This window comes from Streptomyces sp. NPDC101490 (assembly GCF_044767145.1).
In the GTDB taxonomy this organism is placed as follows: Bacteria; Actinomycetota; Actinomycetes; order Streptomycetales; family Streptomycetaceae; genus Streptomyces.
This window is the reverse complement of record NZ_JBIWNI010000013.1, coordinates 112866-168282: the sequence shown is the minus strand read 5'-3', so window position 1 is coordinate 168282 and position 55417 is coordinate 112866. Positions and strand designations below refer to the sequence as shown.

Annotated in this window: 52 protein-coding genes (1 of these 52 running past the window's edge); 17 read left to right on the top strand and 35 right to left on the bottom strand. The window is 71.4% G+C overall.

Annotated features, from left to right (window positions below):
• Positions 1 to 136 precede the first annotated feature (136 nt).
• Positions 137 to 583, top strand: coding sequence for a ribonuclease domain-containing protein (locus ACIRQY_RS23150; protein WP_403928653.1), 447 nt, complete (start codon positions 137 to 139; stop codon positions 581 to 583).
• A gap of 115 nt (positions 584 to 698) precedes the next feature.
• On the opposite strand, the gene ACIRQY_RS23145 is transcribed toward ACIRQY_RS23150, so the two are convergent.
• From ACIRQY_RS23145 to ACIRQY_RS23135, 3 genes are all read right to left on the bottom strand, one after another.
• Entirely contained in the window at positions 699 to 1142 is a 444-nt protein-coding gene (locus ACIRQY_RS23145) for a hypothetical protein (protein WP_403928651.1), read from the bottom strand.
• Between the two features lie 332 nt (positions 1143 to 1474).
• Entirely contained in the window at positions 1475 to 1978 is a 504-nt protein-coding gene (locus ACIRQY_RS23140; RefSeq protein ID WP_351794676.1) for a hypothetical protein, read from the bottom strand.
• Positions 1975 to 3042: a methyltransferase domain-containing protein gene (locus ACIRQY_RS23135; protein WP_403928648.1), complete on the bottom strand. Its 1068-nt coding sequence runs from the start codon at positions 3040 to 3042 to the stop codon at positions 1975 to 1977. The genes ACIRQY_RS23140 and ACIRQY_RS23135 overlap by 4 nt, the downstream gene beginning before the upstream one ends.
• Positions 3043 to 3277: 235 nt before the next feature.
• Here ACIRQY_RS23135 and ACIRQY_RS23130 point away from each other — a divergent pair, with 235 nt between their 5' ends.
• On the top strand, positions 3278 to 4072 hold the full coding sequence (locus ACIRQY_RS23130) for a TSUP family transporter (protein WP_403928645.1): 795 nt from the start codon (positions 3278 to 3280) through the stop codon (positions 4070 to 4072).
• 4 nt (positions 4073 to 4076) lie between these two features.
• Here the strand turns inward: ACIRQY_RS23130 and ACIRQY_RS23125 are convergent, their stop codons facing one another.
• Positions 4077 to 5195: a cation diffusion facilitator family transporter gene (locus ACIRQY_RS23125; protein ID WP_403928642.1), complete on the bottom strand. Its 1119-nt coding sequence runs from the start codon at positions 5193 to 5195 to the stop codon at positions 4077 to 4079.
• Positions 5196 to 5306: 111 nt separating this feature from the next.
• A complete protein-coding gene (locus ACIRQY_RS23120) occupies positions 5307 to 5753 on the bottom strand; it encodes an ArsI/CadI family heavy metal resistance metalloenzyme (protein WP_403928639.1) in 447 nt (148 codons plus the stop codon).
• A gap of 88 nt (positions 5754 to 5841) precedes the next feature.
• Here ACIRQY_RS23120 and ACIRQY_RS23115 point away from each other — a divergent pair, with 88 nt between their 5' ends.
• From ACIRQY_RS23115 to ACIRQY_RS23105, 3 genes are all read left to right on the top strand, one after another.
• Complete coding sequence (locus ACIRQY_RS23115; RefSeq protein ID WP_403928636.1) at positions 5842 to 6273, top strand: ArsR/SmtB family transcription factor; 432 nt, start codon at positions 5842 to 5844, stop codon at positions 6271 to 6273.
• Between the two features lie 77 nt (positions 6274 to 6350).
• Entirely contained in the window at positions 6351 to 7382 is a 1032-nt protein-coding gene (arsB, locus tag ACIRQY_RS23110; RefSeq protein ID WP_403928710.1) for an ACR3 family arsenite efflux transporter, read from the top strand.
• Positions 7375 to 7797 (top strand): arsenate reductase ArsC, encoded by a 423-nt coding sequence (locus ACIRQY_RS23105; protein ID WP_403928633.1) that lies wholly within the window; start codon positions 7375 to 7377, stop codon positions 7795 to 7797. The genes arsB and ACIRQY_RS23105 overlap by 8 nt, the downstream gene beginning before the upstream one ends.
• Before the next feature lie 345 nt (positions 7798 to 8142).
• Here ACIRQY_RS23105 and ACIRQY_RS23100 read toward each other — a convergent pair whose 3' ends face one another.
• Complete coding sequence (locus tag ACIRQY_RS23100) at positions 8143 to 9297, bottom strand: oxygenase MpaB family protein (protein WP_403928630.1); 1155 nt, start codon at positions 9295 to 9297, stop codon at positions 8143 to 8145.
• A 602-nt stretch (positions 9298 to 9899) separates the two neighbouring features.
• Here ACIRQY_RS23100 and ACIRQY_RS23095 point away from each other — a divergent pair.
• A complete protein-coding gene (locus tag ACIRQY_RS23095) occupies positions 9900 to 11072 on the top strand; it encodes a hypothetical protein (protein WP_403928627.1) in 1173 nt (390 codons plus the stop codon).
• 610 nt (positions 11073 to 11682) lie between these two features.
• Positions 11683 to 12747, top strand: a complete 1065-nt coding sequence (locus ACIRQY_RS23090) for an IS30 family transposase (protein ID WP_403928624.1) — start codon at positions 11683 to 11685, stop codon at positions 12745 to 12747.
• Positions 12748 to 12855: 108 nt separating this feature from the next.
• Here ACIRQY_RS23090 and ACIRQY_RS23085 read toward each other — a convergent pair whose 3' ends face one another.
• From ACIRQY_RS23085 to ACIRQY_RS23070, 4 genes are all read right to left on the bottom strand, one after another.
• Positions 12856 to 13644 carry a hypothetical protein gene (locus tag ACIRQY_RS23085; RefSeq protein ID WP_403928621.1) on the bottom strand — a complete coding sequence of 263 codons (789 nt, stop codon included), beginning with the start codon at positions 13642 to 13644 and terminating at the stop codon, positions 12856 to 12858.
• Between the two features lie 427 nt (positions 13645 to 14071).
• Positions 14072 to 14611: a VanZ family protein gene (locus tag ACIRQY_RS23080; RefSeq protein ID WP_403928618.1), complete on the bottom strand. Its 540-nt coding sequence runs from the start codon at positions 14609 to 14611 to the stop codon at positions 14072 to 14074.
• A gap of 185 nt (positions 14612 to 14796) precedes the next feature.
• The gene (locus ACIRQY_RS23075; protein ID WP_403928615.1) at positions 14797 to 15093 is read right to left on the bottom strand and encodes a hypothetical protein; all 297 of its coding nucleotides are present in this window, start codon (positions 15091 to 15093) and stop codon (positions 14797 to 14799) included.
• 679 nt (positions 15094 to 15772) lie between these two features.
• Entirely contained in the window at positions 15773 to 16507 is a 735-nt protein-coding gene (locus tag ACIRQY_RS23070; protein ID WP_403928612.1) for a helix-turn-helix domain-containing protein, read from the bottom strand.
• 211 nt (positions 16508 to 16718) lie between these two features.
• Between ACIRQY_RS23070 and ACIRQY_RS23065 the strand changes: the two genes are divergently transcribed.
• Together ACIRQY_RS23065 and ACIRQY_RS23060 are read left to right on the top strand one after the other, a co-directional pair.
• On the top strand, positions 16719 to 17681 hold the full coding sequence (locus ACIRQY_RS23065; protein WP_403928609.1) for an ATP-binding cassette domain-containing protein: 963 nt from the start codon (positions 16719 to 16721) through the stop codon (positions 17679 to 17681).
• Positions 17678 to 18469 carry an ABC transporter permease gene (locus tag ACIRQY_RS23060; protein ID WP_403928606.1) on the top strand — a complete coding sequence of 264 codons (792 nt, stop codon included), beginning with the start codon at positions 17678 to 17680 and terminating at the stop codon, positions 18467 to 18469. The genes ACIRQY_RS23065 and ACIRQY_RS23060 overlap by 4 nt, the downstream gene beginning before the upstream one ends.
• 53 nt (positions 18470 to 18522) lie before the next feature.
• Here the strand turns inward: ACIRQY_RS23060 and ACIRQY_RS23055 are convergent, their stop codons facing one another.
• The 4 genes from ACIRQY_RS23055 to ACIRQY_RS23040 form a co-directional block, all read right to left on the bottom strand.
• Complete coding sequence (locus ACIRQY_RS23055) at positions 18523 to 18822, bottom strand: hypothetical protein (RefSeq protein ID WP_403928603.1); 300 nt, start codon at positions 18820 to 18822, stop codon at positions 18523 to 18525.
• A 296-nt stretch (positions 18823 to 19118) separates the two neighbouring features.
• Positions 19119 to 19445, bottom strand: a complete 327-nt coding sequence (locus ACIRQY_RS23050; protein ID WP_403928600.1) for a transposase — start codon at positions 19443 to 19445, stop codon at positions 19119 to 19121.
• A 770-nt stretch (positions 19446 to 20215) separates the two neighbouring features.
• On the bottom strand, positions 20216 to 20584 hold the full coding sequence (locus ACIRQY_RS23045) for a hypothetical protein (protein ID WP_403928597.1): 369 nt from the start codon (positions 20582 to 20584) through the stop codon (positions 20216 to 20218).
• Positions 20585 to 20826: 242 nt separating this feature from the next.
• Entirely contained in the window at positions 20827 to 21099 is a 273-nt protein-coding gene (locus tag ACIRQY_RS23040) for a hypothetical protein (RefSeq protein WP_403928594.1), read from the bottom strand.
• Positions 21100 to 21481: 382 nt separating this feature from the next.
• Here ACIRQY_RS23040 and ACIRQY_RS23035 point away from each other — a divergent pair, with 382 nt between their 5' ends.
• The 3 genes from ACIRQY_RS23035 to ACIRQY_RS23025 all read left to right on the top strand — a co-directional run bounded on the left by ACIRQY_RS23035 (position 21482) and on the right by ACIRQY_RS23025 (position 26086).
• A complete protein-coding gene (locus ACIRQY_RS23035) occupies positions 21482 to 22138 on the top strand; it encodes a hypothetical protein (RefSeq protein WP_403928592.1) in 657 nt (218 codons plus the stop codon).
• 737 nt (positions 22139 to 22875) lie between these two features.
• The gene (locus ACIRQY_RS23030) at positions 22876 to 24816 is read left to right on the top strand and encodes an HtaA domain-containing protein (protein ID WP_403928707.1); all 1941 of its coding nucleotides are present in this window, start codon (positions 22876 to 22878) and stop codon (positions 24814 to 24816) included.
• A 1045-nt stretch (positions 24817 to 25861) separates the two neighbouring features.
• Positions 25862 to 26086 carry a hypothetical protein gene (locus ACIRQY_RS23025; RefSeq protein ID WP_403928589.1) on the top strand — a complete coding sequence of 75 codons (225 nt, stop codon included), beginning with the start codon at positions 25862 to 25864 and terminating at the stop codon, positions 26084 to 26086.
• Positions 26087 to 26091: 5 nt separating this feature from the next.
• Here ACIRQY_RS23025 and ACIRQY_RS23020 read toward each other — a convergent pair whose 3' ends face one another.
• From ACIRQY_RS23020 to ACIRQY_RS22980, 9 genes are read right to left on the bottom strand one after another with little or no spacing between them, the layout of a single operon-like run.
• On the bottom strand, positions 26092 to 27471 hold the full coding sequence (locus ACIRQY_RS23020) for a glycosyltransferase (RefSeq protein WP_403928586.1): 1380 nt from the start codon (positions 27469 to 27471) through the stop codon (positions 26092 to 26094).
• Positions 27468 to 29348 carry an ATP-binding cassette domain-containing protein gene (locus ACIRQY_RS23015; RefSeq protein ID WP_403928583.1) on the bottom strand — a complete coding sequence of 627 codons (1881 nt, stop codon included), beginning with the start codon at positions 29346 to 29348 and terminating at the stop codon, positions 27468 to 27470. Before ACIRQY_RS23015 ends, ACIRQY_RS23020 begins: the two co-directional genes overlap by 4 nt.
• Positions 29345 to 33469, bottom strand: a complete 4125-nt coding sequence (locus ACIRQY_RS23010; RefSeq protein WP_403928580.1) for an amino acid adenylation domain-containing protein — start codon at positions 33467 to 33469, stop codon at positions 29345 to 29347. The genes ACIRQY_RS23015 and ACIRQY_RS23010 overlap by 4 nt, the downstream gene beginning before the upstream one ends.
• Complete coding sequence (locus ACIRQY_RS23005) at positions 33463 to 33801, bottom strand: acyl carrier protein (RefSeq protein WP_403928578.1); 339 nt, start codon at positions 33799 to 33801, stop codon at positions 33463 to 33465. The genes ACIRQY_RS23010 and ACIRQY_RS23005 overlap by 7 nt, the downstream gene beginning before the upstream one ends.
• Entirely contained in the window at positions 33794 to 34804 is a 1011-nt protein-coding gene (locus ACIRQY_RS23000; protein ID WP_403928575.1) for an OsmC family protein, read from the bottom strand. Before ACIRQY_RS23000 ends, ACIRQY_RS23005 begins: the two co-directional genes overlap by 8 nt.
• Complete coding sequence (locus ACIRQY_RS22995) at positions 34789 to 36177, bottom strand: trans-sulfuration enzyme family protein (protein WP_403928573.1); 1389 nt, start codon at positions 36175 to 36177, stop codon at positions 34789 to 34791. Before ACIRQY_RS22995 ends, ACIRQY_RS23000 begins: the two co-directional genes overlap by 16 nt.
• Before the next feature lie 55 nt (positions 36178 to 36232).
• The gene (locus tag ACIRQY_RS22990; RefSeq protein WP_403928571.1) at positions 36233 to 36700 is read right to left on the bottom strand and encodes an MmcQ/YjbR family DNA-binding protein; all 468 of its coding nucleotides are present in this window, start codon (positions 36698 to 36700) and stop codon (positions 36233 to 36235) included.
• Positions 36697 to 37680, bottom strand: a complete 984-nt coding sequence (locus tag ACIRQY_RS22985; protein WP_403928569.1) for a transglutaminase domain-containing protein — start codon at positions 37678 to 37680, stop codon at positions 36697 to 36699. Before ACIRQY_RS22985 ends, ACIRQY_RS22990 begins: the two co-directional genes overlap by 4 nt.
• Positions 37677 to 38075, bottom strand: a complete 399-nt coding sequence (locus tag ACIRQY_RS22980; RefSeq protein WP_403928565.1) for a hypothetical protein — start codon at positions 38073 to 38075, stop codon at positions 37677 to 37679. Before ACIRQY_RS22980 ends, ACIRQY_RS22985 begins: the two co-directional genes overlap by 4 nt.
• 127 nt (positions 38076 to 38202) lie before the next feature.
• Between ACIRQY_RS22980 and ACIRQY_RS22975 the strand changes: the two genes are divergently transcribed.
• Positions 38203 to 39417, top strand: a complete 1215-nt coding sequence (locus ACIRQY_RS22975; protein WP_403928562.1) for a hypothetical protein — start codon at positions 38203 to 38205, stop codon at positions 39415 to 39417.
• A gap of 101 nt (positions 39418 to 39518) precedes the next feature.
• Positions 39519 to 39935 carry a VOC family protein gene (locus ACIRQY_RS22970; RefSeq protein ID WP_403928559.1) on the top strand — a complete coding sequence of 139 codons (417 nt, stop codon included), beginning with the start codon at positions 39519 to 39521 and terminating at the stop codon, positions 39933 to 39935.
• Between the two features lie 37 nt (positions 39936 to 39972).
• On the opposite strand, the gene ACIRQY_RS22965 is transcribed toward ACIRQY_RS22970, so the two are convergent.
• The 9 genes from ACIRQY_RS22965 to ACIRQY_RS22925 all read right to left on the bottom strand — a co-directional run bounded on the left by ACIRQY_RS22965 (position 39973) and on the right by ACIRQY_RS22925 (position 50281).
• Positions 39973 to 40833 (bottom strand): hypothetical protein, encoded by an 861-nt coding sequence (locus ACIRQY_RS22965; protein ID WP_403928556.1) that lies wholly within the window; start codon positions 40831 to 40833, stop codon positions 39973 to 39975.
• On the bottom strand, positions 40827 to 42734 hold the full coding sequence (locus ACIRQY_RS22960) for a B12-binding domain-containing radical SAM protein (RefSeq protein ID WP_403928553.1): 1908 nt from the start codon (positions 42732 to 42734) through the stop codon (positions 40827 to 40829). Before ACIRQY_RS22960 ends, ACIRQY_RS22965 begins: the two co-directional genes overlap by 7 nt.
• Positions 42731 to 44119 carry an alkaline phosphatase family protein gene (locus tag ACIRQY_RS22955; RefSeq protein ID WP_403928550.1) on the bottom strand — a complete coding sequence of 463 codons (1389 nt, stop codon included), beginning with the start codon at positions 44117 to 44119 and terminating at the stop codon, positions 42731 to 42733. Before ACIRQY_RS22955 ends, ACIRQY_RS22960 begins: the two co-directional genes overlap by 4 nt.
• Complete coding sequence (locus ACIRQY_RS22950) at positions 44116 to 45498, bottom strand: GTP-binding protein (RefSeq protein WP_403928547.1); 1383 nt, start codon at positions 45496 to 45498, stop codon at positions 44116 to 44118. The genes ACIRQY_RS22955 and ACIRQY_RS22950 overlap by 4 nt, the downstream gene beginning before the upstream one ends.
• A 64-nt stretch (positions 45499 to 45562) precedes the next feature.
• Positions 45563 to 46369 (bottom strand): sulfate adenylyltransferase subunit CysD, encoded by an 807-nt coding sequence (gene cysD / locus ACIRQY_RS22945; RefSeq protein WP_403928545.1) that lies wholly within the window; start codon positions 46367 to 46369, stop codon positions 45563 to 45565.
• A complete protein-coding gene (locus ACIRQY_RS22940; protein WP_403928542.1) occupies positions 46350 to 47027 on the bottom strand; it encodes a hypothetical protein in 678 nt (225 codons plus the stop codon). Before ACIRQY_RS22940 ends, cysD begins: the two co-directional genes overlap by 20 nt.
• An 86-nt stretch (positions 47028 to 47113) precedes the next feature.
• Entirely contained in the window at positions 47114 to 48460 is a 1347-nt protein-coding gene (locus ACIRQY_RS22935) for an alkaline phosphatase family protein (protein ID WP_403928539.1), read from the bottom strand.
• The gene (locus ACIRQY_RS22930; protein ID WP_403928535.1) at positions 48457 to 48747 is read right to left on the bottom strand and encodes an acyl carrier protein; all 291 of its coding nucleotides are present in this window, start codon (positions 48745 to 48747) and stop codon (positions 48457 to 48459) included. The genes ACIRQY_RS22935 and ACIRQY_RS22930 overlap by 4 nt, the downstream gene beginning before the upstream one ends.
• A gap of 13 nt (positions 48748 to 48760) precedes the next feature.
• Entirely contained in the window at positions 48761 to 50281 is a 1521-nt protein-coding gene (locus ACIRQY_RS22925) for an alkaline phosphatase family protein (RefSeq protein WP_403928532.1), read from the bottom strand.
• A 173-nt stretch (positions 50282 to 50454) separates the two neighbouring features.
• On the opposite strand from ACIRQY_RS22925, the gene ACIRQY_RS22920 reads away from it, so the two are divergent.
• Genes ACIRQY_RS22920 through ACIRQY_RS22910 form a run of 3 tightly spaced genes read left to right on the top strand, consistent with a single transcriptional unit; the run spans position 50455 to position 52374 of the window.
• Complete coding sequence (locus ACIRQY_RS22920; RefSeq protein WP_403928529.1) at positions 50455 to 51162, top strand: HAD family hydrolase; 708 nt, start codon at positions 50455 to 50457, stop codon at positions 51160 to 51162.
• On the top strand, positions 51155 to 51637 hold the full coding sequence (locus ACIRQY_RS22915) for a type II 3-dehydroquinate dehydratase (RefSeq protein ID WP_403928526.1): 483 nt from the start codon (positions 51155 to 51157) through the stop codon (positions 51635 to 51637). The genes ACIRQY_RS22920 and ACIRQY_RS22915 overlap by 8 nt, the downstream gene beginning before the upstream one ends.
• An 8-nt stretch (positions 51638 to 51645) precedes the next feature.
• Positions 51646 to 52374 (top strand): PIG-L deacetylase family protein, encoded by a 729-nt coding sequence (locus tag ACIRQY_RS22910; RefSeq protein WP_403928523.1) that lies wholly within the window; start codon positions 51646 to 51648, stop codon positions 52372 to 52374.
• A 181-nt stretch (positions 52375 to 52555) separates the two neighbouring features.
• On the opposite strand, the gene ACIRQY_RS22905 is transcribed toward ACIRQY_RS22910, so the two are convergent.
• The 3 genes in view from ACIRQY_RS22905 to ACIRQY_RS22895 are tightly spaced (each overlapping or abutting the next) and all read right to left on the bottom strand, a layout consistent with a single transcriptional unit that may run on beyond the window.
• A complete protein-coding gene (locus ACIRQY_RS22905) occupies positions 52556 to 53425 on the bottom strand; it encodes a glycosyltransferase family 2 protein (protein ID WP_403928520.1) in 870 nt (289 codons plus the stop codon).
• Positions 53419 to 54603: a Gfo/Idh/MocA family protein gene (locus tag ACIRQY_RS22900; RefSeq protein WP_403928518.1), complete on the bottom strand. Its 1185-nt coding sequence runs from the start codon at positions 54601 to 54603 to the stop codon at positions 53419 to 53421. Before ACIRQY_RS22900 ends, ACIRQY_RS22905 begins: the two co-directional genes overlap by 7 nt.
• Positions 54600 to 55417 carry the 3' portion of a DegT/DnrJ/EryC1/StrS family aminotransferase gene (locus tag ACIRQY_RS22895; protein WP_403928515.1) on the bottom strand. 403 nt of this gene lie beyond the right edge of the window, so 818 of the gene's 1221 nt are visible here — the last part of the coding sequence; the start codon falls outside the window, past its right edge — the gene reads right to left on this strand; it ends in the stop codon at positions 54600 to 54602. The genes ACIRQY_RS22900 and ACIRQY_RS22895 overlap by 4 nt, the downstream gene beginning before the upstream one ends.

Here is a 55417-nt window from a genome sequence, read left to right as displayed (position 1 = left end):
GCCGAACGACTCGCCGTGCGCCCGGGGGGCAGTGGATCGTGCCCTGGCCCGACAACAGCAGGCCATCCTCGCGGCGGCGCGGACACTCTGGAGTGACGGTGCGTTACCGATCAGAGTCGGGTCTGGTTGACCAGGCATGACTCTCCTTCGTAACCCGCGCTGCGTGGCGGTCGCCGCCCTGCTGTTGACGGCATTCGCCGTCCCGGCGGCCTCGTCCGCGACGCCTGTCCGGGCGTCGGCTGTCCGGGCCGCTGACATCATCGACCCGCCGCTGCCCGTGGAGGCGTTCCCCGGGCAGGTGAAGCAAGCCTGCGGGATCTGGAAAGAACTCGGCTGGCCGCAGGCCCAGAGCCCCAGGGACTACCAGGTGGTGAACACCCGGTTCGTCATCCGGGGCAGCAACGTCTACGGCAACCGCTCCGGTGACCTTCCCCGGGAAGGCCACTACCGCGAGTACGACGTCAACCCCCGCACACCCGGCACCCACCGCGACGCGGAACGCCTCGTCCGCGACGCCGACACCGTCTGGTACACCGGCGACCACTACAACAACTTCCAGGAGATCGCCTCCGGCTGCCTCTGACCTCCGACAAACCCGCACGCGGAGACCGGATGGGGCGTGGACACCGGACAGGTCCGCCGCCGGACCCGAGCCCGAGTTGGGCCTCCCCGCCGCCGAACGGGGACTGACCCCGCCTCTACACATGGAGGTGCTGGTGGAGCAGTCGGGCGCGGGAGTGAACCGGGCCGGTCCGGTCCGGTAGGCAGGCGGCAGCCGGTCGTAGACGGCGGCCGCCATCGCGGCGGCCGCGCCGGGGGTTCCCGTCGGCTCGCGGGCACGCTGCGGTGTCCATGGCGATCAGAGCGCGGGTCATCACCGACGGCGAGGTCGTCAGGGCCAGGGCCCCGTTCTGCGCCCGGTAAGCGGCGCGGGGGTCGCCGAGCAGCGTGTACACCTGGGAAGGGTGCACCGCGTACTTCTGTGCCGGGTACCCAAGCCACCTGTCCGCCGACTCGGCGCAGTCCAGCTGCTCGGCCAGGGTGCAGACGTCGTCCACCGCCCGGCGGGCACCAGCCTCCCGGCGGGCCTGCGCGCTGATGCGGAAGGCCTGTCCCGGGGCACCGTAGTTCAGGCCGACCATGGCGGTGACGGCCGAGCACCCAGGCGGTCATCCGCCGGTCCCCGGATTCACGGGCGGCCTTCGCCGCAGTGGCGAACCAGCGGTGCGCGTCGGCCTGGTCGCCACGGTCGTGCTGGACGATGGCCACCAGGCCGGAGATCCCGGCAGCACCGCCCCCAGGGCCCGGCGGTACGGTGGCCGCCATCGACGAGGAGCTTATGGAGACGTTCCCCCGCGCGGTCCAGAGGTCCATCCCCGTACGCGGGGAGGTGAACCGGTCATCGCGGTCGGGGACCCGTTCCAGCTCCAGGTGTGTGCGTTGATTGACTCGCGCCCCGCACGGCCGGGCTCGCTCAGAGCGGTTCGGTGTACCAGCGGCGGTGGGTCAGCGGCTCCACGAGGAGCGCGCCCGCGGCGGCCGTGAGGGCGACGGCGGCGCAGGCCGGGGAGGACCAGGAGGCGGCCGTCACCGCCGCCGCGACCACCAGGGGGCGGAGCAGCGTCAGCGGGCCGAGGCCGATCACGATCGCGAGCGTTCCGGCCCGGAACGGGGCCCAGAGGTAGCAGCCGAGACCGAGGGCGACGGCCAGGGTGTACGGCGCGAGGACCAGCAGCATCCGGCGGGCGCCCGCGTCGAGTTCGGCGTAGCGGTCCGGTGGGCTGTCCGCTGTGAGCAGCAGGACGGTGGCGACGGCGGCGGTCAGCAGCAGCCCGGCGGCGCCGATGGCGGTGCCCCGGCGGGCGGCGCGGGCGTGGGCGGCCGCGCGGCGGATCCTGGCGTCCCGCCCGGCCGAGGCGCGGAACCCGGCGAAGGCGGCGTCCGCGAGGCCGAGCACCAGCAGCAGTACGGCGCTCATCCGGTGGCCTCCGCCGTGCCGAGGAGTCTGCCTGAGGGCCCGTCGCCGAGCGCGGCGCGGACGGCAGGCAGCAGGTCCGGGCGGATGCCGAGGACCGGGCGGAGGGTGGTGCAGAAGGGGTTGCTGCGGGTACGGGGCTCGTACACCAGCGGCACCAGGCCCTTCGCGTGGGCGGCGGCGCGCAGCAGCGTGCGGTCGTCGTGGGCGCGGCGGGCGGAGACGACGCCGTCGTGGCGGCCCAGCGGATCGCGCATCCGGGCCCGGTGGAAGATCCAGGCGCCGACGGGGGCGAGGCCGGTGGCGGCGATGTCGAAGTGGCAGAAGGCGGCGGCGCCGGAGCGGTCGGCGGACTGTGCGCGGAAGAAGGCGTCCAGGTCGGGGCCGCGGAAGTGGTGGAGCACGCCGGAGGAGATGTACACGGTCGCGGGCTCGTCCAGGGCGAAGGCGTCGCCCTGGACGAAGCGGCAGGCCAGCCCCTCGGCCTGGGCGAGCCGGTCGGCCTCGGCGACAAGGGCGGCGTGGTAGTCGACGCCGATCAGCTCCACGGCGGGGCCGGTGGCCGGGTGGGGCGGGCTTCCGGCGGCGTCAGCGGGGACGGCCGCCGGGCCGGGAACGGGACCGGCGCCGCCGACGGGGGCCGCGCCGGGCCTCCCCGGGGTCGGAGCGGAACCATCCGTGGCCCCCGTCAAAGCGTTTGCCGCCGCGAGCCAGCGGGGGAGGTAGCCGAGGCCGGTGCCGATGTCGACCACCCGGAGAGGGGCAGCGGGGTCGGCGGCGCGAAGGGCGGTGAGGAGGGGGCGGAGAAGGGCGGCGACGCGTTCGCCGTGGCGTATCTCCTCGCTGAGCCGCTGGAGTTCGGTGTGGATGGCGACCAGGCGGCGGTCCACCGCGCCGGGGTCGAGCACCCCGGCCGCGTCGCAGGGCAGCCCTGCGGCGATCCGGGCGCCGCGCCGGTCCCCGGCTGCCTCCAGGCGGGCGACGACCGCGTCCCGGCGCACCGGCAGCCGTCCGCGTGAGACCGGGTCGTGCGCGATGACCAGGTCTGTTATCTCCAGTAGTGACACCCGGGTACGGTACGGCACACCCGGCGGCCAGGAGACTGGACAGGACGACCGGGACCGGGGCGACTGGGGACCGGGCGGCGGGACGGGACGGGCGGCGGACGGAGTATTTTAAGCGAAGGACTATGCGACCGCGGCCCCGGGCGCTCGTGCTGTTCGTGAACATCGCGTTTCCGGCCCGCTTCCTGTCCGCTCGCTCCGCCGATACTGACCGAGCGACGAGCGAGGGGCGGGGCCGGTGGAGTGGACGGTGTGGGCGGGGCTGGCCGCCGGGCTGCTGATCGCGGTGGTGACCGCGCCGGTCGGGGTGTCGGGGGCGGTGTTCCTCCTCCCGGTCCACCTGTCCGTCTTCGGCGTTCCGTCCCCGGCGATCACGCCGACCAACCTTCTGTTCAACGTGGTCGCCGGACCGGGCGCCCTGTGGCGCTACCGTCGCGACGGCGCCCTGCGCGGCGACCTCGCCCGGCGCCTGGTCGCCGGGACCCTGCCGGGGGTGGTCATCGGAGCCGCGATCCGCGTCTTCGCCCTCCCGGGCCCCGGCGTCTTCCGGCTGCTGATCGCCGCCCTGCTCCTCCCCCTGGGCCTGTGGCTGGGGGTGCGTACCTTCACCCCCGCCCGCCACCGGCCCATCGCAGCGGAGCCGTCCCTCACCACCCTGACCGTACTGGCGGTGGCCGTGGGGGTGGTCGGCGGGATCTACGGCATCGGCGGCGGGTCCCTGCTCGGGCCGGTCCTCGCCGCCCGCGGACTGCCCATGACCCGCGTCGCCCCGGCCGCCCTCGCGGCCACCTTCGCCACCTCGATCGTCGGAGCGGCCGCGTACGCGGTCCTGTCACAGGTCACCTCCGGCGACGTCGCCCCTGACTGGGGGCTCGGCCTCTCCTGCGGCCTGGGCGGCCTGATCGGCGGCTACCTCGGCGCCCGCCTCCAGCCCCGCCTGCCCGAAACCGCCCTGCGTTTCCTCCTCGCCACGCTCGCCACGGGCATCGGCACCCTGTACGCCCTCCAGTCAGCGGTGCTCGTCGTCCCGTGATCCTTCAGCCGCCGCTGACGACGCCCCTGGACACCGGGTGCGGCCGCTCGCCGTGGTGGGCGAGGACCACGTGCGGATCACTCCCGGTGGAGGTGTGGTCGGTGTGCACGGTCGCGGCGGTCAGCCGCGGTATCGCGTGGATCAGGGCGTGCTCCGCCGCGACCGCCAGCCGATGCGCCTGTACGACGGTCAGATGCGGGTCGACGACGATGTCCGCCTCGGCGCGCAGGGCGTGGCCGATCCACCGCATCCGCACCTGACCGGTGTCCCGTACGCCGTTCACGGCGCGCAGCGCGTCGTGGGCACTCTGGACGAGGGCGGGGTCGACCGAGTCCATGAGCCTGCGGTAGACCTCCCGGGCGGCGTCCTTGAGGACGAACAGGATCGCGATGGTGATCAGCAGGCCGACGACGGGGTCGGCCGCCCGCCAGCCGAGGGCCGCGCCCCCGGCACCGAGGAGGACGGCCAGGGAAGTGAAGCCGTCGGTGCGGGCGTGCAGGCCGTCGGCGACCAGCGCGGCGGAGCCGATCTTCCGGCCGGTGCGGATGCGGTAGCGGGCGACCCACTCGTTGCCGATGAACCCGGTCACCGCGGCGGCGGCCACCGCCCACAGATGGGTGATGTCGCGGGGGTTCAGGAGCCGGTCGACCGCGACCCAGGCGGCCACGGCGGCGGACGCGGCGATCGTGGTCACGATGACGATGCCGGCCAGGTCCTCGGCGCGACCGTAGCCGTAGGTGTAGCGGCGGTTCGCCGCCCTCCGGCCCAGCAGGAACGCGATCCCCAGCGGGACGGCCGTCAGCGCGTCGGCGGCGTTGTGGACCGTATCGCCGAGGAGCGCCACCGATCCCGACAGGGCCACGATCATGCCCTGGACCACGGTGGTGACGCCCAGGGCGGCCAGGGAGATCCACAGGGTGCGCATCCCCTCCCGGGAGGTCTCCATCGCGGCATCGACCTTCTCACCGGTCTCATGACGGTGCGGCGTGACCAGGTGGGCGAGCCGGTGCCGCAGCCGTGCCGCGCCGGATTCCACGCGTTCGTGCCGGTGCTCCGGGCTGCCGTGCCCGCAGCCGGAATGATGGTGGTGATCGTGCGCGGGGGTGTGCCGAGTCTCCTCCATGAACCCCACCGTGGCACACCGATCCGATTGCGGCTACAACCGTCATACGCCCTGTGACCAGGTGCGATGCCCCCGCATATGCGTCATGGGCGCAGCAGTGTCGCCGACCGGTCAGGGCTTCCCGGGGCCGTTGTCGCAGCAGGCGTCAGCGGTGCTGTCCGGCGTGGCCACCGGGTTCTTGCCCATCTGGTCGGCGTCGGCCTTGACGACGTACACCTCCCACGGCTCCTGGCCGGGCCCGGTCACCCACACCTTGTCCTGCAGGGCGTAGCAGCAGGAGGTGTCTTTCTCCTCGGAGGTGGCGAGCCCGGCGTCCTTGAGACGGGTGGCGGTGGCGGTGACCTCGTCGGTGGTGGCGACCTCGACGCCGAGGTGGTCCAGGCGGGTGTCCTGGCCGGGCTCGCCTTCGATGAGGACGAGTTTGAGCGGCGGGGTGGTGATGGAGAAGTTCGCGTACCCGGGACGCCGCTTGGCGGGTTCGACGCCGAACAGCTTGGAGTAGAAGGTCACCGACGCTTCGAGGTCGGCGACGTTGAGGGCGAGCTGGACACGGGACATGACAGCCTCCAACGGCTTGTATCGACGTTCATCAATGTCTTGCGATGCCGAGCTTGCCTCTTGGATCGAAGAACGTCAACATAGAGGAATGTCGAATCAAGAGGTTGTGGTGGTCACCCTGGACCAAGACGCCGGGGTGGAGGGCTGCTGTCCTGGTCTGCTGTCGGCGCCGCTGGACGAGGAGCAGGCGGTCGTCCTGGCGAAGGTGTTCAAGGCGCTGGGAGACCCGGTGCGGCTGCGGCTGCTGTCGATGATCGCCTCCCGCGCGGGTGGCGAGGTCTGCGTCTGCGACCTGACCCCGGCGTTCGACCTGTCCCAGCCGACCATCTCCCACCACCTCAAGCTCCTGCGGGAAGCCGGACTGATCGCCTCCGAACGGCGCGGGACCTGGGTGTACTACCGACTGCTGCCGGAGACGACCGACCACCTCGCGGGCATCCTCACCCGCCCCGGAGGCGACCCCCTCCCCACCACCGAAGCAGCGTGCGGACCCGCCGACGCGGCCAGGGCCGACACGTGAACGCCCCCGCCGCCGAAGGGACGGCAGGTCGGTTGCCGTTCCTCGACCGCTACCTCGCGCTGTGGATTCTCGCGGCGATGGCCGCCGGGCTCGGCCTCGGCCGCCTCGTCCCGGGCCTGGGGGACGCGCTCGCGGGGGTGACGGTGGCGGGGGTGTCGCTGCCGATCGCGCTCGGGCTGCTGGTGATGATGTACCCGGTCCTGGCGAAGGTCCGCTACGACCGTCTCGACACCGTCACCCGCGACCGGCCTCTCCTGGTCTGGTCGCTGGTCCTGAACTGGATCGTCGGTCCGGCGCTGATGTTCGCCCTCGCGTGGATCTTCCTGCCGGACCTGCCCGAGTACCGCACCGGGCTGATCATCGTCGGTCTCGCCCGCTGCATCGCCATGGTCATCATCTGGAACGACCTCGCCCGCGGTGACCGGGAGGCCGCCGCCGTCCTCGTCGCCCTGAACTCCGTCTTCCAGGTCCTGGCGTTCGGGCTGCTGGGCTGGTTCTACCTCGACCTGCTGCCCGGCTGGCTCGGCCTGGCCACCACCGGCCTCGACATCTCCGCCTGGGAGATCGCGGGCAGTGTCCTGGTCTTCCTCGGCATCCCCCTCGCCGCCGGGTACCTCACCCGCCTCATCGGCGAGAAGACCCGGGGCCGCGACTGGTACGAGTCACAGTTCATCCCCCGGATCGGGCCGTTCGCCCTCTACGGGCTGCTGTTCACCATCGTCATCCTCTTCGCCCTCCAAGGCGACGCCATCACCTCCAAGCCCTTCGACGTCGCCCGGATCGCCCTGCCCCTGCTCGCGTACTTCGCCCTCATGTGGGCCGGGTCCATGGCCATCGGCCGCGCCGCCGGACTCGACTACCCCAGGACGACGACGCTCGCCTTCACCGCGGCGGGCAACAACTTCGAACTCGCCATCGCGGTCGCCATCGCCACCTTCGGCGCCACCAGCGGCCAGGCCCTCGCCGGAGTCGTCGGCCCCCTCATCGAAGTCCCCGTCCTCATCGCCCTCGTCCACGTCGCGCTCAAGACCCGCCACTACTTCCCCACCGCCCCCGGCCTCGCGGCCCCCGAGGCCGTCACCGCACCAGAGGAACCGACCCGTGCCTGATCACATAACCGCCCGGCCCACCGTGCTGTTCGTCTGCGTCCACAACGCCGGACGCTCCCAGATGGCCGCCGCCTTCCTCACCCACCTCGCGGGCGGCCTGATCGAGGTCCGGTCCGCCGGCTCCGCCCCCGCCGACAGGCTCAACCCCGCGGTCATCGAGGCCATGGCCGAGAAGGGCATCGACCTCACCGGGCTCACCCCCAAGCGCCTCACCACCGACGCTGTCCAGGCCTCCGACGTCGTCATCACCATGGGCTGCGGCGACACCTGCCTCGTCCTCCCCGGCAAGACCTACCTCGACTGGATCCTCGACGACCCCGCCGGACAGGGCCTCGACGCCGTCCGCCCCATCCGGGACCAGATAGAGCACCGCGTCCGTGCCCTCATCACCGACCTCGTCAGCACAGCGGCCTGACCCACCGCCGGCCCGGGTACGACACCGCGAACGACCGCCCCGCACGACATCCGTCACGCGGGACGACCCTGGAGACAAGCAGGCCCTCCCTATGCCGCCGGTGACCGCACGCCTCGCACAGCCCTGCAGCCCGCAGCCGGCCGGCAGTCCCCACACCCACGCCCTGCTGGGCCCCGCAGGGCGGGCGGCAGAACGTTGGCCGTCCGAACATTCCAGGCCGGGTTTCGCGTGCGGATTTCGGTGAAGCGGGGTACTCCGCCTCACCCCGGTTGCTCACTGTCTCTGAGCTGTCAGACGCAGGAGCTGAGGGTGTGGCGATGTCGTCGGGTACGAGTGGGGGCTCAGTCAGCGGTCGTCGTGGAGTTCCTGGTGCATCTGGGGCTGGTCGTCCTGGTCGTGGGTGAGGGCGAACTTCTGGATCTCGTTGAAGCCCTTGGAGGCGATGCCGACGATCTCCTTGTACGGGTTGACGCCGGTGGCCTTCTTGACGCCGCCGCCGAGGAGGCCGCCGCCGATACCGCTGATCACGTCGTTGCCGGCCGCGAGCGGCTTCGCTGCCGCGTCCAGGACGCTCCTGGGCAGGCCGGCCATGTCGGCGTACTTGTCCGTCAGTGCGTGGCGCACCATGGAGACGAATGCGTCGTGTACGCCTGGCGGGTAGAACTTCTTGTAGAAGTCGATGGCCTGCCTGGTCATGAAGACGCCGTCGTCGCTCTTTGTCCACTCCGTCTCGCGCTGCTGGTTCCACAGGTCAGCGGCGGTGTCGGGGTTCTTGGGCAGGAGCCACTTCTCGGGTGTGCCGAGGTAATGGTTGACGTAGTGCCAGGCGCACATGAAGCCCCTGGCGTCGTCTTTGGCCACGTCGATGCCGAGGCGTGCCATGGCCTGGAGGATCTCGGTGGAGAAGACGAAGGCGGCGCCCGTGGTGTACCTCTGGGGTACGGGTTCGCCCCACGTGGCGTAGTCCCACTCGCCGCTCTTCTTGTGGAGTTCACGGACCGAGGCGTGGACGAGCCGGACCTTGGTGACGTTCGCCGCGAGGGTGCCGTCACGCATGGCGTTCTTGTTGCCCATGTCGAGGAAGAGGCGGGAGGACTGCGACAGGCGTCGGCCGGGGCCGTCGACGCCGCCGAGGCGGCCGGTGGAGCGGAGGGTGAAGGCCCCGGTCGGGGAGAGGTAGGTGCCGATGAGGCCGACTGTGCCCTGGAGCATGGTGGCTTCGCCGTGGTGGTGGGCGAAGAAGCTCTCGGCTGCCTTGACGTCGGCTTCTGACCAGTCTGGCGGCGCTGCCGAGGCTTCCTTGAGGAATTCCGCCAGGCGCGGGGGCAGTTGGGAGAGGTCCTGGCCGGGCTTGAGGGTTCCGATGGTGCGGAACAGGGCGTTGACCCCGTCGATCTCCTGGTTGTCGATGAGGTCGGAGACCAGCTGGTCGGCCTTCGGGTCACCGATCTTGTTCGCTGCTTCCAGCTCGGCGGCGACCGTGGCTGTCGTCAGTCCCATGGAGGGACTCCATTCTTCGGAGTCAGGCAGGGGTTCGTGGCCCTCGCGCAGCACGTCGGCCGGAAGGGAGGCCGCGGCACCCTGCGACGTAGTCGGACAGTCAGGATCCTTCGGCCAGTGGAGGGGTGCCGGAACCCGACCGGCCTGCAGGATCGTTTTCTCCTCACCCGAACAGACCAGCCTCGAAAAGTTGCCTGCCCTGCGGAAACGATCGGCCCGACAGCTGTCCCGGCCGACTGCCGCCAGCGACGGCGGGGCAGTCACGGCATGCCAACCGGGCCGGGCCAGATCTCCTGTCATTGCGGGCTGTCAACCCGCCGCAGCGCCGGCGGTGTGGCGGCCTGGCCCCCGGCTTCGCCGCAGCGCGGGCCCGTTGACCGTCATCGTTGTCGGCCATTCTTTGGGGTGTGTCTTGTCGGTTGGACCAGGCCTTTCGATACTGACGGTTGACCGTCATGACGCCCGCACCGGCCGCGTGTCGCCGGTTTGTGGAGGGGGACTCCATGGAGCTTTCCCATCTGCGCGTTGAGGGACCACTCACGCACCACCGGCGTCCCGAGGGGCCTGGGAGCGTCCTGGCGGAGGGCGGTGTTGAGCTGGGAATGCCCGGTGTCGGCCCGGGAGCCCAAGGCGGGAAGGCGTACAACGACATCAGCGGGGACGTCTACTGCGAGCTGGGCAGCTGGGGGACCTACGTCATCCACCTGAGCAAGAGGGCGGTGGAGTGGCTGGTCGTCGAGTCGAGGATGTTCTCGGCCTACCTCCAGTTGGCGGTCTGCGCGGTGGAGGAGCTGGAGGTCTTCCTCGAACCGATCAAGGCCGGTATCGAGGCCGAGACGACCGCGACCGAGATCGTGTCGGAGTCGGTGTCGGACGGCAGGGTCAAGGTGACGGGCGTCATCGGTACGTTCATCGCGGTGCCGACCCCGGATGAGGGGTACGTCCCGCCGGGTGGATGGAACCCGCCCGCCCCGGTGAACGGCCTGCGGTGGTGGACGGTGAACTCCCTCAACCTCTTCAACGGCCACTGGGCCTTCACCGCCACCAACACCAACCCGGACAACCCCGAGGTGTCGTCGGTCTACTTCTCCACGTCGTACGACGGGAACTCCATGAACACCACCCCTCAGGAATACAGGGACACCTACGGCTGGAAGGCTCTGAAGGGGTACGGGCAGTTCGACAACGGCATCGACACGTGCTGCTACGTGCCCTACACCAACAGCTGGTGGCTGTTCAGCGGCGAGTACTGCGTGCGGACCAACGCCAACGGCGACGCGGTCACCGTGCGGCCGGGGAGGCTGAGGGATGTCTGGAAGGGACTCGACCGGATCGCCCGCGGTGAATTCGGCGAGGACGAGAGGCAGCAGTGGGCCCAGGGCATCTCCTGCATCACGGTCTACGGCCCGCACCACTTCCTGCTGATCTCGGGAAACCGGATCACCTTCCTCGACAGCGACGACGGGGACTTCGGTCTCCTCAACAGCCGCCCCTACGGGCTGACGGAGGTATGGCCCGCGTTCGAATACCTGGACACGGCCGGGATCATGGACGGCCTCGGGCCGAAAGCCGTGTGGTGGGGCAACACCAACGGCGAGGAAATGCTGTTCTTCGTCTTCCACGCCATGCTCTTCATGCACTCCTCCAACTTCGCCGAGGGCAGCGGCTTCGGCTTCAGCTACCTCGGGTGCCCGTCCAACGTAAAGAACGATTTCTACGGCTGGAACGCCATGTTCAACTACTTCAACAGCCCCTGGCCATACCCCTCGTGCTGACCGGCACTCCCCGTTCCCGCCTGGCAGCCCCTGGTCCCCACAGCGGATCATCCAGTGCCGCGTCCGGTCATGGTGGCCAGGGGAAGGGAGCCCGGGGTGGTGGCCTCGTGCCGGGATACGTTCGGCGGCTGACGCCCTGGCCGCTCCTCGGCGGGCACCGCCGGCCAGGCCCCACGGCGAGGTGTCCGGGGTGACCCCGGCGCGGTGCGCAGGCACCCGCGCACCACGAGCAAGAAGGCCCCCGTGGGAACCGCGCCCGTGCACCGGGGCCGGAGACCATGTACCTCGCTCCTGATCTCCGGCCCCCGGGCTCTTCCCTCTGCCCGGCGTGCCTCCGCCGCGTCAACCGCGAAGCCGAGCCCGTCGTGATCCCCAGCTGCCGCCCGATCTGCTTTCCGGCCCTCGTCATCGAGGAGGGCCGCTTCGAGGCCGCCCTGTCTTCAAGCGATGGCACCCTCAAGTGATCAACGCACCACCCACGGATGATCATGTGATCGTGGAGGCACAGGTGCGTGACTACGGGTTTTCGCCGGCACAGCAGGATGAGATCTGGAGACGCTGGCGCGAGGGGCAGTCGTTCAGCTTGATCGCGCGGGCGCTCGGGGCACCGATGCAGAGCGCCCGCCGGTTCCTCTGCCAGAGCGGCGGTGTCCGCCTCACCCCGCAGCAGCGATCGGAGCGTCACCTGAGCGGCAGCGAGCGCGAGGAGATATCCCGCGGCATCGCCGCCGGGGAGTCGGCTCGGCAGCTGGCCAAACGGCTGGGCCGATCCCCTTCGACCGTCTCCCGCGAGATCGCCCGCAACGGCGGTCGGGACCGGTATCGAGCCGCCCCGGCCGATGCGGCCGCCTACGTACGTGGGCGACGCCCCAAGCAGGTCAAGCTCGCCCAACGGCCTGCTCTGCGTGCCCTGGTGGAAGCCAAGCTGGTGCTGTGCTGGTCACCCGAGCAGATCGCAGGATGGCTGCGCCGGCAGTTCCCTGGTGACGTCTCCATGCAGATCTCGCACGAAGCGATCTACCTCTCGCTCTACGACCCTCGCCGGCGCCAGGCGATCGACCGCAGCCTCACCCAGCGGCTGCGGTCCGGCAGGCCCATGCGCCGCCCGAAGATCGCCCGCCGACCCACTGGACGGGGCATCATCCGCGGCATGGTGTCCATCACCGCTCGCCCCGCCGAGGTCGAGGACCGCAAGGCCCCCGGCCACTGGGAGGGCGATCTCGTGATGGGCACCCGGCCTTCGGCAGTCGCGACGCTCGTCGAGCGCACCAGCCGCTACACGACCGTCGTCGCGCTGCCGGACGGCATCAAAGCCGAGCAGGTCACCCCGCACCTCACCAGGAGTCTCCTCGGCATCCCGCCCCAGCTACGACGGACGCTCACCTGGGACCGGGGCCGGGAGATCGCCGAGCACCAGGCCATCACCTCCGAGACCGGGATGCCGATCTACCTCTGCAAGCCGCGGAGCCCGTGGCAGCGCGGCACCAGCGAGAACACCAACCGGCTGCTACGGCAGTACCTCCCGAAGGGCGCGGACCTCCGCACGTTCAGCCAGGCCGACCTGGACGCCATCGCACACGAGCTCAACCACCGCCCGCGCAAGACCCACGGCTACCGCACCCAGGCGGAGGTCTACGCTGACCTCCTGAACAGCAGTGATGCGCTGACCGCTTGAGCTCGCCATCGTTTGAAGACGGGGGGCCGACGCGTCCGGGTGAGGGTCCTGGTAGTACTCGCCGAAAGAACAACGCGATGACGGACGTGGGCCTGCGGGGCGGCTGCGTCAGGCGTAGCGATGGCGCGGTGCGTGCGGGTCGTCCCAGCGGTCGGCATGGGTGAGGCCGAGCAGGCGTACGGCGTGCCGGAGTTCGGCGGATGCGCCGGTGGCGCGGAGCCGTGCGGGGGCTTCGCGCACGAGCCAGGCGGCCAGTTCCGTCCGCGCGGCTTCTGCTTCCTCGTCCGGCCAGAACGCCAACGTCCGCCAGGGGAGTGCGTCTTCCAAGAGATCCCACTCCCACCGGTCGACGGTGTCGGTGAGGTGCTGGTCGGTGACCGGATGGCGGAGGGCCTCCCAGACCGTCAGCCAGGGGCCGATGGTGGCGGAGGCCTCGGCACACAGCGCGAGGAGCTCGGGGACCGGGACGGCAGGGTCCGGAGTGAGCAAGGTGTGGGCCCACCAGGCATCCAGGAACTCCCGTACGGCTTCGCTCTGCGGCGGGGGCCACTGTTGCCAGTCGGCGCGGTGGAACGAGGCGCCGACGTTGTTGATGTCCCACGCGTAGGCGCCGAGGCCACCGGTTAGTTCGCGGGCGAATTGCGGGAGGACACGGCGTAGCACGGCGCCGTGGTCACCCCAGTCGGGTGCGCTCCAGGTGCGGTGCAGGAGGTCGGGGTCGAGTTCCGTGTCGGGGAGCTTCAGCAGAGCGAGCTCCTCCGGGCTGCCCCAGTGGCATTCGCACTGGACCTCGTCGGCCCGGGCGGTCATCCCACGGAAGGTGACGTCCAGGTGGTCCAGTGCTCGGTCGAGCCGTGCGCGGGCGGCCGGGCAGATGTCGGGGGCGGGTTCGGTCATGGTCAGTGGTGCCTCACCGGAACTCCGGGCCACTCGGGCCCGAAGAGCACGAATCTACCAGCACCGCGGATCTACCAGCACCGCGGATCAGGCGGGCCTGGAGCACCCCGACGGCCAGGTTGCATGAGAGGCCGTCACGCATGTCCACGAGGTCCGCGATGAGATCGCGCAGGAAGTCGCGGGCCTCTCGTGCCCCCGTTCAGCTTTCACCTGGAGGGCCGTCGGGTCTGCCGGACCCCCCAGGTGCGCTTGGGGGACCCGGGTGGTGCAGGCGGAACACGTGCTCGACGAGAGCATTGACCCGCAGGGTTGTTGACTCGGGTGATGGGCGGGTGTCCGTTGAGTGCGGTGTGGCAGCGGGCCAGGTCCGCGGCCACCGTCGCGGGGGCGGCCTTCACTGGAGCGAGCGGCTTGGAGCGAGCCTGGGCTACGAGAGCTCTTTCAGGGGACGGCCCTCGGCCGGCTGAGGCGCGGACGGGCCCGTTGCGGCGTTGCTCCAACGGCGCACCAGGAGCGCGCCCCATGCAGCTCCGGCCGCGTTGAGGATGACGTCGTCGACGGACGAGACCCTTCCCAGTGACAGCTGGTACTGGGCGGTTTCGACAGCAACAGAGAGCAACGCTGCGGTCAGGGTGGCTTTGATTGCGCGGCAGGGTCCTGAGTACAGGAATGCAGCGGCGGCGCCGAACGGTACGAACAGAAGCGCGTTTCCGGCGAAGCTGACCAGGGTCACCTCCGAGAAGGCGACGCCGACGCTGGAAGACGCGGTCCAGAATTCACGGAACGGAACCATTGAGACACTGCGGCCGGTACCATATCCGCGTAAAAGTGTCACGAGCAGGAACGGGGCAAGTGAGACAATGGCGAGAATACTGAAGAACGCCCTTTGCCCGAAGGAGTCTCCTGGAATTCGTCGATGAATTCCCCGTCGCGCTTGCCAGACTCCTGCCGTGACGACGATCGCCATGAGGCAGGCGAAGGCGATTACTTCGTCCCCGTAGATTCCCATTGCCGCCCTCCGGGAGATGGTTCACCGAATGGTAGCCGTACTCTCCGGGAGCGAGGGTGACGCCCGGGGGCCCCGCGTATTCATGCGGAGTCTCGGACATCACATCCAGGCCAAATCACGCAAGGCTGTTTGGCCTGGATCCGCTACGCATATGTGACGGATCCGCTGAGCCCTCGACTGTAGAGGTCGTCGCTGTCCCAGTTGCCCGTCACCTTCACGTAGTAGTGGATGCTGTCCGGGCTGGTGTTCGTCCATGAGGTGGAGCCGCCACTGGTGCAGCTCGGCTCCCTCATGGTGCCGATCTGGTCGTCCGCGGGCCACGCCTCCGCGCACAGGGCCACCTCGATGCTGGCGCCGTCGGCGCAACCGGCGTTCCATACACCGCTGAGGTCCTGGAGCCCGCCCGTCTTGAAGGTGTGGGTGCCCTTGGTGTTGCTCATGCTAGGTGCGTGTGTTGAAACCGATCTGGAACTTCGCCGACCATGCGAACGAGCTCTGGATTCCACTATCGACGGGCAGGCTGGAAGTGAACTTCGCTCTGTTGCCGAACGCGTCAGGATGAGCGCGGTCGGCCCTCCACCCTCCCAAAAGAGGTCACCGTCATCGCATCCGCATACCCGGCAGACGGATTCCTCTTCCGGGCCAGGGCGAGCGGGAATCGAGTCTCCTGATGGCGTGGAGTTTCCTTTCCTTCCTGTCAGCGTTCTCGCTGGCCTTGCGCTTTGAAGTAGTCCTCAAGAGTAGGCCAGTATTCGGTGTTGAAGCTGTTGGGATTGGCGGGGCTCTGCGGAGCCGACAGCGGTGTCGATGCGGGGCCGGTGCGCGTGCGGCTGGCGCAGCACGGCCGTATACGCGATCGACTGGGAGAACGTCCCCAATAACGGCCTGGACGACATCGACGTCTCAAGCACGTACCGCGACTGGCCGACCCACCTGGACAACGTCGCCGACCGCGGGCTGACTCTCCGACGACCTTGCGGTTCTGCTGACGCGCACCAGCGAGCGGATCGGGCAGCCGATGGACAAGAAAGAGATCGTCCTCGGTGCATTCGCCGTCAAGCGTGACGGGGACATCGCGACGGAAGCAATGCGGCGTGGCCTGCGGCCCACCTGACCCGCTCAGTCGGTTTCGGATGCCTGCCGGGGGTGGGTGAAGTGGACCGCGTGCCAGTGCTCGGCCGAGCGGACCAGGTCGTCGATGACGTGGCGGAGGAACTGGCTCGTGTTCTCCAGTCGGGCACCGGCAGGGGTGGCGACGCCAAGCTTCCGCGCTCCGGCCGTGCAGGCTTCGGCGATCCGGATCTGGTTGCGCGCGCCGGCCATGATGGATGTGAACACCGCGTCGTCTTCGATGACGTAGCGCTCGGCGCGACTGCGGGGGTCGCGCTCACGCTTGATGAGCGCCTGGTTCTCCAGGTAGCCGATGGCCTTGGAGACGGAGGCGGGACTGACCCGCAGGCGTCGCACGAGGTCCACAGAGGTGAGGCTGCCACCGTTGGTGGTGAACAGGGCGGCGAGCACCTTGGCCATCATCTGCGGGAGCCCGGCCTGAATCATCAGCTCCACGCTCTGCGCGCCCACCTCCTCCACGATCCGCGGATCGCGCCCGCCGAGGTCGGCCCCTCCCGGTGAGGTCACCGGCGCGGGGGTCCTGCGCTGACATGAGTGCCCTGCGCCCAGTTGGTGCGCCGCCTCGGCATGGTAGGCGCGTGGCCCGCCGTTGCGCATCACCTCGCGGGTGACGGTCGAAGTCGGTCGCCCGATACGGCGGCCGACGGCGGCGTAGGTCAGCCCCTCGCGCAGTCCTGCGGCGATCTGCTGCCGGTCCTGGAGCGTGAGTCGGTCGCCGGGCATCGGGGCTTCCTCCACTGTTCGACGTCCCGCCCAGCCTAATGCAACAGCTCTACTGTTGCATTACCCGACATCCGTCATGCAACGATTCACCTTGTCTACCTGCACTTATGTCGTTGCTTCACATGAATGCGATTGACGAATCAATACATGCAACGCAACTATTACTGAGTCATGAAGGCCAGCTGAAAGCTCATCGACGGAAGCGAAATCCATGACCACCAACCTCGGTCCCCCCGCCCTCTCGGCGTCCGCGGTACACAAGGCGTACGGCGATCACGTGGTGCTGAGCGGCATCGACCTCGATGTCCCCGCAGGATCGGTCTTCGCCCTGCTCGGCCCGAACGGCGCGGGCAAGACCACCATGGTGCAGATCCTGTCCACGCTGATCCGTGCTGACGCCGGCGACATCCGGGTCGCCGGCCACGACATGGTCCGGGATCCGGACGCGGTCCGTGCCGCGATAGGTGTCACCGGCCAGTTCTCCGCGGTTGACGGCCTTCTCACCGGCGAGGAGAACCTGCTCCTGATGGCCGACCTCCACCACCTGCCCCGCCGGGAACGGCGGCAGTGCGCCACCGACCTGCTGGCGCGGTTCGACCTGGTGGACGCGGCCCGCAAGCCTGCGGTGACGTACTCCGGCGGGATGCGCCGCCGCCTGGACCTTGCGATGACGCTCGTCGGCCGACCCCGCGTGATCTTCCTCGACGAGCCGACCACCGGCCTCGACCCCCGCAGCAGGCGGACCATGTGGGAGATCATCCGCCGTCTGGTGACCGACGAAGGCGTCACAATCTTCCTCACCACCCAGTACCTCGACGAGGCCGACCAGCTCGCCGACCGAATCGCGGTGCTCCACCGAGGAAGGCTCGTCGCCCAAGGCACGGCAGAGGAGCTCAAGCGACAGGTCGGCGGCGGCCACATCACCCTACGGTTCACCGACGCACGCAGCCACGACTACGCGGCCCGGAACCTGGACGTGGTGTCCCGCAACGATGAGGCACTCACCCTGCAGGTCGCCAGCCAGGGCGACGTCCAGTCGTTGCGCGCACTCCTCGACCGGCTCGACCGCGCCTCGCTCACCGTGGACCAACTCCAGGTCCACACCCCCGACCTCGACGACGTCTTCTTCGCGCTGACAGGCAACCCCGTCGCGGAACAGGAGCCCGCCCGATGAGCACCGGCACCCACGCCTTCACCGACTCGGCGACCATGCTCCGCCGTCAGCTGCGGCACATGCTGCGCTACCCCACGCTCACCCTCACCGCCGCCGGGGTCCCGGTGATCTTCCTGCTGCTGTTCGTCTACGTCCTCGGCGGCATCCTCGGCAGCGGCCTCGGCGGGCCGTCGGGCGGCCGGGACACCTACGTGAACTACGTCGTCCCCGGCGTCATCCTGATGACCGCAGCCACCGCGGCCCAGGGCACCGCGATCTCGGTGGCCATCGACATGACCGAGGGCATCGTCGCCCGGTTCCGCACCATGGCCATCGCCCGGGTCTCGGTGCTCACCGGCCACGTGCTGGGCAGCCTCGCCCAGACCCTCCTGAGCATGGCCATCGTCACCAGCGTTGCACTACTGGTGGGCTTCGAGCCCGCCGCCGGGTTCGGTGAATGGCTCGCCGTGATCGGCATGCTCGTACTGATCATCTTCGCGCTCACCTGGCTGTCGGTCGCGCTGGCCATCATGGCCAAGAGCGTCGCGGCCGCGAGCAACATGCTGACGCCACTGATGATCCTGCCGATGATGGGCAGCGGATTCGTCCCCACCGACTCGATGCCCGCCGGGCTCAAATGGTTCGCCGACTACCAACCGTTCACCCCGTTCATCGAGACCCTGCGCGGGCTGCTGATGGGCACCCCCATCGGCAACAACGCCATTCTCGCCATCGGCTGGTGCGCCCTGATCGCCCTGGGCGGCTACCTGTGGGCCCGGAAGCTCTACAACCGCGAGCCCACCCAGTGAGCGGCGTAGCTGCCGGTTCGGGACCGTCAGGGCCTGTTGTGACAGTGGTGCCGTCAGTCGCCGTTGAAGACGAGATACCGGTGGGCCTTGCGCTCGACTTGAGCAGCCAGCGCAAGGATCTCGTGCACCGCCTCGGCTTCTTCGGCGGCTGAGCCGTTCGCCAAGGCCCGGAGTTCCGGGGCAAGGGCCCTCAGCTGCGATCGGTTGAACACGGTGTCGTCGTAGGGATGGACGTACCCGAGCATGGGCAGGTTCTGGCTCGCAACTCGTCTGCACAGCTCATCGATGGATGGATGTACGAACGTGGCTTCGACCGCGCCAGTAAACGTCCGCACCTCAACGCTCATCCCCATGGGGACACGCTACTGCTCGACAGTTCGCACCACCGAAGCATTTACAGAGGTCGGAGCCATTCGTTGATGGCTGCGACCAGCATGGTCACTCCGTAGCGGACAGCGATTTCTTCGTACCTCGCGGCGACGGCCCGGAGTCTCTGAAGGCGGTTGATACCGCACTCGACCGCGTGCCGCTGCTTGTAGTCGTCCTTGTCGAACTTCGGTGGCCGCCCACCGTGCGAGCCGCGCTCCAGAAGGTTGCGAACCCGGCCCGCCGGCACCGGGATGGTGGCCCTGGTCCCGCGTCTACGCAGTTAAGAGCGGTTGCTGCGGGAGTCTTGAGCCTTGTCCGGCCGCTTGCGCGGTCTGTCCAGGCCCAGCCTGGGCGCCCGGATCGCTTCCAGGACCGGCTCGAACTGAGGCGAGTCACCCCGCTGCCCGGCCGTGATCACCACGGACAGCGGCTGCTGTCCCTGCTCGACCGCGAGGTGGATCGTGGTGGTCAGTCCGCCTCGGGAGCGTCCGAGGCCGTGGTCGGCCGACTCGACGAAGACTCCGCCGGGCGGTTCTGTCTGGAGGCCCCCCTTCGCCGCTCCGGCGGCGTGCTGGTGGGCCCGGCAAACGGTGGAGTCAACGTTCACGTCCCAGGTGATCAGGCCTTTCGCGTCGGCTTCGGTCTGGAGCTGGGGCAGGATGCCAGCCCAGGTCCCGTCCCGCTGCCAGCGCCGGAACAGGTCGTAGACGCGGTTCCACGCGGCCCATAGCGTTCCGGCACATCACGCCATCCCGGCGGCCGGGTCGTCGTCGCGAGCTTCTTCACCCCGACGACGACCCGGACCACGGAGCCCGGCTCGCGTCGTACCCGCAGACGTTCGCCGACGGGGTGGACATCGCGCGTTCCGTCACGCTCATGACCGACGCGTTCACCCGGGCGGGCCTGACGGACGCGCGGGCCGTGTCCATCGGGCCGGAGGTGTGGCAGGGCTGGGACCGCTGGCTGTCGGACCAGTGGAAGCCGGGAACCTGGCCACGTAACTTCCCGAAGGCCCTACGAGCAGCGCAACCTCGACTACTACATCGTCACGGCCACCCGCCCGCAGGCCTGATCCCGTGCCCGGATCCGGCTTCGCGCGCCCCCGTCGCCCGTACGGGGGCTTGGCCGATACCAATTGCGCGAGTTTCCATGGTCTCCCCCGTGGCCAGCGGTGCACCCCGCTCCTCCCACCTCGCCGGCGAGGGCGACGTCGACCCCACACACTGCCCTGAGCAGCGGGGTTTCCCCATTCGTAGCCGCCTCCAGGAGGGTTACGGTGAACGTTCGCGCGAGAAGCTCGGCCGTCATCTGCACCCTCGCTCTCGCCACGTCCTCGGCGGAGGATGATGAAGCGAGGCAGCCGGTCGCTACGGCAGCTCAGGGCGCAATGGCCGTCGAGCCCGCGAGAATCGCGAGGTCTCGCTCAACCATTGTCGCCACGGTGGGCAACCCGACCGCCGGTTCCATCGGTCCTGGCGGCACAATCCGGATCATCGAACGGGCCTGCACGATGCGGGTGCTGGGTGGCCAAGGGCTCGGCGAGCCGGTGCTCGACATCTCCGGCGAGACCACCACCGACGGTGACCGCGGCCTGCTCGGCTTCACGTACGACAAGGCACGCGCACACTTCTCCATCTCGTACACGAATCTCGACGGCACCAGGCAGTCGATGGGTTCGCCGCGCGGAAGGCAAGGCTCGGCCCGCTCGTCGCGCGGGGACAGCAGGTCGGACGTCTTGTCGGTCATACCGGACACGCTGGAGCCGCTGCCGAAGGGCTGTCAGCCGATCCGGGCACCGTCCCCGGCGGAGGGAAGACCTACGCCCGGCATCCTTGTACGGCCCCGGGCGCCATGGCCTCTTCCCGGATTCCGAGGCCTGGGCGGTGCCCCCTGGGGCAGCCCGGCGGCGGACGTCTCACGGTGGAGCGAGCGGCGGTGCCGTCCTGTCACAGGTCCCGCCTCCGCACGCCGCCGCCGTCCGGCCGCCCTCAGCTGCTCACCGTCGTGCGTCCGGTGTGCGTCCGGTGTGCGTCCCGCGGCGTCCTCGCGACCTCCAGAAGCCGGGCCGACTCCTCCGGTCGCTGACGGGCCAGCAGGTTCGCTGCCCACGCCGCGAGCGCAGACCGCCGAAGTGCCTTGCGCGTCTTCACCGCCGTCAGATCCTTCGCCCGCCGAGCCTCGGCCACATAGATGTCCCGGGTCGCGACGAACTCACCCGGCCTCAGCCCGTACAGCTTGCCGATGATCCCCTCGGCACCCACCCGCCCTGCTCCGCGCCGCCGCTCTCCTCCGGCACGGACCAACCCACGCCCGGGGAACTCTGAATCACATGTTCGCTGGGATCGAGTTGTTGAAGGGCGGTGGGAGCGCGCGGCGTCCACCCGCACAGCACCTGCCCAGCGGAATGGCGCGATCTGGCTGCGGGCCCCACCCGTCCTCCAGGGAGCCGGGAAGTATCCCGGCGCACCCCCGTCCCGCAACCGCCCCAGGTGTCCCCGTCCCGCAGCCAGGGCAGAAGAGCAGGTTCGTCCGTGGGCTGACGTTTGACTGGTGCCCCCGGAGCGAAGAGCCTGAGTCGATGCTCAGGCGGGATGAGTGCGAGTACTCAGGCGGCCGGTGGCAACCGGCCCGCAGGGTACTGACATGCGATCGATTCTCTTCCCGAAGCCCCTGCTCACCGCCACACTCGGCAGCGTCGTCGTCCTGGCCGCCGTCGGTGCCCAGAGCGCTCACGCCACCAGCGTCCGCCCCTTCTCCGCCACCACCGCCTCAGCTCACGCCTCCGCCGTCCACGTGTCCGCCGCCGCGCGGACCGTCCGGGCGGCCACCGTCTTGAGGAGTGCCCGCGAGGCCGAGGCACGGTTCCTGGAACTGGCCGACCTCATCGGGCAGGGCTGCGAACCGGATGTCCTCAGCCCCCTCGGCCACGTGGCATCGGCACCCGACCGCACCCTGCCCGTCCTGGCCGACCCGGTGCCGTTGCTCCCGTCGGAGGAGTGCGCCGCCCAGAGGCACCAGTTCCGGATCAGCAAGGCGTTCTCCGGAAAGGAGACGGCCACGCACGAGCAGATGCGGGCCAGGTTGACGACCCTGAGGTACCCCGGGGCCCGGATCCACCGCATGCGGGACTTCGCGGGCGAGCCCGTGGTGAGGCTCGACCTGCGGGTGGGAGCCGAACGCCTGGCCCTGGAGGTCACCGACATCGGCCACGGCGTCATGGTCCAGGCGTTCGGCGCACCGCAGGACGTGAGCGTGACCGAGGTCCGGCTGAAGCGGCAGGTGGACCGGCCCACCTCCTGAGAAACCTCCCGTCGGGCCTCCTGGGGCCAGGGGGGACAGGGTTCATCGACTATGCGGGGCTCTCACGGGTCCTGTCTGCGTCCGTGCGCCTCTACGGATCCGTCCCCGTCCTCCGCCCGGGAGAACGGGAACACATGCGAACAGCCTTCGGAGATTCCGGGGGCTGTGCGCATGTGCTCGTCTCAGGGAACACCGAGGGCAGCAGTGTGCTCTCCCTGCCCAACGGCGGTGAGCTGAGCGTCTCGGCGCCCATCGAGGCACGGCGATGACCGCCATCGACGTCGTCACTCCGAGCGTCATCACCGTCGCGAGCAGCCGCCGTTCGGAGAGCTGCTGACGGCCCGAAGGTGTTGATTCCGACCAGCGCGGAGGCGGTCACTGTGAGGGCAAGCTCCTCGGTGACCGGCGACAGACCCAGACCGGCGAAGTCGATCGCGTCATGGAGCGGCAGCGCATGCGGCGTGGCCGGGGCGATGCCGTGCCGCAGCGTCAGCACCGCTTCGACCAGACCCGCCAGACCAGCCCCGGCCGCCGGATGCCCGCAGGGGAAGAGCCGCGAAGAACAGTTCGACAGCCCATGGTGACAGCTTAGGTAAGGCTCACCTAATATCATCGGAGTCGACTTCGGGTCCCCCACTCCGAGAAGCCGGTCTTCCCCCCTTACCTGTGTCCGAAATCAGGGCACGGCTCTGCCCATCGGCGTGCCGTGCTCCCTCCCCGAAGGAGACATGCAGCGCATGTCCATGCCCCGCAGCGGCCGTCTGGCCGCCCTCGCCGCACTGACCGTCGTGTCGGTGGGCGCCGGTGTCCTCGCCGTTCCCGCCTCCGCCGCCCCGGGCGTCGTCACCGCCGCACCCGCCAGCACGGCCGCGGCACAGGCAGGGAGCACCTCCGCGTCCTCCCCCATCCTGCTCACCGGACAGTCCACCTGGGCCTTCAACGCTTCCTGGGTCAACTACGTCCTGGCGATGCGTGGCTCGGTCGAGGTCGCCGACGGTGCCACCCAGGAGTCCCGCGGTCTGATCGGCTACCCCGTCAAGCACGGCTCGGTGGACCCCGCCGGGCGCGACGCCGACGTACGCTTCGGCGGCTCGGTGACCTACGCGGTGCCCGACCACGGCATCACCGCGATCACCCTCGCCAGCCCCCGGGTCGTGCTCAAGGACGGTACGGGCACGCTCTACATGAACGTCACCACCGACCTCGTGGCCGGTCAGGCCCCCGTCACCACCGCCGACGTGCCGTTCGCCAAGCTGACGGCGTCCGCCGGAGCCCTGGACGGTGACTCGATCGACTGGACCGGCATCACGACCGTCCTCACCGAAGAGGGCTCGCGGATCTTCGCCTACCAGGGCCGACCCATGTACCCGGCCGGCTCCGCGCTGGAGGGTCTCGCAGTCAGCGGCAAGGTCAGCGTCCCGACCCTGACGGTCAGCCAGGTCAAGGGCCTCGGCGCCGAGACCCAGGTCACGGTCACCGGCAAGGGCTACCGGCCCGGCCGCGGGGTGTACCTCGCGCAGACCGTCGCCCTGCCCGGCGACACCTACCCCAGTGTCTTCGGTAACGCCGCCTACATCCGCCAGGTCGGCGCCGACGGCACGTTCACCTCGACCCTGAAGCTCACCGAGAAGTTCACCCAGGCCGGTGCCGTTCCCCCGCCCCCCGTGAACTGCCGCGTCACCGCGTGCTTCGTCGCCACCTTCAACTCGCACGACGGCGCCGACCGCACCTGGATGTCCTCGCGCGCCCAGGACGTGGCCCAGCCGCTCCAGTTCGGCACCGCAGCCGCGGTGACCACCCAGCCCAGGTCCGCCACCGTCCGCTCGGGCGCCAACGCCGTCTTCACCGCCGCGGCCACCGGCTCCGACTCGGTCCGCTGGGAGCGCAGCACCGACCGTGGCGCGACCTGGAGAACCGTCGCGGGTGCCACCTCCACCACCCTGTCGGTCAAGACCACCGCCGCGCTCAGCACCCACCGCTACCGCGCCGTGTTCGTCAACGCCGTCGGCGAGACGGCCACTTCCGCCGCGACGCTCACCGTCACGGCGGTCCCCACCCGGATCATCTCCCTCGACGCAGGTCCCGAGCCGGTCGGCAAGGGCGGCAGGCTGACGGTGACCGGCACCCTGCAGACCGCCGGCGCGACGGACAACACCTGGCGCCCGCTGGCCCGTACCGCCGTCGTGATCGAGACCCTGCCCACGGGCAGCCGCACCTGGAGCCGCGCGGCCACGACCACCACCAGCGGCGCGGGCGCCATCTCGGCGTCGGTCACCGTCACCAAGGACGGCCTCTGGCGCGCCCGCTACGCCGGGACCGCCGACCGCGCCGCGGCCACCAGCTCCAGCGACGCCGTGGACGTCAGGCTGCGCACCGCCATTTCCGGCTTCAACGCGAGCCCGGAGCCGGTCCGCAAGGGCCGCACCATCACGGTGACGGGTACCCTGCGCAGCCTGGACGGCACCTGGCAGAACACCGCGAACGCGTCCGTGGACATCCTGTTCAAGGCCGACGGCGCCCGCGGCTGGACCAAGCAGTCCACCGTGCGCACCAACAGCCGCGGCGTGTTCTCCAAGGGCTTCACCGCCAAGAAGGACGGCACCTGGAAGGCCGAGTTCAAGGCCACACCGTCGCGGCTGGGCGTCACCGGCTCCAGCGACTGGGTCGACGTGCGCTGATCCCCAGCCACCCGTCACCCGGACGGCCGGTCACCGCAGGCGCCCCGCGCGCCCGCCGGTGACCGGCCGTCCTGCCGTTCACACCTGCCCACCGCCCACCGCTCACGGAGTTCCAGCGGCCGATGGGATCCGGCGAGATGTGCAGGGCGTAGACCTCACCGACCCGTCCCAGACCGGGCGGCCCACTTCGGCACGGCCCGAAGTAGACCCACCCCACCGGGTCACGGTCACCGAGCGCCACGACGTCTCGTGACTTTCGCCCGGGTTGAGAAAACCACTGCCAGCGTTGACCGGCATCACGTTCCACCGCCATGGCATCGAGATACGGCTGGGGAGCGGTGCCGACGGACGCCGCCTGCCATCCTCGGACTCGGATCGTCGAAACGGCCTCGACGTCAGAACATCGCCCTCGCCGAGCACCCGATCAGCGCCGGACGGTGGCTGAACAAGCCGTCTGTGTCTCCGGCCCTGGCCGACCTCGCGCCCGGCCGACGAGCCCTGCCCCACGAGGCCCTCGACGAGCTGCCCGACAGCCCGCCCCTCGCCCACCTTCGCCAAGTCCTCGTCGGTGTCGGCGTCCTGCTCGTGACGAGCACACGGTCTCCCTCGAACGCTTCCTCACCGGCCTTCTCACATCCCAGCAGGACCCCGAACAGCGCAAAGGTCCGGATCGGTAAGCGATTTACACTTGGTCCGGCGACTACGTCGACGCAACACGGCCACCCGCCGACCCCGCAGCAGTTCATATCCGCGCGTCAGCGCACCCACCCGGCCGTCGTCTCCCTGAGCTGGCTGACTGGAGACCTGCCGAGGCCGACCTTCGACCGGTGGCTCACCGACGACTTCGCCTCATACCGCGAGGCAGCCAGGCACTTCATCCGCTGGGCCTGCACCCACAAGCTCTCGGTCGTCCACGTCCCCGCTATCCGCTGGAACGGCCCCACCCAGCCACTTGACGACGAGCAGCGCTGGCACGTCGCACGTCGGCTCCTGTACGACGACACACTCGAGCCCGAAGACCGCCTCGCCCGGTGGTCCCCAGACCGTGAACTTGCCCGACACAGATCCTGTCGACAGCGTCGGCGTCGCCAGCGCGGCCCCCTCCATCCACCACGTCCAGGCCATGACCTCCCCGCTTCTGGTGGCGTTTCGCCGCCGGCGCCAGATCGAGCGGCGCCAGCTGGAACAGGCATTCCGCACGAACGGCCGGATGAACGCGGGGCCGGACCGGAGGACCTGGCGCCCGGCGGCCGAGCCGCCGGGCGCATGACCGTGTCACGGCGACAGGACTTGAGGCACCCCCGCGTCCGCACGGGCCGCCAGCTCCGCGAAGACCCGTGCCGCCGCCTGTTGGTCGTGCTCCGCGTGGAAGGCGCGAGCGCAGTCACGGGCTGCGGCCCGGCGGGGTGCGCCCGTGTAGTCGAGGATCGCGGCGGCGATGTCCACCGGGTCGCTGTCGCGGCGCAGTCCGGTTCCCGCACCCAGTTCGCCGAGGCGACGGGCGCTGTTGAACTGCTCCTGGAACGAGCCGAAGATGATCGCCGGAACGCCCCACAGCAGGGCACGCGTGGTGGTGCCGAAGCCGCCGTGGTGCAGCACGAGGTCCGCGTGCGGCAGGCGTGCCTCCAGCGGTACGTATCCCCGTGCGGTGACATGCGCCGGCAGCCCGGCACGGTGGTCGAGGACGCCGCCCAGGAACTCGAACTCGATGTCTCCGCCGCCCTCGGCAGCCCCCACCAGTTCGGCGGCCCGCACCAACGAATCGGCCAGCAGGGCCTCTTCGGGCTGGTCCGTGGTGGACAGGCTGACCAGCACCCGGCGGGCCGGACCGGGCAGCCGGGCGGGAACCCGTGCGGGCGGATCGACCTGCGGGCCCACGTAGTGGACGTGATGCGGGACGGACGCGGAGGCGGGGTCGAAGCGTGGGTGGCAGGTGACCACCGTGGCGTCGGCGTGCTCGTACTGCTCCTGGGCGGTGGCCAGCGGAGGCAGACCGAACTTCGCACGCACCTCGTTCAACCGGGGCAGGCCCTGCGCGAGCATGCGGGTGAAGAGGTAGGTGAACGGTCCGCTGCGGGCCGCGCGCAGACCCGTGAGGGCGGTGGTCGGCAGCGGGTAGATGGTGTTCATCAGGACGAGGTGCGGCAGGCCGAGCCGTTCGGCCGCGACAAGCGGTCCGAAGAGCGTGTAGTCGGCGGCGAGCAGTTCGGCCCCGCACTCCTCGGCGGCCCGGAGAGTGTCACGGCAGAGCGCTTCCGCGGGGCCGAACATGACCCGGTCCCGGATCAGTCGCGACGACTCGGCGGGCGTCTGCGCCTCCCACAGCTTGAGGACGTCCGTCTCCCGGCTGCGCGGGTCGTGCCGGGGTCCGAGCCTGTAGGGCGTGAACTCCAGGCCCGCCGCCCGCACCCGGTCCGCCACGGAGTCGTTCGACAGCACGGTCACCCGGGCGCCGCGGCGGGCGAGCCCATCGAGCAGCAGCAGGGTCGTGGCGACGTTCCCGCCGCCGTCCCACAGTGCGTACAGGATCCGGCGGCCGCGCAGGGACTCCTCCCAGAGCGCGCCCGCGTCCGGGACCGACCCTGCGGCCGTGCCTCCGCCCAGGGCCGCAGGGACCGCGCATCCGCCCTCGGACACCTCCGGGCCGGCCGTCACACCCGGCTCGTTCCGCGCTTCACCGCGGTCGCCGCCCAGGCCAGCATCAGGACGGCGAAGCCCGCGCCGACACCCACGCCGGTGGCCAGCTGACCGGCGTCCCAGCCGTCGTTGAGCAGTCCGCGCATCGCCTCCAGCAGGTACGTCGCCGGGTTGGCGGCCGAGGCGACCTCGATCCAGCCCTTCAGTTCGGAGGTCGGCATCAGGGCGGGCGAGATGAACAGCAGCGGGAAGAAGATCAGTGTGGCGGCCTGGGCGGCTGCCGCGTTGCCGGTCATGACGGCGGTGGCGGCGGAGTAACCGGCGATGCCGAGGCCCCACAGCAGGGCCAGACCGAACACCGCGAGCAGGCCCAGCAGTCCGGTTTCGGGGCTCATGCCCAGGGTCAGGCTGAGCAGGGTCACGATGATCGCCTGGACGAGCACCATGAGGGCGCCGATCGCGGTGAACGAGGTCATCAGCGCGGTGCGCGACAGCGGCATCGTCAACTGCCGCTTGAGGTGGCCCGCTTCGATGTCCTGCACCAGGGTCAGACCGGCCGCGCCGCCGGACAGCGAGGTGAACAGCAGGATCGTCGGCAGCAGGAAGTTTGCGTAGTTGCCGCCGCCGGACGCCTCGGCCGCCGCGGAACCGCCGAGCAGTCCGTCGTACACGAAGAGGAAGAACGTGCCGATCATCAGGTTCGGTGCGGTGGCGGCCGGGTTGCGCAGGGCCTCGCGCAGCAGGCGGCGCAGCAGCAGCCCGGTCTGGGTGAGCGGGGAAGCGGCCGAGCGGGCCCGCGATCCGCCCTGGGTGTTCTTCGGCGCGGTCGCCGCGGTGGTCAGCGAGCGCAGCCGTTCCGCGGTCGGCGCGTCCGGCTCGTCGGGCTCGGGCGGGGCGTCGTCGCCGGGGGCCAGGCCGTGGCCGGTGAGCGTAATGAACACGTCGTCCAGGCTGGGGCGGCTGACGCGCAGTCCGTGGTGGCGGATCTTCCGGGAGTGCAGGGTCAGCAGCAGTTCAGGGACCGCGGAGTCGGGGTTGCGCACGGAGTAGGCGAGGCGGTTGCCAGTGGCGCGGCCCGCTGCGCCCTCGACCAGGACGTCGGCGGCGAGCGCGCGGGCACTCTGCTCGTCGGCGAGCACCAGCTCCACGGTGTCGGCGCCGTGTGCGCGCTTCAGTTCGTCGGGGGTGCCCTCGGCGACGATCTTCCCGCCGTCGATGATCGCGACCCGGTCGGCGAGCTGGTCGGCCTCCTCCAGGTACTGGGTGGTGAGCAGCACGGTCGTCCCCGCGTCGCGCAGCGCCCTGACCTGGTCCCAGACGCGCCGACGGGCCACCGGGTCGAGCCCGTTGGTCGGCTCGTCGAGGAAGAGCACCTCGGGCCGGTGGACCAGGGCGAGCGCCAGGTCGAGGCGGCGCTTCATGCCGCCGGAGTACGTCTTGACCAGGCGGTCGGCGGCGTCCTCCAGGCCGATCAGCGCGAGCAGTTCACCGGCGCGCGCACCAGCCTCCTCTCTGCTCATGCCCCAGAGCCTGCCGGTCTGGCAGAGCGCCTCGCGGGCGGTGGCCAGTTCCGCCAGGCCCGTCTCCTGCAGGGCGACGCCGATGCTGCGGCGCACGGCCTCGCCGTCGGTCGCGGTGTCGTGGCCCGCGATGCGGGCGGTGCCCGAGCTGGGAGTGGCGAGCGTCGACAGCAGCCGGACGGTGGTGCTCTTGCCGGCGCCGTTGGGGCCGAGCAGTCCGTAGATCTCGCCGCGGGCCACCTGGAAGCTGACACCGGTCAGAGCGTGCAGGGGGCCGCTCTTCGCCGGGTAGTCCTTGGTCAGGCCGGTCACGTCGATGACGGGGTCCGCGCTGGTCTCCCGGTCCTTCTCGGTGAGGTGCTGGGCGGTTGTCATGGGGTTCCTCGCTCATCTCGGGCGTGTGTGGGGTTCGCCGGTGGTTCGGGGGCCGACCCATGGGGTGTCAGCAGGTCGGCGAGCGGTCCGCGACGGAGCGGGTCCATTACGGCGAAGTGGTCGCCCGGCACGTCCACGACCCGTGTTCCGGGAGGGAGTTCACCCCAGTGGTCGGCGAGCGGAAGGAGGCCGGGGAAGGCGTCGGGGGCGCCGTCCGTGCAGCGCACCACGCACACCGGCAGACCGTCCGGCGGAGCGGGCCGGTGGGTCAGCAGTGCCCGGTAGTTGCGCAGGTAGGTGCGGTACGAGGCATCCAGCTCCGGTGGTACCTCGTCGGCGCCCGGCGGCGGTGTGCCGCCGTGCAGGTCGGCGAGGAAGGCGCGGGCGGCGCCCGTACCGGAGTGGGCGTAGTGGCCGGGATCGGCCGCGACGAAGCTGTCGACGGTGACGACAGCGGTGACCTCGACGGGGCTGTGGCGCAGCAGCCGGGCGGTTTCCAGGGCGAGCACGCCGCCCATCGACCAGCCCGCGAACACGGCTTCTTTCGGGCCGAGTTCGGTGATCAGCTCGGCGGCGTAGCGGGTGGCGAGCGCGGTGACGCCGTCCGTTCCCCCGCCGCACTCGGTCTCGTCCGCGGGTGACTGGACGCCGACGACGTGGCGGGGGCCCGGCAGAGCGCCGACGACCTCCCGGTAGCACAGCAGCCCGCCGCCGACGGGGTGGAAGAGCACGAGTTGGGGCGCGCCGGGCTCCTGACGCAGGACCACGGTGCAGCGCGGTTCGTCGCTCCGCTCCGCCTCCACCAGCCGGGCCTGTCCGGCGAGCGTGGGGTGGCGGAACAGCCCGGACAGGACGGGGCGCACTCCGCAGACGGACTCGATGCGGCCCACCATGCGGGCGGCGAGCAGCGAAGTGCCGCCGAGGCGGAAGAAGTCCGCGCCCCGCCCGGGGACGGGGACGCCCAGTACCGACTCCCAGATTCCGGCAAGCAGCGTCTCCGTGCCGGGCAGTGGTGGTCCGCCGTCGCCGTCCCGGGAGGCGGGGGAGGTCGCTCCGGCGATGCGGCGCAGGGCGGCCCGGTCCACCTTTCCGTTGGCGGTGACGGGCAGTTCGCCGAGCGGCACGATCTCGGTGGGCACCATGTACGGCGGCAGCGTGTCGCGGGCCCTCTCCGCGGCCTTTTCGGCGAGTGCCGCCAGGCCCGCCGGGTCGCGCACCGCGCCCGGGTCGCACACCAGGAACAGTACGAGGCGTTGCTGGTCGGGCCGTTCCCCCAGCACTTCGGCGACGGCCGTGCGCACACCGGGCAGGCCGTGTGCGGCGGAGGCGACCTCGGCGAGTTCGATGCGGTGGCCGCGTACCTTCACCTGGGTGTCGGCGCGGCCCAGGAACTCCAGTGTTCCGTCGGGGCGGTAGCGGGCCCGGTCGCCGGTGAAGTACATCCGCTCCCCGGTCACCGGGTGGTTCCGGAAGGCGGCGCCGGTCTGTTCGGGTGCGCGGTGGTAGCCGCGGGCCAGCCCGGCGCCGGTGATGACGAGGTCCCCGGCCACCCAGTCGGGCACGTCCGCGAGGGCCGCGTCGAGCACGTGGAAACCCTGGTTGGCCAGCGGGGTGCCGTAGGGGACGCTGGTCCAGTCCAGCGGCGGGACGCTTGCCGTCAGGTGGATGTTCGACCAGATCGACGCCTCGGTGGCTCCGCCCAGTGCGGCGACGACGGCATCCGGTGCGAACTCCCGTACCTGGGAGGGCAGTCCGACCGGAATCCAGTCGCCGCTGAGCATCACCAGCCGCAGCGAGTCCAGGCTCTCGTGGGGGTGGCCCGCGTGCAGCGCCATGTCGAGCAGGGCGGGCACCGAGTTCCAGACGGTGACGCGGTGCTCGCGTACGCAGGAGGTCCAGGCGGTGGGGTCGGGCGGGCCCCCTCCGTCGTCGGGTGGCAGGACGAGCGTGCCGCCGGCGGCGAACGTGCCGAAGATGTCGAAGACGGAGAGGTCGAAGCCCAGCGAGGAGAGTTGCAGGATCCGGTCACCGGGGCCCATGCGGAAGCGGTCCAGCAGGTCGTCGATGGTGTTCGTCGCGGCCCGGTGCTCGATGGCCACGCCCTTGGGCTCACCGGTGGTGCCGGAGGTGTAGACGATGTACGCGAGGTCTGCGGGGGATGCGCCGGGGGCCAGTTGCGAGGTCGGCTCCGATCCGGCTGTCGTCCGGAGGTCCAGGGCCCTGACACCGGGGGTGGGTGCGAAGCCGTCGGGGTCGTCGGTGAGGGCGAACCGGATGTCGGCGTGGTCGAGCACCGCGGCGAGGCGCCGGGGCGGGGTGGCGGGTGCCAGCGGCACGTAGGCGCCGCCCGCGTACAGCACTGCCAGTACGGCGGCGATCTGCGCGCGGCTCCTGGCGGCCCGGACCGCGACAAGGTCACCGGGGCGCATTCCGGCGGCGGTGAGCCGGCCGGCGAGCGCGCCGGCCTCTGCCCGGAGGCTGCCGTAACTCACCTGCTCGGTGCCCTGGACGACGGCCGTGCGCTCAGGATGCTCCCGGCACTGCGCGTCGAATCCGTCGTGCAGGAGCCGGGCGGGCAGGGGGCGGCCGGTGGCGTTGGCGGCCCGGCGGGCGGCGGTCAGCGGTCCGGGCAGGACGGGGCGCAGTGGCTGGTCCCAGCGGTCCTCGTCCTCGGTGAGATCTTCGAGCCACTGTCGGTAGGTGGCGAGGAAGCCCGCGCTGAAGCCCTCGGGGAAGACGTCCTCCACCAGGTCAACCGTGCAGCCGATCCGGGCGGCCTCGTCCTCGTACACCTGGTGGTCGATCCAGACCTGCGGGGTGTGCAGGGCGCCGCCGAGTGGGCGGGCCCCGGGCAGGGCCGCCGCATCGGGGTTCTCGTGCGGCAGCGCGGGGCCGTCGCCCTGGAGGCCGATGCTGCTGGCGAAGACGACGGGGAGCAGGGCGGGTGCCCCGCCGTCGCGGGCCTTCATCCGGCGCAGCACCTCGACGGCGGACACGGCGGAGTGCCCGTACGCCTCGTGCAGCCGTTGCTGGAGGAGGCGGGTGCGCTCGCCGAAGGACGCGCCGGGGGCGGCCGGGACGGCGAGCGCGACCGTCGTCCCGTGGTTGCCGACGACCTCGGCGTGGCGCGGTGTGGCCGGGCGGCGGGAGGCGAGCACGGTCAGAGTGAACGTGTCCTGGCCGCCGGAGAACAGGGCGAGCACACAGGCGTACGCGGAGCACAGCACGGCGTTCACGGACAGGCCCCGCGCGCGGGCCCGGCTGCGCAGCCGTTGCGACCGCTCCTGCGACAGTGTCCAGCCGTGCCTGCGGAAGGAGGCGGAGTCGGCGGGTGCTCCACCGGCGGCGAGGGGCAGTTCGGGTGGTCCGGGGAGTTCGGACACGCGAGCGGCCCAGTACGCTTCGGCGTCCCGTCTGGCCCGGCCGGTCCTGCGCTCCTCCCGGCGGGCGAAGTCGAGGAACGAGGCCTCGGGGGCGGGCAGCCTGAGGTCCGGGTCCCGGTAGAAGGCGGCGAGGTCACGCACCAGGATGCCGACCGAAGCGGCGTCGAAGACGAACAGCCGCAGGACCAGGGTCAGCCGGACCAGCCCGGGCATCCGTACGAGGGTCGCGGCGAGCGGCGGGCCGTCGGAGAGCGGGGGCAGGGACTCCATCGCCTCGGTGCGCCAGGCTCGCCAACGGGACTCCGCGTGGGCGGGGTCCGGGTCCTTCTCAGCCTCGGCGTCGGCGCCGCCCGGGGCGGGTCCGGTGGCGTCCCTCACCGTCAGCGGAATCCGTGCGGCGCCGTCCACGCTCTGTGTCCCGTCGTCCCCCACGCGTACCCGGAGCATGGGGTGCCGGGCGGCGCAGGCGTCCAGGGCGCGGCGCAGCGCGGTCGCGTCGAGGCCGGGCAGTTCCCAGTCCACACAGAGCAGGGCCGGGGTGGAGAGGTCGTACGCGCCCTGCTCGCCGAGCCAGTAGGCGTGCTGGAGATCGGTGAGCGGGGCCGACGATGTGGGTGCGGCCGGGGTGCATGCCGAAAGGGCCGCCGGGCCCCGGAGCGCCGCCGGGCTCCCTGCCGCCGCCGGGTCCCGGAACGTGCCCGGGCTCGGCAGGGCGACCGGGCCGCCTTCGGTCACCATGCGGGCCTGCCCGGGCCGACCTCGTCGTCCGGGGTTGCGAGGAAGGTGCGCAGCGCCGTGAGGAAGGCTTCGTACCGGCTGTTCTGGAGCAGCAGCCGGACCGGGATCTCCTCGTCGAGGTCCTCGGAGATCCCGTCGGTGACCATGACGGCCTGGAGGGAGGTGCAGCCGACCGCGAAGAAGTCCGCGTCGGGCGCGGGCGGGGCGCCGTCGGGGGAGGCGACCCGGGTCCACCATGTGCGGGTGGCCTCCTCGACGGGGTCCGGGTCCGGCACGGCCGCGTCGGCCGCGCCCTTGGCGGTCACGGTCACGGTCTCGGCCTGGTCAGTCATGGGTGGTCGCCGCCGCGTCGAGGTTGATCTTCACCAGGTGCTCGTCCATCAGTAGGCCTGCGACCGGGGAGGTGCGTACCGCCTCCCGGACCAGGTCCTGCCAGCCGTCGGACGCGCCGTCGGGAGGGGTGACCTCCAGGGTGAGGCCGTGGACCGGGACCATCGGATCGGGGCCGATGAGGAACAGGCCCCGGATGTCGACCTGTCCGCCAGCCCTGACCCGCCAGGGTCCTGGAGGACGGCCCGCGGCCTCGGACAGTGCCACCGTGCGACCAAGCACGCACGAGGCGAGTGCCATCAGCAAGTACTCCTGCGGGTTGGGCCCCCAGTCGACGCCCGCCAGCTGCTTGGGCTGGTCGACCCGCAGCGGGGCCGACCCGTCCTCCGCGGTGGCGAGGAACTGGACGCTGTACTGCCAGTCCACCGCCGCCGAGACGCTTTCGCCGGAGCCCGCGGCGGGCGCGGCCGGCTCGGGGGCCGGCTCGGGGGCTTCCCCGCCGAGCACCAGGGCGAGGGGCTGCCTGTCGATCAGGGTGCGGTGGTTGGGGCTCTGCGTCTCCATGCCCGCCACGACCTCGGCGACGTCCACTCCCCCGGTGTCCGCCCGGACCGCGAGGTCGTAACTGAGGTTGGTGAGCCGGTCGCAGGACCCCTCGCGGACCCGTTCGGCGCCGATGCGCAGCCGGAGGGACTCCAGGGTGACGCCCCGTGCGCTGCCGCCGCCGACGAAGGTCGTCAGCGCGCAGGCGGCAAACGCGGTGAGCGCGAGCCGGACCGCGGTGGGCGCGTCGCCCCGGGTGGGGCCCTGCTCCAGGGCGACGGCCAGCTCGTAGCGCCGGGGCGTCTTGACGGTGCCCAGCACAGCGGGTTCGTTGTGCGCCTGGATGCCACGGCCCTCGGACCACCGGGCGACGGCGCCGTAGCGGTAGATCGCCTCGTGGGGCTGGATCTGCACCTCGTGGACCATCTCGCTGACGCCCGCGATGTTCATGCCGTTGCGCACGAGCTCTCCTCCTGACGGCCGTCACGGGCCTCGTCGTCCGGGCTGTCGGTGGTTGCGGCAGGCGCGGGGGCCTGGCCGAGGAGGGCCAGGGCGGCATCGAGGTCGCCGATCAGGTCGGCGAGATCTTCGACGCCGGCCGAGTAGCGGATCAGCCCGGGCCGGATGCCCACCGCGGTCCGTTGTGCCTGGGTCAGCGAACTGTGGGAGGTGTTGAAGGGCATGCTGACCAGGGATTCCACCCCGCCGAGGCTGGTGGCCACGCGGGGCAGCCGAAGCGCCTGCAGGACCCGAAGTGCTGCCGCGTCGCCGCCCGCGACCTCGAAACTGACGACGCCTCCGTAGCCGCGGGCGCTCTCGCGCAGGTGCGGGTAGGGGTAGTCGGGCAGGGTCGGGTGGTGGACCCGGCTGATGGCCGGGTGGCCGGCCAGGAAGGCGGCGATGCCACTGGCGTTCTCGTGGTGGGCGCGCATCCGCAGCGGCAGGGTCTTGAGGCCGCGTTCCAGGAGGAAGCAGGAGAAGGGTTCCAGGGTGCCGCCCAGCCGCATGGCCTGCGCCCACACCCGGTCGACGAACTTGCGGGAGCCCGCGACCGCTCCGGCCGTCAGGTCGCTGTGCCCGTTGAGGTACTTGGTGGCGCTGTGCACGACCAGGTGGGCGCCGAGGTCGATCGGGCGCAGGCAGACCGGCGAGAGGAAGGTGTTGTCGACGACGAGCAGGATGTCGTGCTGTCGTGCCAGCGCGGCGAGTTCGGCCAGCGGGGGCGCCTTGAGCAGCGGGTTGGTGAGACCCTCTACGAACAGCATCTGGGTATCGGGGCGGATGGCCGCCGCGACCGCCGCCGGGTCGGCGGCGTCGACGAAGGACACCTCGCGGCCCAGCGCGTGCATGTCCTCGCGCATCAGGTTGTACGTGCCGCCGTAGACGTCGTACGCCGTGATGATGTGCCCACCCGGATTGGTGAGCGCCAGCACAGTCGTGGAGATGGCGGCCATCCCCGATGAGGTGACCAGGGCGCTCTCGGCGCCTTCGAGGAGGGCGAGCTTCTCCTGGACGCTCCACTGGGAGGGGTTGCCGTACCGGGTGTAGATCGGCACGTCCCGGGTGACGCCCTCGTGGAAGGCGTCATAACTGGTCTCGTCGAGCAGGAACGTACTGGTCTGGAAGATCGGTGTCCCGACGGCCCTGGTGGTGGGGTCGAGGTAGGTGCCGCCGTGAACGGCCGTGGTCGAGTTCCCGGCCGGGGCGTCCAGGGACTGCTGGTGGGGGGTCCGCGGTCCGGCGGTCCGTTCGCGGCGGAGGTCGTTCATCCACCCGGCGTCGGCGCGGGCCCGGGGAAAGGAGCCGATGGCGGTGCCGTCCCGCTGCTCACTCATGGGGAAACCTTCACAATCTCGTTGTTCAGACGTGGAGTCGTCAGGCCTTGAGTTGTCAGGCGTGGAGTTGGTCGCGGACCTTGCGGGGCAGCTTGGCGAAGACGATCGCGTACGACTCCGAGATCCAGTCGAGGGTCTGCTCGGGCTCGATCCGGCCGTCGAAGTAGACGGTGTTGCTGAGCCTCTTGTTGGAGTAGTAGCCGGGGACCACCGAGGGGTACGTGGCCCTCAGCACCAGCGACTCCTCGGGGTCGTAACTGAACGTCGCGTACTGCGGATCCGCGTCGTGTCCGAGCATCAGGAAGATCTTCCCGCCGACCCGGTAGCAGGTGGTCTGCGGGCCGAAGACGTTGTCGTACGTCACGTGGGGCATCGCCATGCAGTGGGCGTGCACCACGTCGGACGGGAGCACCGGCCCCTCGGGAGCGGGGTCCGTCCCGGCCGCGGCGTCCGGCGCGGGGCCGGAGCCGGGGCCCGGAGTGGAGCCGGGGTCTGGCGCGGGGCCGGGGTCTGGCGCGGTCATACGGTCCCTCCATGGGCGTGGTACTCGGTGAGGTAGGAGACCCGGGGTTCCGTGCCCCCGTCCGCAGCCGCGTCCCCCGCGGCGGCCGGGCCCCCGTGTGTGGCGGGCGGCACCCACGCACCGGAAATCCGCGTGACCAGCCCGGTGAGCGGCTGGGTCACCGGGGTGTCGTCCGGGACGGAGGGAGACCAACGGGCCAGCACCTTCATGGTCATGGGGTCCAGCGGCACCCATGCGCCGGCCAGCCGGACCTCGCCCCAGTGGTGCGGGGTGGAGAACGGCTCGGCCACGATGAGACCGAACGACCGCCGGGTCTCGTAGCCGAGCCGGGCCGCCCCCTGGAGCAGCAGTGTGGAGCTGCCGCCGCAGTCCGCGATGCCGGTCGTGCGCATGAAGTCGGCGTCCCAGCGGATGGACTCGGCCAGCAGGTAGAACCGCAGTTCGGCTATCTCATGGCACAACTCGGCTAGATCGGAAGGGAGTGGAGACTCCGGTGGAGGCGGACCGCTCTCCAGGGTCACGGCCGGAGGCTCGTCCAGCGGACCGAGGACGACCTCGCGCCGCTCGCCGCCCGGCAGCGCGAACCGGTAGGCGCACTGCCCCGGATGGCCGGGATCGGGGCAGGTGGGCACGTAACGCAGCACGTGGCGGCCCGGGCCCTTGCGCGCCCGGGCCCAAGTACGCCCCCAGGAACGGATCGCGATGCGCCGCACCGAGGGCAGGCCGAGGTGGAGGGCGATGTTGCCGAGGTCGAGTCCGTCGTAGCGGCGCTCCCCGTCATCACCCTCCCGGCTGCTCAGCCCGGCGCACACGAGACGCTCCAGGAGGTCGGGGCCCACGCCGTGCTGGGACCTGGCCTCCCAGCTCGCACAGACGTACCTGCGGTGCTCGTCGGGGATCAGCGCGACGTCGGCCAGCAGTGCGCCGATCATCGCGTCGGTCACCGCGGGCCCCGGTGCCCGCCCGGCCGCGAGAGTCACGGTGCGAGCACTCCGGTGATCCGCAGCGTGACGTCCAGGCCCTCCTCGCCGGACTTGCCGATCCGGACGTCGCCGCGGACCTGGCGGTATATCTCCGTGCCCCCGGTGACGGCGAGCAGCCCGAGTTCGTTCTCGACGAAGCCCTGGGCCGTCACGCAGCCGCCGGGCAGCTCCATCGTGACGTTGAGCTGATAGCTCCGGTCGGACGCGAGCGTGCAGACGCCGGCGTCGCGGCCCACGACCGTGCCGTCGGCGTCCTGGAGGTCGTCGTGGAAGACGAAGTGGTCGCCCAGGGTGGTCTTTCCGTCCTCCTGGGCGAAGAGCTGGAAGCCCTTCCCTACCGAGAGGTAGCGCAGCACGCGCTCTTCGGTGAAAGGGGATGTCCCGACGGTCATGATGCTCTCCCCGCTGCCTTGTGACAGGCGCCTGTGCACTGGATCGCGCCAACATAACCGGCACATTGACTATAGTCAATGTCGCTTCTAGGCTCTCGCTTGACACCAGTTGAAGGGCGGACCATTCATGCAGCTCCGTGCCGCGCGTCTCCAGGTCGTGGGCTTCGGGCCCGCGGCCCTCGGCATCCCCATCGCCGCCGACCGCACCGGCCTCCTCGACGATCTGATGCGGGAGGGCTGCGTGTTCCTCGACCGCCGCGGCAGGAACGAGTGGCGCAGCCTGGACTACGACATCCCCTCCAACTCCGCGGCCGGGGACTTCCTGGAGGGCCTCTCCCCGGACGGCCGGCTGCGCGCGGTGCTGCGTTCCCCCGAGGTCCGGGCCCTCCAGGAGGCCCCGGACCAGCCGGTCGCACTGCGGGTCGCCGCGCGATTCCTGGCCCGTACCGCGAGGGAGATCGCCGACTACACGGTGCGGTTCGACGGCGCCCACACCCACTTCTCCACCTCCGTCGACCACCTCAGCCGCGACGCGGACGGGCTGTTCCACAGCCGCGACGCCCGGGGCCGCACCCTCGCGCTGTCGCGGAGCGCGGTCATCGCGGTGGGGGCCCGGCCCCTGGCGGGCGCCGCACCCCGGACGGTGACCTCGGAAGCGGTGTTGCGGCGCGAGTGCGACGCGCAGTGCGAGGCGGCGGTGGGCGCGGGCACCACGATCCGCATACTCGGCGGCTCGCACAGCGCCTTCTCGACGGTGGGACTGCTGCTGCGCGAGTGGGGCGACCTGCTGCGGCCGGGGCAGATCCAGGTGCAGGCCCGCAGTGAGATCCTGGTCTACCGGCCGGAGGCACGTGCGGCAGTCACGGACGGCCGTACAGGCGCGGTCGCGGTGGGCGGCACGGCCGACGTGGGCGGCACCGCCCTTGTCACGGCCGTCTCCGAGACCCGGCCGCTCCACCGGTTCGCCGGGCTGCGCGGCGAGTCCGAGGCCCTGTACCGCGCCGTGCTGCACGGCGCCGAGCCGCGCGTACGACTGCTGTGCCACCCCGAGGAGAACGATCCGGCCGCTTCGCCGCTGACCATCGCCGCCACCGGCTACCGGGCCCGCAGGCTGCCGGTGCTCGACGTCCGCGGACAACCCCTGTTCCCGCCGGGCGAGGCCGCGGTGGACGAGGAGGGACGGGTGCTGGACGGCCGGGGCCGCCCGGTGCCGGGACTGTTCGGCATCGGTCTCGGCCACTGTTCGCCGGTCGGCCCCGCGAGCGGTGACAGCGGGTATCCGATGGCCGCGGTGAATGTCTTCCACGGCCGCACCGCCGACCGGATCGTGGCCCAGCTGTAGGCCCACTCCGGAGCCGCCGCGCGGCTGCGAGGGCACGCCGGACCGCGCTGCGGCTGTAGGTTACATAGCGTTAAATAAGCACACTGGCAGGAGAATTGTTCGTGAAGGAAGATTCCGTGCGGTGCAGTTACGTCCGGCTCATGGTCGACGACTACGAGGCGTGCTTCCTCTTCTACCGGGACGTGGTCGGCTTCTCGGTCCTGTACGGCGACGAGGAGAGCCGGTACGCGGAACTGGACATGGGTACGGGAACCCATCTGGCGCTCAACAAGCGCGAGGTGATGGCCCAGGCGTTCGGTACGCTGCACGCCGACGCGAAGCTCCCCGGGCAGGACCGCTTCGCCCTGATCCTGGAGACCGACGACGTCGACGCCACCGCCGCCCGGCTGCGGGACGCGGGCGCGACCGTGGTCAAGGAACCGCAGGACTGGCCCGGCTGGGGCATCAGGGCGGCGCACTTCCGCGACCCCGACGGCTATCTGGTGGAGATCAACTCACCGCTGCCCGAAGAGGACTGACCATGCGTCGAGTGCCCGCTCCCCCAGGAGCCGGCGCTCAACGCGTGGTCAGCGGACGGTCCTGGACGTAGTGGAGGCCGAGGCGCAACGCCGCCTCGGCCTTTGCCAGTTCGGCCCCCAGGTAACCCGCGTGGCTGAGCTCCCCCGGCCCCAGCAGCCCGTGCCCGATCGCGCCGAGCAGCAGGGCCTCCGCGCTGTGCCCGGTCAGCTCCCGGCACTCCCTGAAGTCCTCTCCGTAGTGCCGCAGGACGATGCGCCGCCGGGCCGTCTCCACGGTCACGACGAAGTAGCCGGTGGCGGCTTCGCTCAGCAGCCGGCGCCGCCCGCCGGGGGCCAGGCGCACCACACGCGGCCCGCTCCCGGCGAGCTCCGCCGCCAGGACCCCGGCCGACGGCCCGGACTCCTCCCCGCCCGCCGGGTACGTGTACGGCTGGTCGTCCAGCGCGGCGGTCAGCCGCTTCTCGTCCGTGCAGCCGCGCAGGTCGACGAGGGTCACCCGGCGGCGGAACTCCGCGACCACCGCGGGCCGCAGGGTCCGCAGGTACGGCTCGTGACCGAGCGCGCCGATGATGCGCCCCTCGTCGTCCACGCCGTGCGCGGCCAGGGCGAGCAGGCTCTGCCCCGGCCTGAACAGCGACGAATCCGGCCCCGCGACGACGAGGCGGCGCACTCCGTCCCGTGCCACCACGGCCCGTACCAACTGCTCGATGCCGACGTTGGCCGTGGTCAGCGCGCCCGCCGCGGCGACCCTGGGATGTGCGGCGACCCAGGTCGCGAGCCGCTGGTCGCCCAGCGTGCACACGGCCAGGTCCCGGACCGCGGCGGGACCCGGCCCCGGACCGGCGGCGGAACCGCCGGCGGACTCCCGGCCGGTGGGCGCCGCGGTCCCGTTCACCATGTCGGCGCACCGCCGTTGTAGCTGCGCGGAGCGCCACCCGGCTGCGGCACGGGCAGCTGCGAGCTGATCTCGGCGACGTCCAGGCCCAGGCGGTGGAAGCGCATCCCTGTGCGCAGCTGACGGGTGCGGATCTCGTCGATGCTCCGGCGGAACCGGTCCTCGACCTCGGCCACCTGGCGGCGCTGCTGGGCCGCGTCGAGGCTGCCCGACAGCACGCCCTCCAGGTTGTCCATGAAGAACGCGTAGTTGGCGAGCCCCATCTCCTGCCGCAGCCCGTGCAGGAAGCCCTTGAACTCCTCCAGTTCGGCCATCGCCTCGGGCACGTGGTGGAAGCGCCGGTAGAGCCGGGAGACGAAGGTCTGCACCACCACGTTGAAGGTCTCGAACTCGAAGACCGCCGACTGGTCGGTGAGCACCCCGCGCTGGTGGTAGTCGTCGTTGTTGTAGAGCGAGGCGTAGTGCACGGCGAGCTTCTGCACCCGCTCGTCCTTGAACCGGTAGTCGTACGGGTCCAGGGACTTCCGGTAGTTGTCGCCGAGGAGCCCGTCGGCGGCCATCTTCGTCTCGATGGTGGTGCCCGGGTACACTTCCAGCCGCTCGGTGAGCCGGCGCAGGTTGTGACCGGCGTGGGAGCGCAGGAACTTGGCGTTCTCCACGAGGGTATCCACCGTGGCGTACGGGTGGAAGGGGATGAAGCCCATGGCGAGGTAGATGCCGTGCTCGCGCAGCATCCGGATGACGGTGACGTTGTTCTCGACGGTGGCGCGCTTGTCCCACAGGAGCAGTTCCTCCGCGACGCCCGACTCGATGCCCACGTTGACCTTCTCCAGGCCGCTGCGCACCATCAGGTCGAGCAGGTCGTGGTCCTCGGGGGTGTCGTCCCAGTTCTCCGCGCGCATGCAGACGTTGTAGAAGATGTCCAGGCCCCGGTCGAGGATGCCCTGGGCGATGGCACGGACCCGCTTCTTGCCGACCCTGCCGCCGTCCGGGTCCTCGAAGGTCGAGTCGACGAAGTCCAGAGTGCGGAACTGGTGTTCGCGCACGAGGTGCTCGACCTCGTCCACCACCGATTCGGCGCTGCGGCCTCGCCAGGCCTTGCCGGCCTGCACCCGGTTGCCCAGGTTGGGCGCGGAGCAGAAGGTGCACCGGGCGACGCAGCCGCGGCTGGTGCTGACCCTTACGTACTCCAGTTTGTTGCCGTGCGCCGTGAGCTGGTCGCGTGCGGGGTACGGAAGGACGTCGAGGTCGTGCACGAGGGGGCGCGGCGCGTTCTGCCGCAGTTCCCCGTCCTCCCTGCGGTAGGCGATGCCGGGGCAGTCCTCGACGCTCTCGCCCAGCGCGAGACGCTGCACCAGGTCCAGGATGAGCGGCTCGCCCTCGCCCACGGCGACCAGGTCGGCGTACGGGTTGCCGCGCAGGACGTCCTTGCCGGTGAACGTGCCAGCCGGGCCGCCGCAGGCGATGACGACCTCGGGGAGCCTCCCCCGCAGGGTCTCGGAGAACTCCAGGCAGCTGGGCACGTTCAGGCTCATCAGCGTGAAGCAGACGAGGTCGGGGCCGAACCCGACGATCTCCTCCACGGCTTCGTGGTGGCTGCCGTGCTCGACCTCGCGTATCTCACAGGTGAAGCCGACCTGACGCAGGACGGCGGCCATGTAGGCGACGCCCAGATGCTCGGGCGACATCACGAGGTCGCCGTCGAGCAGGATCACGAAGCTGACCCGGAAGGCCGCCGGGTCGGTGATCCGCTCGTCCAGCGCGATGGTGAAGTCGCCGGGCTTGGCCCGGCGCACCGCTTCGATGGGCAGCGAGATCGCGGGGGCGGGCGGAACGGGGGGGACTGGTACGGGCGCGGGCGGAACGGCGGGCACGGGGACGGGCGTCGCGTCGGTGGTGGTCATCCTGCGTTCCTCTCGGTGCCGGCGCCCACGGGCGCCGAGGTGTTCACACCGCGCATGTCGCGGCCCTCCATCGAGGGCGGGGAGGCGATGCCCAGGCCCGCGAGTACGGTCGGCATCACGTCGCGCATGTCGACTCCGCCGGTGCCGCTGTCGCCGCGGCTCCAGAAGGTGGCGTCGTCGCGGGTGTGCGTACCGGTGAAGGGGCCGGGGAGCACCGGAGCGTCGGTCGACCAGGCTCCGCGGATCTGCACGCCGGGTGCGGGCATCGCCACCAGGTCGGGGGCGCGGTCCGCGACCGGGCCCGAGTAGAGCTCGACCCCGTACAGCACGTCGGCGACCAGGGGCCGTCCCGGGCCGCCCTCGGCGACCGTGCCGTCCTCGGCCAGGCGCAGGGCGAGGAGCCCGCGGCCGATCTCCTCGGCGGTGCCCGGTGCGAGGTCGCGGCCCCGGGGGAAGCGGCCTCGGTGGTTGAGGTGGATGCGACCCGGGTCGAGGGCGAAGGCCGTGGTGCGCTCGTCGATGCCGGTCAGGGACTCGGCGTCGGCAGGCAGTGCCAGGTAACCGGCCTGCCGCAGCCAGGCGTTGAGGTAAAACTGCGTGTCGGCGGGGCCGAAGCCGTGATCGCTGACGAGCGTCAGGGCGCCGTCGTCGCCCGCGAAGGGCACCAGTGCGGCGACCGCCTCGTCGACCTCGCGGTAGAAGTCCATGATCCGGCCGTGCAGGGGAGCCGCCGCGTCGGTGACGTGCCGCCAGAGGAAGTGGTGGATCCGGTCGGTCTCGGTGAACACACAGAGGGCGAGCGCCCAGGGCTCCTCCTCCAGCAACCGCAGGTACGCCCGGCGGCGGGCCCGGAGCGCGTCCAGCGCCCGGTCGATGAAGCCGTCGGGGTCGTTCGCCGCGTCGCCCACCTCGACGTCGAGGTGGTAGCCAGCATCGCGCAGGGCGTCGCGCAGCCTGGGCGGGGAGACGGCCCGGTCGAAGTCGGGGGCTACGAAGCCGGAGACGAGGGCGCCGTGCACCGGCGGGGCGGGGTAGGTGCCGGGCACGTTGAGCACGAGGACGGGGACGCCCGCGGCGGCGGTGGCCTGCCACACCGGGGTCGCCGCCAGGTCGTTGACGTTGGGGAAGCGGGTGCGGTAGTCGCCGGGTTCGGTGTCGATGAACCCGTAGATGCCGTGCTGCCCCGGGTCGGCGCCGGTCAGGAAGCTGGCCCAGGAGGTGGAGCTGATCTCGGGTACGGGAGCCCGCAGCGGGCGCAGCGCACCTTGCGGGAGCAGAGTGGCCATGTGGGGCATGACTCCCTCGTCGGCGAGTTTCTGGAGCAGCCAGTACGGCACGCCGTCCAGGCCGATCACCAGCGAGCGCGGGTGACTGTCGGTACTCATGCCGTGCCCTTCTCCTGGTTCGTGTTCCGTACGTCCGGATCCTGCGCGTCCGTGACCCGTACACCCGTGACCCGCGCGTCCGGATCCGGCGCGTCCGTGTCCTCCACCCGGTCCACGACGCCCAGCGCCAGCGCCCGGCCGTCCTCGTCGCAGAGCATGAAACGGCCGAGCCGCACGCAGTCGCGGACGCGGTCGGCGGGGGCGGCGGTGTCCAGCCGCAGCCGGAGGTCCGCGAACTCGGTGAAGCGGACCGGTCCCTCCTCGGTGATGCGGGCGAGTGTGGAGCTGTTCCAGCGGCTGTCGATCCGCTCGACGTACGCGGGCGCCGAGGCCGCCGCGTACCGGACGACACAGCGGTCGCCCTCCGCGACGGCCTTCGTGTCGCTGGTGGACAGGATCCGGATGTGCCAGGTGCGTCCGCTGGTCAGCGGCTGGTCCGGGGGCGCGAGCACGGCGCCCGGCGCGGGCTCGGTGCCGTCGAAGAGCAGGCCCACGCTGTCGCCGGACTCGGCCTTCTCCAGCGCGGCCTCGCCGAACCGCTCGACGGTGCGGACGACGCACCTCGCCCCGTCCGTGCCGGCGAGGACCTGGCCGGGACGCAGCGTGCCGCTCTCCACCCGCCCCGCGATGCGCCGGGCGCCCGGTGTGCCGACGACCGCCTGGACGGCGAACCGCAGCAGCTCCGAGCGGGACCGCTCCAGGCCGAGGCCGTGCAGGGTGTCGAGCAGGGGCTGCCCGGTGTACCAGGGGAGTTCATCGGGAGCGGGGGCGGTGATGTTGTGCCCGGCGACGGCGCTGACCGGGACGGTGGCGGACAGTCGCAGTCCGCACGCCTCGGCGAGCGCCGCCATCTCGTCGGCGACCCGGCGGAACTCCTCCTCCCCGTATCCGACGAGGTCCATCTTGGTGACCGCGCACACCACGGTGGTGACGCCGAGCAGTTCGAGCACCCGCAGGTGCCGGCGGGTCTGGTCGGTACTGCGGACGAGGCAGTCGACCACGACCACGCCGAGTTCGGCCCGGGAGGCGCCGGTGGCCATGTTCTTGAGCAGTGCGAGGTGCCCTGGCACGTCGATGAGGACGTAGCGGCGGGCCTCGGTCTCCAGGACGGCCTGGGCGGTGTCCAGGGTGAACAGGCCGGCGCGTTCCTCGCTCAGCCCGTCGAGCAGGAACGCGAGGCCGCCCTCCTCGACGCGGGTGCCGAGCCGGTCGGCCGTGATCGCCCCGGTGTCGTGCAGCACCCTGCCCAGGAGGGTGGACTTGCCGTGATCGACCTCGCCCACGAAGGCCACGTGCAGGGTGTCGGCCGCAACGGGTCCGGCGGGTGGCTCGACTGTGCTCGGAGCGGGCGGGGTTGAAATGGTGGGCGGGGTTGTCATGGGGGCTCGATTCCTGTCGGTACGGGGGCTCACCGGCGGCCGGGGGCCCGCAGCTGTTGCCGGGTCACATGTAGCCGAGGGCCCGCAGCTTCTGCATGGAGGCGGCGTCCTCCTTGTCCTGCGCGCGCCCGGCCCGTTCGCCGTCGCGGGCGTGCCTGACCTCCAGGACGACGTCAACCACATTGGTCGCCGTGCTGCTCACGGGGGTGCAGCAGCAAGCGCAGCCGATCGAGCGGTAGCGCTTCTGGTCCTCGGCGAAGTAGAGCCCGGGCACGGGGATGTTCTCGGCCTGGACGTACTCCCAGATGTCGATCTCGCGCCAGCGCAGCATGGGGTGGACGCGGATGTGCCCGTCGTCGGCCACGGCCGTCTCGTGCAGGTCCCAGAACTCGGGCGGCTGGTCCTGGTAGTCCCAGGAGAACGAGGCGTCGCGCGGGCTGAAGATGCGCTCCTTGGCCCGTACCCCGTGCTCGTCGCCGCGGATGCCGGCGATGACGGCGTCGTAGCCGCCTGCGGCGATGGCCTGCTTGAGCGCGTTCGTCTTGAGCGCGGTGCAGCAGTCGAGCTTGCTTCCCACCGTGGGGCCCATGCCGGCGGCGAGCGCCTCCTCGTTGCGGTGGACCCGCAGGTCGAGTCCCCACTCCTCGGTGATCCGGTCCCGGAACTCGTACATCTCGGGAAACTTGTACGTGGTGTCGATGTGCAGGACCGGGAAGGGCACCTCGCCGAAGAACGCCTTGCGGATCGCCCAGAGCAGGCTGGTGGAGTCCTTGCCCATCGACCAGAGCAGGGCGGGGCGCTCGAAGCGCTGCTGCACCTCGCGCAGGATGTGTACGGTCTCGTTCTCCAGTTCACGCAGTGCCTGGTGCACCGGCGGTTCCTTCCAGTGAGGTCTCGGTGGGGAGGAGGGTGCTTCCGTCGGCCGGGTGCAGGCCCACCACCAGGGGGTGGCAGCCGCGGAATCGGCCGGGGAAGCGGTGGTTGGGGTGAGTGAGGCCGACGGCCGCGTACAGGACGGGGGCTTCGGGGCCGGTGGGCAGGGCGACCTCGCCGGGCCCGGCGTCCAGCAGCCTGAGGTCGCGGACGATCCAGTCGAAGTGCTCGCCAGTGCTGTCGGTGAACTCCATTCGCAGGAAAGTCCGTCCGCCGGTGGAACGTTGGTGGCGAAAGCCCAACGGGCGGACCGCCACCAGTCCGGCGCTGCGCCCGCCCGCGAAGGCGGTCGCGACGTCCGGATCGGCGACGGCCGCCAGGAGCGCGGCCCGCCCGGCGGGCCCCGCCGGTGGCCCGGCCCGCCGGGGCGCGCCGCCCGCGGCACGGTCCTCGGGCCGGGCACCGTCGCCGGTGGCCGGGCCCAGCACCAGCCGTACGGGACGGTGCATGACGTAGCCGGGATCGGTGCCGGCTACCTGGGCCGCGGTGACCGGTTCGGGCCGCAGCCACCGCCCTTCGGCGGTGACCCCGGCCACGCAGGCCCCGCCCTCGGTGTCGAGGGTGACCGCCAGCGGGACGAACTCGGCTACGGCCAAAGAGAGTTCCGGGCCTACGGGAGCCGCCGTCCCTGGTGCGGCAGCCCCCGCGTGCTCCCGTACCGCCGGCTCCCCCGCGGCCCCGGTCATCCGGCGGCCCCCAGGGGGCTGCCGGTCAGGTCGTCCAGCGGCGGCCGGCCGAGCATCCGCAGCACGGTCGGTGCCACGTCGAGCGGCTCTCCGGCGCGGCCGTCGCCGGTGCCGAAGGAGCCGCCGAGGCCGCCCCAGTACGACTCCCTGCGGTGCCAGCCGCTCTGCAGCGTGCGGTGCACCTGCGCCGACCAGTGGGTGTCCCCGAGCGGCAGGTAGCGCCAGTCGTACGGGACGAGGATCAGGTCGGGCGCCCGGGCGGCGGCCGGGCCGCTGTGCACGTCCTCGGCCCGCAGCACGTCCGCGAACAGGGGAAGCCCGGTGTACGGGTTGAGATGGGCGAGCAGCACCTCGCGTACCCGGTTCAGGGTGTCCTCACGGCGGTGGGGCTCCACGATGCCGTGCTTGTAGCGTCCCACGGTGTTGAGGTTGACGCCCTGGGTGCCCTGGACCGCTTCGAACGCCTCGGTGGCCGTCCAGTCCGGGCGGCCGTCGGCGCCCTTGGTGAGCAGTCCGGCGGCCTGCAGGACGTCGTTGACGGAGACGTACGCGCGCAGCGGACCGAAGCCGATCTCGGAGAACGCCAGGACCTCGGTGTGCTCGTCGGCCCGGTCGAGGAACGCCCCGAGCACGTCGTCCACCTGCTGGTACGCCCGGCGCACCGCTTGGTCCTCCTCGGCGACCGGACTGCCCGGCTCCAGCTCCTGCCAGTAGACATGCGAGAGCCGGTCGATGGCGGTGAGGTTGAGGACGAGCAGATCGGGCGCGTCGCCCTGGCCGCCGTCGAACAGGTGGAGGGCGGCGTCCGCGCGGGCCCGGTCGGCGCCGAGCACCTTGCTGGTGAACTCCGCCCGGTCCTGTCCCTGGAACCAGATGTTGACGTCGTGGGCGGGGTGGATGCCCTCCTTTCCGAGGCGTACGGGCAGGTCACGGGGGTGGCAGGCGTGCAGGGTGCGGCGCATCGGGTAGGCGATGCAGCTGCCGTTGAGGGGCTGGACGGGGTGCGTGCCGAAGACGTTGACGACAGCACTCGTCATGTCGGCCAGCTCCGGCCGCTGCCACAGCAGGGGCCGGCTCGGCGAGGAGCTGTCGAGCACGGCCGGTTCGTAGTCGGGGCTGTGCGCGTCCCAGTACGAGAAGCAGCCGTGCTCGGCGGGTCCGTGCCCGGTGAACGCGCTGATCAGGCCCGAGGGTTCGTAGGGCACCAGCTCGGAGCGCATGGTGCCCCAGGCGCCCTCGGCCCGCAGCCTGGCGAAGGCCGGCAGGACATCGGGCCCCCAGCGCTCCAGGAGTTCGGGCGCCGCACCCTCGGTGACGAGGACGACGGCGCGCCGGCGGGTCATCCGAGGGTCCCCGCGCTCGGTACGGCGTCGGTGGCGGCCAGGCGCTCCTCGACGTAGTCGCCCAGGACGTTCAGCGAGTCGACGAGCAGCACGCTGAGGTCCTCGTCGTCGATCTGGATGCCGAACTCGTTCTCGACCCAGATGAGCAGTTCCAGGCCGGCCACCGAGTCGATGTCCAGCGCTGCGCGCAGTCCCTCGTCGGGCACGGTGGCCGGGTCGCGGTCCAGGCGCAGTGCCTCGACGACCACCTTGCGCAGTCGGTCCTTGGTCTCGGCTGTCGCGGTCATCTCGTGGTTCCTCTCAGAGATAGCCCATGGCGCTGAGCGTCCGGGCCGTCAGGTCGTCCTCACGCAGGCTGCGTGCGGTGTCCTTCGGGTGCGGTGCCGGCGCACCCGGGTCGGGCAGGAAGGGCAGCGGTCCGGCGCCCGCGTCGAGCACCTCGGGCACCGGCCGGCCGTGCGCGGCGGCCGGGTGGCGCAGTCCGAGGTCGTGCAGCAGTGTGGGGGCGAGGTCGCAGAGCGCGACGGGCTCCTCGCGGCGGCCGGCCGGGACGCGCGGCGAGCGGTAGGCCCACAGGCCCGCGTACCGGTGCATGCCCGTCTGTTCGCTGGGGCGCCAGATGCCGCCGACCGGGCCGGGGTCGGCGAGCACGCCCTCGTCGGCGGGCACGAGGAGCAGGTCGGGTGCCGTGTGCGACATCGCCCCGGGGTAGGCCTCCGCGCGGGGCAGCACGGCGGCGAACACCGGCCGTCCTGTGTCAGGTGCTCTCAGCGACAGGAAGAGTTCGCTCAACTCGGCGCTCAGGCCGACGACCTCGTCCTGGCGCACGATGCCACGGTGCTGGCGTCCGGCGAGGTTGAGGTTGACGCCATAGCAGCCGGGGGTGGGCATGTAAGCGCGGGTGCGGTCGAAGTCGACGCCGCGCCCCTCGGCCTCGAACCAGCCCGCGCGTCCACCCGCGCCGGGGCTGGTGGCGAGCAGTCCCGCCTCCTCCAGCAGGCTGTTGACGCCGAGGTTCAACCGCCCCTGCCCCAGGCCGTGGTCGGAGACCAGCATGACCGGGGTGTCGTCGCCGACGGTGGCGAGGATGTCCCCGATCACCGCGTCGACTGCCCGGTGGATGAGCTCCACCGCCTGTCCCCACTCGGCCTGTCCGGGCACGGTGTGGCCGGGGTGGCAGGCGTCGGAGAAGTGCCAGTAGTGGTGGGCGATCCGGTCGATCTCGGTGATGACCGCCATGACGACGTCGGTCTCGTGGTGTTCCATCAGGTGGGCGATGGAGCGGCCGCGGGCCGCGACGTTGGCCAGCGCCTTGTCGAGGTAGCCGTGGTCGCCCTGGAACATCGCCATGATGTCGGGCATGAACGGGGCGCCCGCCCTGGAGAGTTCGCCGAGCAGCGTGGGCGGGTCGCTGAACCGCAGGGTCCGCTCCAGCGGCCAGGTGACCTGGTAGCCCGGGAGCTCGCGCGGCGGGTGGGACATCGGCACGTTGATGATCCCGGCGCTCCAGCCCTGTGCGGCCAGCCACTCCCAGATCGTGCTGCACCCGAAGTCGCCGGTACCGGTCAACCGGTCGCCGTAGTCGGCCTCCTGGGTGCCGAAGAACTGGTAGACGCCGTGCCCGCCGGGGCGGCGCGCGGTGACGAAGGTGCTCCAGCCGGGCGCCGTGTGGGCGGGCCAGGTGGTCGTGGTGGCGCCGTACATGCTCTGTTCGAGCAGTCCGGCCAGATGGGGCAGCAGCCCCCGTGCGATGAACGGCTCCATCATCGCCAGGCTTCCGCCGTCGATCCCCAGGATCAGTGCCTTGGGGCGTGCTGTCACGGTGCCTCCCTCCCGTTGGAGACCGCCTCGCTGCGTGGGCGGCTGCTCTCGGGGCCGAGACTAGACAGCCCTCTTAACTAGAGTCAATATGAGTCAGCATTCGACAACTATAGTTAGTTTCCTGACGGTGATCCACGACGCGTCAGGACCTCTCCCCGGTGAACGGAGCACGCATGACACCGCCGACTTCCCTGCCGGACACCCCGCCCGGCGCCGTCGTCTTCGACCTGGACGGAGTACTGCTGGACACGACCGAGAACATGCGCCACGCGTTCGCCGCGGTCTGGGCCGCGGCAGGCCGCCCGGGTGTCCCGCCCTTCGACACCTTCCTGACGCACATGGGCGCCCCGCTCCACGTCATCCTGGAGAAGTTCGGCCTCACCGCCGACTACGCACCGGTGTACGCCGCCGCCAGCTCCGCACGCCTGGACCTGGTCCTCCCCTACCCCGGCATCACCGAGGTGCTGCGCGCGTTGCGCGCGGCGGGAGTCCCGGTCGGCGTCGCCACCGGCAAGTCCCACCAGCGCGCCGTCGAGGCGCTGCGCTCGGGCGGGCTGTACGAGCTGCTGGACGTCGTGGTGGGCAGCGACCAGGTGTCCCTGCCCAAGCCGGACGCCGAGATCCTGCACACCGCGCTGTCCCTGCTGCCGGGGACGCCCCATGCCGGGGAGAACGCCGTCTTCATCGGCGACAGCGTGCTGGACCTGCGCTGCGGGCACGCGGCCCGAGTGCCGACGATCGCGGCCGGCTGGGGGCAGAGCTCGCGGGCGACCCTGCTGGCGGAGGGGCCCGGCGCGTTCGCGGAGATGCCGCAGGATCTGCCGGGGCTGCTGGCCCTGTCGCTGGCCGACCAGGACCGCCGGGAGGTCCCCGTTGGCTGAGATCCTGTTGCTCAACGGCCCCAACCTTGGTCAACTGGGCACCCGCAGGCCCGAGATGTACGGCACCACCACGCTCGCCGAGATCGAGCGGGACGTGCGCAGGACCGTGGCGGAGGCCGGTCACACCGTGCGCTGCCTCCAGGACGAGAGCGAGGCGACGCTCGTACGGGCGGTGCACGAGGCCGGCGACTGCGTGGGAGCCATCATCAATCCCGGCGCCCTCATGATCGCCGGGTGGAGTCTGCGGGACGCTCTGGAAAGCTTCCCCGGACCGTGGATGGAGGTGCACCTCAGCAACGTCTTCGCCCGTGAATCCTTCCGGCACAACTCGGTGATCTCCCCGCTCGCCTCGGGAGTGCTGTGCGGTCTCGGCGCGTACGGCTACCGGCTGGCGGCCCTGGGGCTGGTGCACCGGCTGGCGCAGAACGCCGCACAGGGTGCCGGTCCCGGTCCCACCGGTCCCGGCACAACGTGAGGAGGCTCTTGCTCGCGCCGCACCCGGACGACGCGGTCTGGTCCTGCGGCGGCATGCTCCGGCAGTGGTGCCGCGAGGGCACGCTCACCGTCGTGACCGTCTTCGACGGGGACGGTCACGAGGGGAGCGTCCACCGTACCGGCGATCGCGGCGGGGAAGGCCGCGAGGGGCACGGCACGCCCGCACTCCGGCGGGCCGAGGACACTGCGGCGCTGGCCCACTGGCCGCTGCGCGCCGTCGGGCTCGGCCTTCCGGAGGCGGCGCTGCGCCGTGACGGGGCGGGCCGGGGCCTCTACGCGGGACCGCTCGCCCTGCGCCGCGCTCCGCACCCCGCGGACGCCGCCCTCACGGTCCGGCTCGCCGGGCTGCTGGGTCCTCTGGTCGAGGACCACGACGAGGTGCTCCTGCCCCTCGCCGTACGCACCCACGCGGACCACCTGCTGGTGCGCGAGGCAGCCGAACTCGCCCTGGAATCAAGGGTGGACAACAGTGCCCCGCGCCCCGTTCGGGCCCGCTACTACCGGGAGTTCCCGTACGAGCCGCCGCCCCCGCCCGGCGGCTACCGGGAGCACGCCGAGCCGGCCGACTTCTCCGACTGGCTGCGCGGCGCGCTGATGTACGAGTCGCAGGTGCGCGGCATGTTCCGCGACGCCCGCCCCTTCGCACGCGCGCTGGCGCGGCGCACGGGCGCGCCGCGCCGCTGCACGTGGACCTACTGGGTGCGGGATCCCGCATAGGGCGTGTTTCGAAAGTCCCGCCTGCCTGGCGGCGTCTGGTGCGCACGCTCGCCGCGTTGTCGGGACCACCCCGATACCACCAGTATCGGGGCGACCCTCCGCCTTGCGACCGCACGCACCAGACGCCGCCAGGCCCGCCCTCCGGGCAGACGACGCTCCTTCCGAAACACGCCCTAGGGACCTACCGGGCTGCGGGTGCCTGCTCGGTGCAGGCCGCCACGTAGGCCGCCACCCCGCCGCCCTCGCCGAGCAGCCTGGGCAGCTCCCGTACCGCACGCAGGCCGTGCAGGGCGGTGAAGCGGTCCAGGTTCGCCGCGTGCTGTTCCCAGCGGTCGGGGCGCGCGTGGGTGAGGTGCACCCCGACCGCCGGGGCCGGAACCACCATGTGCGCCCCGGCGGCATGCGCCCGTACCCCCAGTTCCAGATCCTCGCAGCCCCAGCCGTGTCCGAACCCCTCGTCGAAGCCGCCCACCTCTTCGAAGAACGCCCGGGGCAGCGAGGTGTTGGCCCCCACGCAGGCCGCCCAGGGGGCGACGGGCGGCACCTTCCCCTCGTCCATGGCGCAGATCAGCGTCTCCAGGGTGTTGCGCGGCAACCGCCCCTCCGCCCCGGCGGCCACCCGGGCCGCCGCTGCGGCCAGTTCGGCCGCGCCGACGGCCGCGTACCGTTCGAGCCAGCGGCGCGCCCCGGGAAACTCCCGCAGCGGACCGTGCGCCAATTCCTTTTCTCCCATGAATTCCTGATGCGCACTCATGTGACCGGCCACGGTGAGGATGTCGTCGTCCAGGAAGAGCAGACGGCTGCCCCGGGCGGCGGCGGCCCCAGTGTTGCGCGCGGCGGCCCGCCCTCGTTCCGGGCCATCCACCACCCGGGGCGCAGGCCATGTCCCCTCCCCCGCCAGGCGGTGCAGCAGCTCCCGGGTCCCGTCGGTGGAGCCGTCGTCGACGACCACCACCTCGTACGGACCCCGGTGCTCCTGCGCGGCCAGGGCGACGAGGGTCGCCCGGAGCGACGTCACCTTGCTCCTGGTGGGGATCACCACGCTCAGCACGGGACGGCTCCCGCCGGCCGGGCCGGGACGTCGGACACCAGGGGACGGCCGGCAACCCGGTACGCGTCCTCCAGCAGAGACAACACCTGTGCGGAGCGTTGGAGTTCGGCGCGCCAGGGCAGGTTGCGGCGGAGCATGGCCAAGGTGGCGTCGAGCTGGGCGTCGTACTCCTTGCCCGGTACGGTCTCGACCGGCCACTCGCTGCTGCGGTCGCCCCTCCGCACCCTCAGGACGGGGTGGGTGACGCGATGGGGGCTGAAGCCGAACGTGGTGACCAGTTCCAGGTGGCACTCCTCGCCGTCGACGCCGGTGCCGTGCACTTCGATGCGCGTGGTGTCCACCTCCACGTCCGTCGCCCAGGCCGCGCGCAGCGTCAGCGCCGAGCCGTCGCGGTAGTGGGCCTGCAGGCTGCCGTCCGCCTCGACGTCGAACACCCCGCCCTCCGGGCCCGCGCCCGGGGCCGGACCGTCACCGCGCCAGCCAGCTCCACTGCGTATCAACTCGGGATTTGGACAATGCAGTTGTGCGTTCAGCGAGGTGCGCCGGGAATCCGGCAGCAGGCCCTGGGCGACCTCGGCCAGGTGCCAGCCGAGGTCGAGCAGCGCTCCCCCGCCTGCCTGATCGCGCCGGGTGAACCAGGAGCCGGGCCGGGGCACGCCAGAGGACCGCAGCCACTCGGCGTTGACCCTGACGGGTCCCACGCACCACTGGCGCACCAACGACCGGAGCCGGTCCACATCGAGCCGACGCGTCGAGGGGCGGCTGATCTGGAAGGGGGCGCCGGTGTCCCAGGAGCGGGCGTTGAGCCGTCGCAGTTCTTCCGTGGAGAGACACAGCGGCTTCTCGATCAGGGCGGCGACCCCGGCCTCCAGGACGGCCCCCGCGGTCTGTTCGTGCAGGTGATTGGGCGTACCCACGACGGCCAGGTCGAGATCCCGGGCCAGCAGGTCCTCCAGCCGGTCCGCGATCAGGTCCGGCGGCAGCCCCGCCGCACCGCCCGGGGGCTCGGCGGTGCCGCCCGCCCCCGGGCCGGTGAGGGCCAGGGAGCGGGCGGTGAGGGCCGGATCGTACACCCCGACCACCTCGAAGTTCCGGTGGGCGAGCAGCCTCGGCAGCCACACCTGGGCGTTGATCCAGCCGAAGCCGATCAGCGCGGTCCGAAACGGTCGCCCCGTCACGACCGGCCGACCTCGTCCACGGCGGACGCGATCACCTCGGCGACCCGGTGCACGACCTCGGGGTCGGCGAGCATGATCCGGTGGTGCAGCCACAGGCCGCGAGCGCCGATCAGCTCCGCCTGCGGACAGCGGGCGGCGAGTTCCCCGACGGTGACGTCCTCGGTGGCGCCCGCCCAGAAGCCGTCGGTGCGGTAGACCGGCGGGAAGTTGACGCACGCGGGCACGTTGCGCTCCTTGAGCAGCTCGACCAGCCGGTCGCGGGCCTCCGGCCCGAAGCGGTCGCCCTCCAGGGTCAGCAGGTACATGTAGTGCGGGTTGGCCGTGATCTGCGGGTCGCGGGTCTGGGTACGCAGCCCCTCGACGGACGCCAGCAGTTCGTCGAGCAGCGCGCCCCGCTCCTCACGGATGAGGCTGTGCCCGGCCATCCTGGTCAGCTGGGTGCGCAGGACGGCCCCAGAGAATTCGTTCATCCGCGCGTTCATGCCGCCGGTGACGTGCTGGTACGTGGTGTCCTGCGGGGGCCTGCCGACGGCGTGCAACAGATAGGCCCGGTCGAAGGACTCCTTGTCCGGGAAGGTGAGCGCCCCTCCCTCACCGGCGGTCATCAGCTTGCCGTTCTGGAAGCTGTAGCAGGCGATCGACGGGTCGGCGCCGACGAGCACCCCGTCCCGGGAGGCGCCCTGGGCATGGGCCGCGTCCTGGATGACCACGGCGTCGAACTCCGCCGCGATCCGGTGCAGTTCGGGCAGGTCGGCCATGTGACCGGCCATGTGCACGGGCAGGATCGCCCGGGTGCGTGCGGTGGCGACCGCCC

Excerpts from the sequence above, each read along its gene's own strand:
- ACIRQY_RS23045 (WP_403928597.1), bottom strand. The coding sequence starts at position 20,584 with ATGACCGACAAGACGTCCGACCTGCTGTCCCCGCGCGACGAGCGGGCC.
- ACIRQY_RS23150 (WP_403928653.1), top strand. The coding sequence starts at position 137 with ATGACTCTCCTTCGTAACCCGCGCTGCGTGGCGGTCGCCGCCCTGCTG.
- ACIRQY_RS23070 (WP_403928612.1), bottom strand. The coding sequence starts at position 16,507 with ATGCCCGGCGACCGACTCACGCTCCAGGACCGGCAGCAGATCGCCGCA.
- ACIRQY_RS23080 (WP_403928618.1), bottom strand. The coding sequence starts at position 14,611 with ATGGCGATCGTCGTCACGGCAGGAGTCTGGCAAGCGCGACGGGGAATT.
- ACIRQY_RS23010 (WP_403928580.1), bottom strand. The coding sequence starts at position 33,469 with ATGGTGACCGAAGGCGGCCCGGTCGCCCTGCCGAGCCCGGGCACGTTC.
- ACIRQY_RS23140 (WP_351794676.1), bottom strand. The coding sequence starts at position 1,978 with ATGAGCGCCGTACTGCTGCTGGTGCTCGGCCTCGCGGACGCCGCCTTC.
- ACIRQY_RS23035 (WP_403928592.1), top strand. The coding sequence starts at position 21,482 with ATGCGATCGATTCTCTTCCCGAAGCCCCTGCTCACCGCCACACTCGGC.
- ACIRQY_RS23030 (WP_403928707.1), top strand. The coding sequence starts at position 22,876 with ATGTCCATGCCCCGCAGCGGCCGTCTGGCCGCCCTCGCCGCACTGACC.
- ACIRQY_RS22990 (WP_403928571.1), bottom strand. The coding sequence starts at position 36,700 with ATGACCGCGCCAGACCCCGGCCCCGCGCCAGACCCCGGCTCCACTCCG.
- ACIRQY_RS23005 (WP_403928578.1), bottom strand. The coding sequence starts at position 33,801 with ATGACTGACCAGGCCGAGACCGTGACCGTGACCGCCAAGGGCGCGGCC.
- ACIRQY_RS22975 (WP_403928562.1), top strand. The coding sequence starts at position 38,203 with ATGCAGCTCCGTGCCGCGCGTCTCCAGGTCGTGGGCTTCGGGCCCGCG.
- ACIRQY_RS22950 (WP_403928547.1), bottom strand. The coding sequence starts at position 45,498 with ATGACAACCCCGCCCACCATTTCAACCCCGCCCGCTCCGAGCACAGTC.
- ACIRQY_RS22955 (WP_403928550.1), bottom strand. The coding sequence starts at position 44,119 with ATGAGTACCGACAGTCACCCGCGCTCGCTGGTGATCGGCCTGGACGGC.
- ACIRQY_RS23095 (WP_403928627.1), top strand. The coding sequence starts at position 9,900 with ATGCCCGGTGTCGGCCCGGGAGCCCAAGGCGGGAAGGCGTACAACGAC.
- arsB (WP_403928710.1), top strand. The coding sequence starts at position 6,351 with ATGGCCGCCGGGCTCGGCCTCGGCCGCCTCGTCCCGGGCCTGGGGGAC.
- ACIRQY_RS22980 (WP_403928565.1), bottom strand. The coding sequence starts at position 38,075 with ATGACCGTCGGGACATCCCCTTTCACCGAAGAGCGCGTGCTGCGCTAC.
- ACIRQY_RS23015 (WP_403928583.1), bottom strand. The coding sequence starts at position 29,348 with ATGACAACCGCCCAGCACCTCACCGAGAAGGACCGGGAGACCAGCGCG.
- ACIRQY_RS22935 (WP_403928539.1), bottom strand. The coding sequence starts at position 48,460 with ATGACCCGCCGGCGCGCCGTCGTCCTCGTCACCGAGGGTGCGGCGCCC.
- ACIRQY_RS22930 (WP_403928535.1), bottom strand. The coding sequence starts at position 48,747 with ATGACCGCGACAGCCGAGACCAAGGACCGACTGCGCAAGGTGGTCGTC.
- ACIRQY_RS23100 (WP_403928630.1), bottom strand. The coding sequence starts at position 9,297 with ATGGGACTGACGACAGCCACGGTCGCCGCCGAGCTGGAAGCAGCGAAC.
- ACIRQY_RS23115 (WP_403928636.1), top strand. The coding sequence starts at position 5,842 with ATGTCGAATCAAGAGGTTGTGGTGGTCACCCTGGACCAAGACGCCGGG.
- ACIRQY_RS23065 (WP_403928609.1), top strand. The coding sequence starts at position 16,719 with ATGACCACCAACCTCGGTCCCCCCGCCCTCTCGGCGTCCGCGGTACAC.
- ACIRQY_RS23120 (WP_403928639.1), bottom strand. The coding sequence starts at position 5,753 with ATGTCCCGTGTCCAGCTCGCCCTCAACGTCGCCGACCTCGAAGCGTCG.
- ACIRQY_RS22995 (WP_403928573.1), bottom strand. The coding sequence starts at position 36,177 with ATGAGTGAGCAGCGGGACGGCACCGCCATCGGCTCCTTTCCCCGGGCC.
- ACIRQY_RS23060 (WP_403928606.1), top strand. The coding sequence starts at position 17,678 with ATGAGCACCGGCACCCACGCCTTCACCGACTCGGCGACCATGCTCCGC.
- ACIRQY_RS23145 (WP_403928651.1), bottom strand. The coding sequence starts at position 1,142 with ATGGTCGGCCTGAACTACGGTGCCCCGGGACAGGCCTTCCGCATCAGC.
- ACIRQY_RS23090 (WP_403928624.1), top strand. The coding sequence starts at position 11,683 with ATGCAGAGCGCCCGCCGGTTCCTCTGCCAGAGCGGCGGTGTCCGCCTC.
- ACIRQY_RS22920 (WP_403928529.1), top strand. The coding sequence starts at position 50,455 with ATGACACCGCCGACTTCCCTGCCGGACACCCCGCCCGGCGCCGTCGTC.
- ACIRQY_RS23055 (WP_403928603.1), bottom strand. The coding sequence starts at position 18,822 with ATGGGGATGAGCGTTGAGGTGCGGACGTTTACTGGCGCGGTCGAAGCC.
- ACIRQY_RS23125 (WP_403928642.1), bottom strand. The coding sequence starts at position 5,195 with ATGGAGGAGACTCGGCACACCCCCGCGCACGATCACCACCATCATTCC.
- ACIRQY_RS23075 (WP_403928615.1), bottom strand. The coding sequence starts at position 15,093 with ATGAGCAACACCAAGGGCACCCACACCTTCAAGACGGGCGGGCTCCAG.
- ACIRQY_RS22960 (WP_403928553.1), bottom strand. The coding sequence starts at position 42,734 with ATGACCACCACCGACGCGACGCCCGTCCCCGTGCCCGCCGTTCCGCCC.
- ACIRQY_RS22965 (WP_403928556.1), bottom strand. The coding sequence starts at position 40,833 with ATGGTGAACGGGACCGCGGCGCCCACCGGCCGGGAGTCCGCCGGCGGT.
- ACIRQY_RS23085 (WP_403928621.1), bottom strand. The coding sequence starts at position 13,644 with ATGACCGAACCCGCCCCCGACATCTGCCCGGCCGCCCGCGCACGGCTC.